The following is a 57,671-nucleotide window of genomic DNA, read 5'->3' as shown; positions in this document are numbered from 1 at the left end:
TACATCTGCGAGAGGCGGCCGACGACGGCCATGCCGAGCCGCGGCGTCTCACCGAGGTCGTTGAGGTCGATGCCCGCCTGGGCGCGGGCCAGCATGCGCTCGGCCCGGCCCCTGGCTTCCTCGCTGAGGCTGACGCCGCCGTCCTCGATCTCGATGGCGATGCCGGTCTGTACCTCCACGGCGGTGACGTGCACGCGGGTCTGCGGAGGGGAGTAGCGCGTGGCGTTGTCGAGGAGCTCCGCGCAGGCGTGGATGAGCGGTTCGACGGCCGTACCGATGATGGCGACCTTGGCGATCGAATGCAGATCGACCCGCTGGTACTCCAGGATCCGGGACATGGCGCCCCGCAGAACGCTGAACAGCGGTACGGGCTCGGGCCATTGGCGTCCGGGCCGGCCGCCGCCGAGTACGGCGATGGAGTCGGCGAGGCGGCCGATCAGCGACGTGCCGTGGTCGAGGCGCAGCAGGTCGTCGAAGACCGCGGGGTTGCGCCCGTGGTCCTCCTCCATCAGCCGCAGCTCGCTGGACTGCTGGTGCACGATGGCCTGCACGCGGCGCGCGATGTTGACGAACGCGCGCTGCGCGGAGTCGCGCATCGCTTCCTCGTTGTCGACGATCTCGAGGACGGAGCGCACCAGGGCGCGCTCCGGTTCGGGGAGATCGCGGTACGTCGGGTCCGCGTCCACCATGTCCCGCATCACCTCGTCGGGCGACTGCCCCTGCCGGAGGCGGCGGATGGTGGCAGGCAGCAGCTCGTTGCTGAGCCGCAGGGTCTGGTGGGCGTGTCCGGTGACGCGCTGGTCGAGCACGGCGAGGCGCTGCTCGTACTCCCCCCGCAGGGCCCGCATGGCCCGCCCGCGACGGACGACTTGGGCGGCGACGGCCGTCACGACCACGGTCGCCAGAACGCCGAACCACATGACTGGTATCCGGGCGGGACCCGGTACGACGACGAAGGCGGCGGCGGTGGCGGCGGCCATCAGGAGGGCGGGTGGCACGAGCGCGCGAAAGAAGGGGGATTCTCTGTCAGTTGGAGGTGATTCAACGCGAACCATGTAAACCCTCTGGCGGTCGATTCGGGATGTACTCGAACTATCAAGACACTTGCGAACAAGTGTGTGGTTTCATATCAACTCGGCGCGCTTCGAGCGAGCTTAGCCAGATGGGATCAGTGCTGCGGCATATTCACCTAACCCTCTGCACGGGCCCTCCTGGCGGGTTTAGACTCGCCAACTTTGCACACTGGGCTCATGCGTGTGCGCAAGGAGTAACCGAACGGGTGACGAGTAGGCCTTGTGTACGCGGAGACCGCTCCCGCGGAGGGGGAGCGTAGGCCGAACCGGGGCTCGCCCCGGCCCCCGGTCCTCAAACGCCGGACGGGCTGGGCGGTTGCCGCACGGATAGGCGCTCGCCGCACCGGCCGAAGGCCGCCGAGCGGACGGGCGGTTGGGCAACGTGGAAGGTGCCCCGGCGCCGGGCGATGCCACCGGACGGGCGGAGGGTGCGCGGTACGCGGAACGTCACGTGGGGCGAGTGCCAACCGGACGGAGGGGCGCGGGTGCGCTCACATCACGCGGGGTCAGGGGAGAGTTGCCGGGCGCGCTGGGGGCTCCGTACGCGGATTGTCGCGCTGGGGCGGTGAGAGTGCCGGAGGGCGGGTGGCCGACGTGCCGGTGCGAGCCGGCTGTTGATCAGCCTGCCCAGGGCCGTGCGCACGGCCGTGCCCAGGGCGGTGCACCGGTTGCCGCTGTGCGGTAGGTGTCAGAGCGTTGGTGAGGTTGGGTAGAACCGTGACGGGCTCGTTAGTCCCTTCCCGCCCCTCCCCTCCGCTCCACGCCAGGGCACTTCAGCCCGTCCGGCGTTTGAGGACGACTCGCCCGTAGGGCATCCGGGCTCCGGGGCCGGGCTCTGGGGCTTGGCCCGGTTCGGGAAGGGGCGGGGTGGGGAGCAAGCTCCGCAGGGCACCGCCCGGCCCGCCGGCGCCGCGTCGCCTCAGGCGATGGACGCGGAAACGATCGCCGCCACGGCGACATTGCACGACGCGGTCACCCACACCGCCGGATGCGGCTCTTCCTGCACCAGCGTTTCGCCCAGCTTCCCCGGCGTCACCAGGTCGACGACCAGGAACGCCACCGCCATCATCACGAGCCCCAGAACCCCGAACGCGGCCGTCGACACAAGCCCCTTGCCGAAGTCGTTGTACGTCGTCCAGATCGACGTGAACACGATCCCGCCGATACCCAGCAGCGCCGAGCTGAGCAGAAGCGCCGCATTGCGGTTGCGCTCCTCCCAGATCTGCCGGCCCAGCTTGCCCGGCGTCAGGGCGTCCACGAGAAATATGCCGAGCGTCAGCAGCACCACGCCGAGGGCGCCGTAGGCGGCGGAGCGGCCAAGTCCGTTGACGATGTCTTCCATTGGTCTCAAGTCTCCGCGCGTGAAGTCGATCGTGGTCAAGGAGAGGCAAAACCTATCGCACGCGTCCGCCGGTCCGGCCGGACGGGTTGTGGAGTGGCGCAACGGTGCCCGTACGAGCGATTACGATCCGAACTCATGAGCGCTTCTGACCAGGAACAGGCAGTGACCGACCCCTCTCCCGTCCGGACCGGTGGCCTCACGCCCCGTCAGGCCCGGCGCCTGCGCATCGCCGCCGCGTCGGTCCTGATGGTGGCGGTGGGAGCGGTGTTGGCTGTGCGGCTGGCGAGCCGGTCGTCGGTTCTGGTCGTCGGGGTGTACGGGCTGGCACTCATCCTGTGCGGTGGCGTGATCGAGCTCAGCCGGCGCGGGCGCACGCGACTGGGCACCTGGCTGCTGGTGGCGGGCCTGGCAGCGGCGGTGGCGGCGGACGCGTTTCTCATCCCGTGACCCCGTGACCCCGTGACCCCGAACGCGGCTCGGCGCCACGGGCGAGTGATCCGCCCGAGGCGCCGAAGCCGCTGCACAGGAGCTCTGGGAGGAGCCCCGGATCTCTTAGTCGAGGTAGTCGCGCAGGACCTGCGAGCGCGACGGGTGCCGCAGCTTCGACATGGTCTTCGACTCGATCTGACGGATGCGCTCACGCGTCACGCCGTAGACCTTGCCGATCTCGTCCAGCGTCTTCGGCTGACCGTCGGCCAGACCGAAGCGCATCGAGACCACACCCGCCTCACGCTCGGACAGGGTGTCGAGCACCGAGTGCAGCTGCTCCTGCAGGAAGGTGAAGGAGACCGCGTCGGCCGGGACGACCGCCTCGGAGTCCTCGATCAGGTCACCGAACTCGCTGTCGCCCTCCTCACCCAGCGGGGTGTGCAGCGAGATGGGCTCGCGGCCGTACTTCTGGACCTCGATGACCTTCTCGGGGGTCATGTCGAGTTCCTTGGCCAGCTCCTCCGGGGTGGGCTCGCGGCCCAGGTCCTGGAGCATCTGGCGCTGGACACGGGCCAGCTTGTTGATGACCTCGACCATGTGCACCGGGATACGGATGGTGCGGGCCTGGTCGGCCATCGCGCGGGTGATCGCCTGCCGGATCCACCAGGTGGCGTACGTCGAGAACTTGAAGCCCTTGGTGTAGTCGAACTTCTCCACCGCGCGGATCAGACCGACGTTGCCCTCCTGGATGAGGTCCAGGAAGAGCATGCCGCGGCCGGTGTAGCGCTTGGCCAGCGAGACCACCAGGCGGAGGTTGGCCTCCAGCAGGTGGTTCTTGGCCCGGCGGCCGTCCTCGACGAGGATCTCCAGCTCGCGGCGGAAGACCGGGTCCTGCTCGTCCTCCTCCTCCAGCTTGTGCTCGGAGAAGAGACCCGCCTCGATGCGCTTGGCCAGCTCGACCTCCTGCTCGGCGTTGAGCAGCGGCACCTTGCCGATCAGCTTCAGGTAGTCCTTGACCGGGTCGGCGGTGGCGCCGGCGACCATGACCTGCTGCGCGGGCGCGTCGTCCTCGTCCTCGTCGGACAGGACGTAACCGTCACCCTGCTGCGGCTGCTTCGTCGGCTTCTCGTCCGCCTCGTCGGCGACGGGCGCCTCGTCGGCCCAGGCGTCGCCCTGCGGCTCGTCGGGGGCCGCGGCGGCCTTCTTGGCAGCGGTCTTCTTCGCGGTCGTCTTCTTCGCGGCGCGCTTCGCCGGGGCGGCGGGGGCCTCGGTCTCGGCGGCGGAGTCCATTACCGATATTGACGCGGGAGCCGCCTGTGACGTCGCCGAAGCGGTCTTCTTGACGGTCTTCTTGACGGCGGCCTTCTTGGTCGCCGGACGCTTTTCCTCGTCCCTCGCGACGGTCTTGCGCGCACGCTTGACGGGCGCCTTGGCCGGAGCCTTGGGCGCCGTGACCATGAGCGTCACGCCCTCTTCGTCGAGGACCTGGTTGAGGCTGCGCAGCACCCGCTTGAGCTGGTCCGCGGGAATGCTGTCCGCCTCGAAGGCGTGGCGTACGTCGTCGCCGTTGATGTGACCCTGCTCCTTGCCACGCTCGATGAGCGCGACCAGGGAGGGGGATTCCGCAATCTCCTGTGGGAACGGGCGGGACGGACTGACCGACACGAGGAGCCTCTCGTAGCAAAAATGATGACTAGGCGAGGTCGCATGACGTAAGGGGCAGCGCGACGACACCTGTGGGTTCATCGCACGCTCGCGCCATTTCGTTACGCCTTGAATAGAGTGACCTGAACCACTTTCCCGAAACGGCCCCCTCGGGGTCCCTCCGGTAGCGTGACGGCATGATCACCGGCACTGGCCATGTACTGATACTCGGCGGTACGACGGAGGCCAGGCAGCTAGCGCGGACACTGGCTCCGGTCCCCCTCCTGCGCGTGACGACCTCGCTCGCAGGACGGGTGACACAACCAAGGATGCCTGATGGTGAGATTCGCGTCGGAGGCTTCGGCGGTCCGGGGCCGATGGCGGCCTGGCTGAGCGAGAAGAAGGTCGCCGCTGTGATCGACGCCACGCACCCGTTCGCCGCCGTGATCAGCGCGAACGCGGCGACGGCGGCGGCTGCCGCCCGCGTCCCGCTGGTCGCGCTGCGCCGCCCCGGCTGGCAGCCGGGCCCCGGCGACCGCTGGCACCACGCCGACAGCCTGGACGACGCGGCGGCGCTGCTGCCGGGGCTCGGCCGCCGGGTCTTCCTGACCACCGGCAGACTCGGCCTGGCCGCCTTCGCCGGGCTGGACGGGATCGACTTCCTCGTACGTTCCGTAGAGCCCCCGGAGCCGCCGTTGCCGCGCCGTACGCGGCTCCTGCTGGACCGCGGCCCGTACACCGTCGAGGGCGAGAGGGAGCTGCTGCGTACGTACGCCGCCGACGTCCTCGTCACCAAGGACAGCGGCGGCCCCGCCACCGCCGCGAAGCTCACCGCGGCCCGGCAGCTCGGCCTGCCGGTCGTCGTCGTGCGGCGGCCGGCTCCACCGCCCGGCGTGCGTACCGTCCCCGATGTGGCGGGGGCGGTCGCGGAGCTGAAGCGGCTCGGGTGCCTCAGTCCCGGTGCGATTCCCGGCGCAGCAGGTACGTGTCCATGATCCAGCCCTTGCGGGCGCGGGCCTCGGCGCGCAGCCGCAGGATCCGGTCCGAGACCTCGGAGAGCCTGCCGGAGACGAGGATCTCGTCCGCGGTGCCGATGTAGGCGCCCCAGTAGATGTACGGGTCCTCCTCGGCGTACCGCTGGAAGACCTGGTGGGCGTCGAGCATCACCACCACGTCGTCCGTGCCCTCGGGCCAGCCCTCGGCGAGCCGTCGGCCCGTCGTGATCTGGACGGGCTTCGCTACCTGGTTCAACCCGGTGCGGTGCCGGGCGACCAGCGCGGACACGCTGCTGACACCGGGGACGACCTCGTGCTCGAAGGTCACCTTCCCGCGCTCCAGGATCTCCTCCAGGATGCCGAGCGTGCTGTCGTACAGCGCCGGATCGCCCCACACCAGGAACGCGCCGGTCTCGTCCTCGCTCAGCTCGTCGGTGATCATCCGCTCGAAGATGTCGGCCCGGCGGCTGCGCCAGTCGCCGACCGCGGGGGAGTAGTCGGCGCCTCCCGCCCTGCGGTCGCGGTCCGGATCGCGTCCCTCGACCAGCCGGTACTCCCGCCCGTCCGCGATGTGACGGCCGAGGATCTCGTGCCGCAGCCGGATCAGGTCCGACTTCTCCTCCCCCTTGTCGAGGAGGAAGAAGACGTCCACCGTGTTGAGCGCTTTTACGGCCTGGATCGTCAGATGGTCCGGATCACCCGCGCCGATGCCTATGACATAGATCTTTCTCACCTGACGGAGTCTGCCGCATCGGGTCCGCCGGCCTCGGCCTCGGGCCGCCCGCGCAGGCGCGGAGCGCTCTCGGCCGCCGGTACGGGCTTCTCCTCCCGCACGACACGGCCGGCCAGCTCCTCCGCCCACGCGGTCAGTTCGGTGAGGGCGATCCCGTACGGACGCGCGTCGCCGTACGCGGCGAGACCGGCGGCGCCGCGCCGCAGCAGCCTCGCACCGCCGCTCCGGTTGCCACGGGCCGCGTGGGTGAGACCGACGGCGAGCTGGGCGAGGCCGCGCCACAGGGCGCGCTCCGCTTCGGGGCCCGACTTCCAGGCGTCCTCGAAGACCTCATGCGCGTGGAACGGCATACCGGCGTCGAGCAGCCGCTGCGCCTCGTACACCGACTCGTCCCCGGTGCGCTCCACGCCCTCGGGCTGCCGGGCCACGCCCTCGGCGCCGTACGGCAGCGGCCTGCCGAGCCCGTCGCGCGGCCGCGCGCTGCGCGCCCGCCCCTCGGGATCGCGGTCCCTCCTGTCCATGTCCCGTTCCCTGTCGTCCATCCGCCCATTGTCACGCGTCCCGGTACGCGGTCACCGGACCCGTCCCGGACAGGCGTTGAAGTCCCGGCGGCAGTCGGGACCGCTCAGAGAGTGAGGTATTGTTCTGTTGCACGCCCAGCCAGGGGAAACCCCAGGTCAGGCGGCATCGGGACGTGGCGCAGCTTGGTAGCGCACTTGACTGGGGGTCAAGGGGTCGCAGGTTCAAATCCTGTCGTCCCGACTCGAAAGAGTCGCAAGTCAGAGGCCGTATCGGAGTAATCCGACACGGCCTTCTGACATTTCTGGGGTCCCGACGGGTTGTCAGAACCTGTCCGTCTCGTCTTCCGGTACGAGCGGCTGCTCGGCCCAGATGGTCTTGCCGGTGGACGTGTAGCGGGTGCCCCACTGCTGGGTCATCTGCGCCACGAGGAAAAGGCCCCGGCCGCCTTCGTCGTCGCTGCGGGCATGGCGCAGGTGAGGTGAGGTGTGTCCGCTGTCGGAGACCTCGCAGATCAGGGTCCGGTCGCGGATGAGCCGTAGCTGGATCGGGCCCGAGGCGGCGTGCCGGATGGCGTTGGTGACGAGTTCGCTGACCACGAGTTCGGTGGTGAACGAGAGCGCCTCCAGGCCCCATTCGCCGACTTTCTTGGTGGCGACGGCCCGCGCGAAACCGACCGCCTCCGGATCGGAGGTCAGGTCCCACACGGCCACCTGGTGGCGGCCGAGCATGCGCGTACGTACGAGAAGCAGCGCCACGTCGTCGTCCACGGAACCGGGCAGCAGCGTCTCGACCGTCCGGTCGCACAGCTCGTCCAGTGGGCGCCGGTGCTCGGTGAGTACGGAGCGCAGGCCGTCGAGCTGGTCGGCGAGGTCCCGTTCGCGGCTCTGCACCAGGCCGTCGGTGAACAGCGCGACGAGGCTGCCTTCCGGCAGCTTCAGCTCCGCCGTCTCGAACGGCAGGCCCCCCAGTCCGAGCGGTGGACCCGCGGGCAGGTCGGGGAAGGTGACGGAACCGGCCGCGGGGTCGACCACGGCGGGGGACGGGTGGCCGGCCCTGGCCATCCTGCACAGGCCGGACACCGGGTCGTAGACGGCGTACAGGCACGTCACGCCCAGTGCTTCGTCATAGGGCATCGTGTGGCCGTCGACGGGGACGGCGCCCTCGTTGGCCGCCTGGTTGACCAGGTCGTCAAGGCGGGAGAGCAGTTCGTCGGGCGCGAGGTCCAGCCGGGCGAGCGCCCGTACGCTCGTGCGCAGGCGGCCCATGGTGGCGGCCGCCCGCAGACCGTGCCCGACCACGTCTCCCACGACCAGGCCCACCCGCGTGCCGGACAGGGCGATGACGTCGAACCAGTCGCCGCCGACACCGGCCTTGTTGTCGGCGGGGAGGTAGCGGTGCGCCAGCTCCACGCCGGACAGCTCCGGGAGGTTCTGCGGCAGCAGGCTGTGCTGGAGCATGAGAGCCGCGGTGTGCTCACGGGTGTAGCGGCGGGCGTTGTCGATGCTCACGGCGGTACGGGCGACGAGTTCGTCCGCCACGGCCAGCTCCCCGGCGTCGAACGGGTCGCGGCGGCGGTCCCAGGCGAACGTCACCACGCCCAGTGTGGTGCCTTCGGCGCGCAGCGGCACCACCAGCCGTGCGCCCGGCTGCGGTTGCGCCTGCGCCTGTGGCTGCCCGTTGGTGTCTTCCGGGTGGACCGGGCGGTCCTGCACCGAGCGGCCGGAGGACAGGCTACGGGCCTGGGGGGAGTCCGGCGGGTAGTCGATCCGCCGCGGTGCCGCGGGGCGCTCCGCGGTGGGCGCTCCGCTTCCCGGTCCCCACACGCGGATCACGTCGCCCGCTTGCGCGGTCCGCCAGGTGGGCTGATCGCCTTCCAGTACGGCCTCCAGGAGGTCGACCGTGACCTCGTCGGCGAACTGCGGGACGGTGACCTCCGCGAGCTCCTGGGCCGTACGGGCCATGTCCAGGGTCGTGCCCACCTGTCCGCCGGCCCGCACCAGCAGGTCCAGCCGCTGCTGCGCGAGGTAGCGGTCCGTGATGTCCATCGTCTCCTCGCACACCCCCAGCGAGGCTCCGGTGGTGTCCCGCAGCCAGTAGTACGAACACGACCAGACGTGGTCGCGCTCCGGGTCGCCGGGTGGGCGGCCGCGGTAATGGAGCTCGATGACAGGCTCGCCCGTGGCGATCACCCGCCGCATCGTCTCCTCCAGGGTCGGCGGGTACCGCTCGGACAGGATCTCGCCGTCGGCCACCATCTCGTCCGGGCCGAGACCGGTGTACTGCGTATTCCCCATCTCGCTGTAGAGGGCGGCGTTCGTCCACACCACCCGCAGGTTCGTGTCGTAGATCGCCAGGCCCACCGGCGACTGGGTGGCCAGCCCCCGCAGCATCGACTGCAGGGCCTCCCACTGCTCCGTCTCCTCGGCGTCGGCGACCGCCAGCAGCCGGGCGGGGCCCGCGCCGGCGGGGGACAGGGCGAGCATGGCCGTGACGACACGGATCACGTGGCCGTCGCGGTGGCGCATCCGCAGCACCTGTCGGTGGACGGACGCCGATCCGGGGAGGCCGGGCAGGTGCGGGGCCGCCCGGTCCACGGCCGCCCGGTCCACGGCCGCCCGGTCCACGGCCGCCCGGTCCACGGCCGTACGGCTCGCGTCCGTACCGGCTCCGTCCTCGCCATCCACCAGAAAGGTGCCGACGGGACGCCCGAGCACCTCCTGGGGCGGGTAGCCCAGCAGCGTCTGCGCCGCCGGACTCCATCCCACGACCGTGTCGTCGGCGTCCAGCACGGCCGTCGCCGCTCTGGAGACGTCGAGGGGGCCGTGGAAGTCGGCGTCCCCGGCTGCGTGTACCGCGCTCATGGCACCTGCCTTGTCGGTTCCGCCCAGCGGGCGGCGAGCAGAAGCGCGATGTCGTCGGGCCGGTCGGCGGACTGCCGGGCCTCCCGGATCAGACGGTCCGCCGTCTCGGCCAGCGAGGACGAGCCGATGTGGGAGAAGGTGGCGCGCAGCCGCTCGATGCCCAGGTCGATGTCGATGCCCGGCTGCTCCACCAGCCCGTCCGTGAACAGTGCCAGCACGGCGCCCGGTTCGAGCCGCAGTTCGGTGACGGGGTACGAGGCCTCCTGGTCCACGCCCAGCACGATGCCGCCGGCCAGGTCCAGGACCTCCGCCCTGCCGTCGCTGTGGCGCAGCAGCGGCTGCGGATGCCCGGCCCGTACGGCCTGCGCGGCCCCGGACGCCGGGTCGAGGACGATGTAACAACAGCTGGCGAACTGGCCGGGATCGATGTCGATGAGCAGACAGTTGGTGTCGTGCATGACCTCCCGCGGGTCCTGTCCGGCGAGGGCGAAGGCCCGTACGGCGCTGCGCAGCTGGCCCATCGTGGCGGCCGCGGCGACACCGTGCCCCTGTACGTCGCCCACGACCAGAGCCAGCCCCTGGCCCGTGACGACCACGTCGTACCAGTCGCCTCCCACCTCCATGCCCTGGGTGCCGGACAGGTACCGCGCGACGGTGTCGACGTGCTCGACGACGGGCAGCCGGTGCGGCAGCAGCGCGTTCTGCAGGCCACGGGCGAGGGCGGCTTCGGTGTCGTAACGCTGGGCCCTCTGGAGGGCCTGCGCGATGAGACCGGCCAGAGCGGTGAGGACCGTGCGCTCTTCGGGGCTGAAGCCGCGCGGCTGGTCGAAACCGAGGATGCACGAACCGACGGGGCGTCCGGAGGCGATCAGCGGCAGGAAGGCCCTGGCGCCGACATGGGCGTCCATCGGGATGCCGGGGTAGGCGGCGGCCAGGTGTTCCATCGACTCGAAGAACAGGGGGCGGCCCGTGGTGAGCGTCTCGACGCCGGGCAGCCGGGCGTCGAGGCTCACGCCGTCGAAGCGGTCCAGGAATCCCTGCGGGAAACCGGTCTCCCAGGCCAGGTAGAGATGTCGTTCGTTCAGCAGGTAGATCGCGAGCTGCCGGCCGCCGAAGGCGGGCAGCAGCTCGTCGGTGACCACCGAGGACACCTGGCGTGCCGTGACGGCCTCGGTCAGCGCGATGGCCAGGGCGACCGGGCGGTACAGCGCCGACGCGCGGTCGGCCGGAGAGCCGAGGCCGGTGCCCGGTCTGGTGACCGACCCCGGCGCGTACGCGGGCTGGTCCGCCGGGGCGATCGTGGCGGTCAGGCCGTCGTGGCCCGGATACAGCGAGACCGACAGCCACTCCTCCGGCCCGGCCGAGCGGCGGGCCGTGAAGTGGACGTCCTCGTCGGAGAGCAGCGCCGCCCGGAAGTGCTCCTCGTACGCCGGATGCCCGAACCACGGCAGGGCGTCCCACAGGACACGGCCGGTCAGGTGGGACCGCGCCTGGCCGAAGAGTGTCTCCGCGCTGTGGTTCAAATAGGTGATCCGTCCGACCCGGTCGAGCGACAGGATCGCGCGCGGCAGCCGGTCGGTCGCCTCGGCGACGACAGGGCCGGCGCCGAAGTCCACGAGGAAACCGGCCAGGTGGCCGCCGGGGCCGCCGCCGGGCGGCCGGGCGCGGGCGGAGAGTTCGAGCAGGTGCGGCCGCCCGTCCGGGCCCCGCAGCCGCATCCTGCGGGTCACCGGAGCGCCCGACTTCGCCACGTGCCGGGCGACGGCCCACAGCCCGTACGCGTCCTCCGGGTCCAGCCGCGCCGCCAGAGCATCGACCGTGCCGGGAAAGGCCGCCGGGGAGATGCCGAGGATGGCGCACAGTTCGTCGTCGGCCGCTACCGCGCCGTCGGCCAGATCCCATTCGAAATTGCCGATCCGCACCGGAGGTGTGGTGACGGACGGCAGGTGTACGCAGACCGGCTCGCCCTCCCACTCGACGGTCTTTCCGTCCGCGCACAGTCCGGCGAGCGCGGCGGCGAGCCGTTCTCCGGCCTGCAGCATCCGGCGGCGATCGGTCTCGTCGACGGGGACACCGGTCGTGGCCGCGCGCAGCACCACCAGCACCCCGAACTTCTCGCGCCCGTCGGCGACGGGAACGTACAGCGAGCCGAAAGAAAACGGCAGACCGGCCATGAACTGCGGGAACCGTCGCATGGCGTCTTCGGCGTCGGCGAGGAGGACGAGCCGGCCCGAGCGGTGCGCCTCGGCCACGGGGAAGGGGCGGTTGACGTGCATGCGCCACCAGGGGCGGAACAGTGTGCCGGGCAGGCCGCCCAGGACCGCCAGCCGTAGCAGGCCCGGCGTCCGGGAACGCAGATAGACGCCGCCGGCGAATCCGCCGGCAGACTCGATCGCGTTCACCGCGGCTTGGGCGAGCACCAGCGCGAGTTCGTCCGGAGCTCGGCCTTCGCTGTCCGGGTTCCCGGTCGTAGCCCCGCTCTGGCTCGGCGGTGCGGGCCCGGCCGCGCCGTACCAGGTCACACAGCAAGGATGCGCCCCAGCCGTGGCGCCGCGCATCTTCGCGTCAGCCGGCCACCGGGTTCTCCGTAGCGGTGGGCGCCTGCCGGTGGGCCGGCCGGGCGGTCAGGGCGGTCGCCAACTGGGCGCGCGAGCGGACGTCCAGCTTCTGATAGATACGGGTGAGCCGGGCCTCCACCGTCTTCACGCTCAGGTACAGCTTCGCCGCCGCCTCCTGGTTGCTGGCGCCCTGCCCGACCAGCAGGGCGAGGCGCAGCTCTGCGTCCGTGAGGGAGGACAGGGTGTCACCGCGGGCCGGGGAGGGTTCGGCCGTAGGGGACGACGACTCGGTGGTGAGCCCGAGCCACGGGACCGCCCCCGCCCGTTCGAAGACCGCCGCGGCGGCGTGCAGCGCGCTCTGCGCGGCCGACCTCCTGCGGCGGCGGCGCTCCACACGGGCGAGCGCGATCAGTGCCCGGCCGCGCTCCAGCGGAAGACCCGCCACGGCGAAGCTCTCCGCCGTCCGGGACAGCAGATCCGCGGCCTCGTCCGGCTTCCCGCTCGCCGCCAGGTACAGCGCGTACGCCCGGTCGAGGCCCAGGAGCACCGTCGTACGGCCGAGGCGTGCGGCAACCGGTCGCACGTCGTCGAGCAGGGCCGCGGCCTCCTCGGGGGCGTCGTTCGCCAGCAGTGCCTCCGCCAGTTCCTCGTGCCAGCGCAGCATGGACGGGTCGACGGTCGACTGGGCGCGCTCGTCGGCCTGGACGCGGCGCAGACTCTCCAGGGCCGACGCCACGTCGCCGTTGATCAGCTGGACCCGGCCGAGCGCGTACAGGCTGCGGGAGAGGAAGACGTGGTCGCCCTCCTCCTCGGAGGCCCGGACGCTGCGCCGGGCGTAACTCGCGGCGCGCTCGAAACTGCCGCCCGCGGTCTCCGCGAGAGCCAGGGCGTACCAGGCGGGGCCGGGGGAGAGGCCGGCCTCCAGGGTCAGGGCGAGCGACCGGTGGGCGTGCGCGAGCGCCGCCGCGCACTGCCCCTGCCGGGCGTCGATCTCCGCGAGCGTACTGAGCAGCTCGATGGAGTCCTCCACCGGGCCCCGGCGCTCGACCAGCGGCAGCAGGGCGCCCAGCTTGTCGCGGGCATCGGTGAGCCGGCCGTCGAACATGGCGTGGCGGATCGTCAGTATCTGCGCGGCGTTGCGGATGCCGAGGGGGCGCTCGAACACCTCCAGGGCGCGCGCCTCGGCCAGTACCCGCTCCGCGTCCGGCGAGCCGAGGACACGGTCCATGCGCGCCTGTACGGTCAGCGCCCGCGCCGCGGTCCTGCGGTCGCCCACGGATCCGGCGAGCGCGGCGGACTCGACGGCGGCGGCGCGGGAGCGTACGGGGTCGCCGTCGGCCAGGACGTACTTCACCGCGAGGCGCAGCTGGACGGCCGCGCGCAGCGCCGTATCGCCCTCGGAGTCCTCCATGGCGTGGACGTAGATCTCTTCGAGGTCGCACAGCCCCTGGCCCGCCGTGTCCAGCACCGCCAGCCGCGCGCGGACGCGGTCGGCCGGCGCGGCGTCGCGGGCGAGCAGGTCGGTGGCGGCGCGCATGGCCAGGTCGGCGCGGGCGGCGCGGGCCGCCTCCTCGGCGGCGTCGACGAGCCGGGCTATCCGCTCGGCGCCGTGCTGTACGGGTGTGGACTCGGCGGCGAGCAGGGCGAGTTCGGCGGCCAGCGCGCTGTTGCCCCGGCGCCGCGCGAGGTCGGCGGCCGCGGCGACCTCGGTGGCCAGCGCCCCGTCGGGGATGTCGGTGGCCAGTGCCCGGTGGCGTACCGCCTCGACGGGATCGTCCACGACTCGCGCGAGCGCGGCGTGACCGGCGCTGCGCTCCGTCCAGCACGCGTCGTGCACGAGTGTCGACGGCAGTACGCCGGCGGTGAAGCGCACCGTGCCGTCCTCGTCGAGGCAGACCAGGTTCGCGCGTTCGGCGGCGGCGAGGTCGGCCTCGGAGGTGGGGCGGCCGGCGCGGCGTATCAGCGAGGCGGTCGGGCGCAGCGCGAGCGCGGCCAGCAGGAGCGTGGAGCGTACGCCGGGCGATGCGGCGCCCAGGAGCTGGCGGGCGAGATCCCGGGCGCGCCCCGACAGTGACAGCGCTTCGGCGTGGTGCACCGGCGTCCGGGCGTCGGCGAGGGACCGGCCGACGGCGAGCGCGAGACGCGGGTTGCCGCCGCTCGCCCGGTGGATGCGGCCGGCCATGCGGGAGGGCAGCCGGTGATGGATGAGCAGCTCGGCGATCTCGTCGGCCTGGAGCGGCGGTACGAACAGGACGTCGGCCTCGGAGGGCACCCACAGGGGCTCCGGGCCCGCCGCTTCCGGTCGCGGCGTAACACCATGGGGCGGGACGGAGCCGTACGGGGACGGTGTCTCGACGGCGAGCACCCGCAGTGCGGACGGCGCCAGGTGCAGGGCGAAGCGCATGAGGTCGGCGCTGGTGTCGTCGATGCGCTGCACACCGTCGACCACGAGCAGGACGGGGCCGCGCGCGGCGAGGGTCCGCAGGATCTGGGCGAGGGCGAGCCGCAGGGCGATGGCGTCCCAGCCGCCGTCGGGAATGAGCGCTTCGCGGCACAGCATGGCGACGGCGTTGCGCTGCGGGCCGGGCAGCCCGTCGAGAATGTCGTACGTTCCCGGACCGGCGTCGTACGCCACCGGGCTGACGGGGCCACCAGGGACGCCGGCGCCACCGGTCCCTGCCGGGCGACCGGGCACGCCGGGGCCACCCGGCACGCCGGGACTGCCGGTCCCTGCGGAGCCACGGGTTCCTGCGGGACTGCCGGTCCCTGCGGAGCCACGGGTTCCTGCGGGACTGCCGGCCTCGCCGGGCCCTCCCGGATGACCACTCCCGCCGGCGCCCGGGCCACCGGACGTACCGGCCCCGCCGGGCCCTGCGGCGGCTGCGCCGAGCCCTCCCGGACGACCGCCGCCGGTGCCCGGGCCGCCGGACGTACCGGCGCCACCGGGCCACCAGGGGCCGCCTTGACCGCCGGGGCCGCTGTGGGTCGTCCCGGCCGCGGGCCAGGAGACGCACGCCGCCACGGACGCGACGAGGGCGGCGGCGGCCGCGCCCGGTATGTCACGGTCGGCGGGAAGGGTGGCCAGCCAGATCACGCTCTCGCCGCGGGACTCGGCCCGCGCGGCGGCGGCCAGGGCGAGTTCCGTCTTGCCGACCCCGGCGGGGCCGGTGAGCAGGGCGCGGCCGCGGGCGCGCAGGACCCGTTCGAGCCGCGCGAGGAGCTCGGTCCGCCCGACCGGCGCGGGTCGGTGCACCCCCGACGTCACGAACTCACCACCACCCTCCGGCGCGCGAGCCCACTGCCCGTGCGAGCAGAGAATACGAAGTCGGCGGCCGCCGTCCAGACCAGTTGTCCGGCATGCGGACGTACATGCGGCGGGGCGCGCCCACGGTAAGCCGCGGGCGCGCCCATGAAGAGTGTTGATGTGACGCACGTGACGTCTCAGAAGGTGAGACTCCAGCTGTCGATGTAGCCGGTGTCACCCGATGCCACGTCGCGGACCTGGAGCTTCCACGTGCCGTTGGCGACCTCGCTGGACGCGTCGACGGTGTACGTCGCGATGACGTTGTCGGCGCTGTCCGAGGACGACGAGGCCTTGAGGTTGCGCACGGTGCCGTCCGGAGCGATCAGGTCGACGACCAGGTCACCGCGCCAGGTGTGCTTGATGTCGACGTCGACCTTGAGGGCGGCGGGGGCGTTGCCGGTGCGGCCGGTGACGGAGAGCGAGGACGAGACGGTGGTGTTGTCGTTGATCGTCACGTTCGCCGCGTTGGTGAAGGTGGCGCCGGGGGTGGTGGTGCCGGTGACGGCGTTCACGGTCTTCGTGGTGTCGGCGATGCCGGAGCCGCAGCCGCCGGTGCAGGTGCCGGGAAGCGGCCGGGCGTTGGCCTTGATCGCGGACTCGATGTCGGCCGGGGTGAGGGTGCTCTTGGCCGACTTCAGCAGCGCGGCGAGCCCGGCGATGTGCGGGGCGGCCATCGAAGTGCCCTGGTAGGGCTTGTAGTTCTCGGTGGACTGGGTGGTGGTACCGGAGTTCAGCGTCGAGAGGATGCCGTTCTCGGGGGTGGTGACGGTACCGGGCGTGTCCGTGGCGCGACGGGTCTCGCCGCCGGGCGCGGAGACGTCGATGATGGTGCCGTAGTTCGAGTAGAACGAACGGTTGCCCTCACGGCTGGTGGACGCCACGTTGATGACGCCGGAGCAGTTGGCGGGCGTGAAGCCGGAGGCGTTGGCGTTGCTGTTGCCCGCCGCGACGACCACGGTGGTGCCGCGCGAGACGGCGCCGTTGATGGCGCTCTGGTAGACGCTCGGGCAGGTCGAGCTGGCGCCGCCGAGGCTCAGGTTGATGACCTTGGCCGGGGTCGCGTTCGCCGTTACGCCCGGAACGGTGCCGCCGGACGCCCAGGTGATGGCGTCGGCGATGTCCGAGGAGGAGCCGCCGCACTTGCCGAGCACGCGCACGGGCTGGATCTTGGCGCTGTACGCGATGCCCGCGATGCCCTTGGTGTTGTTGGTCGTGGCGCCGATGGTGCCCGCCACGTGCGTGCCGTGCCAGGAGGAGTTGCTCGCCCGGGAACCGGTGCCGCACTCGCCGTCGGTGGCGTTCCAGTCGCCCTCGTCCTTGGCGTTGCTGTCACGGCCGTTGCCGTCGCGGGCATCGGCGGACGAGGAGATGAAGTCGTACCCGGCGACGACGTTGCCCGCCAGGTCGGTGTGGGCGGCGTAACCCGTGTCGATGACGGCGACGGTGACGCCGCTGCCGGTGGTCTTGTCCCAGGCGCCGGGTACGTTCATGCCGCCGGTGGCCTCGAACAGGTCCCACTGCTTGGCGTAGTCGGTGTCGTTCGGGGTGGCCGCCATCGCGTAGGCGCGGATGTCGGGCTCCACGGACGCGACCGAGGTGTCGGCGCGGAAGGCGTCCATCACCTCGGTGAGGTCCTTCTTGGACGCCTCGCCGCCCAGGTCGACCAGGGCGGCGCCGCCGGCGAGGCGGCGCTCGAACGACAGGCTCTCGCCGGTCTCCTTGCCCTTGGCGGCCGCGTCGTTCTTGGCCGCCGTGTTGGAACCGGCCTCGGCGGACTTGGACTTGTAGGTGACGATGACCTTCTCGACCGGCGCGGCCGGCAGCTCGGTCATGGCCTGTGAAGCCGGGGCGGGCTTCGGGGAGGGGCCCGTGGCGGCGGCGGACGCCACGGAGGAGGTGGCAACGACGCCGGCGATGGTGGCGGTCGCGGCCACGACGGATATGAGTCTCCGCCTGGAACCGTTCAAGGTGTTCCCTTTCATGACGTACGTGCGGAGCGCCTGGCCGGCGGCGCGGGAGCCACGCGTGGCGTGGGGGCCACGGGTGCGGGGTTCCTGGGCCGGGTGAGCCCGTGCGCCGCCGCCGGCGCTACGACCCTGGGTCAGGCCGTCCCCGGCGTAACCCGCCCTTTACATGCACCTGACAGCAAAGGTGCGGGAGACGGGATTCGCCGGTGCGGCAGACAGTAGGGAACGGCGAGATGAACCCGATACGGGGAAAACCCTTGTCACCCCCGCGAGGGGTGACCGCGGGCCCGGGTGAGGGTGGCTGTAGCGTCAGCTCCCGGCATGGACACCATCACCCTGTGGCAATTCGCAACGCTGGCCGCCGCGTCGGCCCTGGTCGGCTTCTCGAAGACGGCCGTCAGCGGCGCCAACACGGTCAGCCTCGCCGTCTTCGCCGCCGTACTCCCGGCCCGTGAATCGACCGGCGTACTGCTGCCCATCCTGATCGCCGGCGACCTGATCGCGGTCCTCGTCTACCGGCGGCACGCCCACTGGCCGACCCTGCTGCGGCTGTTCCCGGCGGTGGCGGGGGGTGTGGTCGCGGGTGCGGTATTCATGCTGTGGGCCGACGACGAGGCCGTACGCACATCGATCGGCGCCATCCTGCTGCTGATGTCCGGGATCACGCTGTGGCGCCGGCGCACGCCGCCGGAGCCGGAGCCGGAGCCGTGGCGGGGGCCGGAGAGGGAGCCGGGGACCGACGCGGCGTCGCGCGGCGGCCGGATCAAGGCCCGTTCGTACGGTGTGCTCGGCGGCTTCACCACGATGGTCGCCAACGCGGGCGGCCCGGTCATGTCGCTCTACCTGCTCTCCGCGGGCTTCCGGAAGCTCGGCTTCCTCGGCACGTCGGCGTGGTTCTTCCTGATCGTCAACACCTCGAAGGTGCCGTTCAGTGTCGGCCTCGGGCTGATCGACCTCCGGTCCCTGCTGCTGGACGCCGCCCTGGTGCTGTTCGTCGTTCCGGGCGCCTGGCTCGGCCGCAGGTGCGTGGACCGGATCAACCAGCGGCTCTTCGACCGGCTGGTGATCTGGGCGACCGTACTGGGCGGCCTTCAGTTGCTGCTGCGCTGAAGCGAAAGGGTGCGCACGGTGCGTTTCGTAACGAAAGTGGAGACGTAACCGCGGCCCCTTCACGCTGGGAGAGACCCATGGCTCACATCAACCGACGCGACCTCGGCCTGCTCGTACTGCGCACGGGCACCGGCGCCGTACTGGCGGCGCACGGCACGCAGAAGCTGCTCGGCTGGTTCGGCGGCGGAGGTGTGGAGGGGACCGCGACGGCCATGGAGCACATGGGCTTCATCCCCGGCCGGCCGAGCGCCGTCGCGGCCGGGCTCGGCGAGGCGGGTGGTGGGGTACTGCTGGCCCTCGGGCTCGCCACGCCCGCGGCCGGCGCGGCGGCGGCCGGAGCCATGGCCGGGGCCGTCGCCGTGCACGCGCCCGCCGGTTTCTTCGCCCAGTCGGGCGGCTACGAGTACCCGGCCTTCCTTGGCTTCACGGCGGCCGCCATCGGGCTCGCCGGAGCCGGCCGCTACTCCCTGGACCACGCCATGGGGCACCGCTTCGACCAGCCGTGGACCGTGGCACTGGCCTTCACCGGCTGCGCGCTCGCGGCGGCCGGGGTCCTCACCAAGCGCAGCAAGGCACAGGCGGAAGGCGTGGACCGGGCCGCGATGTAGGCCGCGGTACAGGCCCCGCGTCGTGGCGCGGCCGGCCGCTGACCGGCCGGCGAAGCACCGCGGGCGCGGTCAGGAGTTCGCCGGGCGCGAGCCCGCCGTGCGCGGGGGAGGCGCCATCGCCCACCGGATCGTTCTGGTCAGCGCGTGCCCGCTCAGGCGCACGCAGGTCCTCTCGAAACCCGGCAGGCGGGGCAGCTTGAGCGGCTCGCGGGCCCACGGTGGCAGCGTCGAGACCGCGTTCGCGGCGAGCGCGGCGTACGGCGCCCGGGCGATCAGGGGCAGCGGCGGGCGAAGCAGGATGTAGCGGGCCGCCTCGCGGGCCTCTTGGGTGGCGCGCAGCTCGGGACGGTAGGCGAGCAGTCGTTCGGCCAGCTCGGCCCGCGTGCGCGGCGGGTCGCTCACCCCGAGCGCGGCCGCGACCCGCGCCATGTCCGCTACGTACGCGTCACAGCCGTCGGCGTCCAGGGGCCGCGCGCCGTAGAGCTGGTGGGCGCACAGAAAGCTGTCGGCCTCGGCGATGTGGACCCAGGCCAGCAGGTGCGGGTCGGCGGCGTGGTAGGTCTCCCCGGCGGCCGTAGTCCCCCGCACGCGTTCGTGCACGGCCCGGACGCGGTCCACCGCTTCCTGCGCGTCTTGCGCCGTGCCGTACGTCGTCACCGCCAGGAAGGTGCTGGTGCGCTGGAGCCGGCCCCACGGATCGCCCCGGTAGCCGGAATGAGCCGCGACGGCGGCCATGGCGAGCGGATGCAGGGACTGCAACAACAGGGCCCTCAGCCCGCCGATGAACATCGAAGCGTCCCCGTGAACCGTACGGATCGGCCGGTCAGGACCGAACCAGCGCGGCCCCGGCGTCTCGTGAATGCGCACGCGCGTGTCCCTGCCCGCGGGCCCGGCGACACGGCTGAACAGGCTGCTGCCGAGACGCTCGCGCACGTAGGAGACGGCGGGTGCGGACACGTCCATACGACCAGTATCCGGCGGCCGGAATCCTTGCCCGCGCGGCGCCGCCCGCGCGACCTTACGTGTGCGGCGCCCGGATCAGCCGATGTACTGGCGGGCGGTGGAGCGGCGCTGCGCCTGCGTCAGTGACCGCAGGCGTGCCTCCACCGCCGGTGGTACGACGCGCCGCTCGCGCAGCACCCAGGGCAGCCCCGCGATCGCCTGGCCGAACGCCCGCAGGGATGCCCGGTCGCGCGGGACCGTACGGGCCAGGAAGAAGGTCCTGCGCAGTGCGGCGAGCGCCGGCCGGCGCAGCCAGCAGAACCACAGGGTGTTGCGCAGACCGTGGACACGCCGCAGTGTCGCGTCCCGTACCGGCGACGGCGCATGGTGGGCCGTCAGCTCGTCCACGTACGCCAGCCACCAGCCGCGCGTCGCGAAATCGGTGGCGAGCAGCTCTTCCTCGCCGCCGAGCCACAGCCGCTCACTGAAACCACCCGCCGCCAGGAAGGCATCGGTGCGCAGCACGGTCGCCGCCGCCAGGAACGAGCCCAGAGCCGGACCGGGCAGCCAATCCGGTCCCTCGACCGGCGAATCGCGCAGCTCGGCCACGATCGGGTCTTCCCGGCCGCCCGGCTCGACGAGAATGCGGGCAGTGACGCCCACCAGCCGCTCGTGCCGTTCCAGCAGGTCCGCCGCCCGCGCGAGGGAGCCCGGCTCCCACCAGGAGTCGTCGTCACAGAAGGCCATGTACGGCGTCCGCACCTGCCGCGCCGCGAGATTGCGGCCCACCGCCCCCAGGTTCCGGCCGGGCGTCAGCAGGGTCGCCTCCGGGTACAGCCGGGCGACGGCCTCGGCCGTACCGTCCGTGGAAGCGTTGTCGGTGACGATCACCGGTGGACGCTCCGGCAGTCCGGCCAGCTTGTCGAGGGTGCGCAGCAGTTCGTCGCGGCGGTTGTGGGTGATCACGACGACAGTGGTGCGTGCATCGCTCATGACTCCATCCTCCGTGAGCACACTCCGGGGCGCCCGCCGCCGTACGGCCGGACGCCACCTCGGCGACCGGTGCCGGGCGGGTTACGGCGCGGTGCTCTCCGTGGTGATCAGGTCGATCAGGGCGGGCAGCCCCTGAGCGAGCGCCCGGCGCTGCCGGTCCGCAGGAGTCCCCTGTCGCAGGAGGCGGTGGACGAGGGACCCCACTTCCCGCATGTCCCCGGCTTCCTCCAGAGCGGGTGTGATGTGCTCCATCAGCTGATGCAGTACGTCGCCGGCGCTGCGGCGCTCGCCCGAGGGGGTGACCAGCGGACCACCGATGCCGTGCCGTGCGGCGAGCCAGTTCGCGCCCTGCAGCAGCTCCGGCGAGCACTGGAGCGGCGGCGTCCCGGCCTTCTCGTCGCGGATCGCTGTCGCGACCAGCGCGCGGACGATGCCCGCGAACATGACGGCGTCATCGGCCCGGAGCTGAACGTCCATGCACCGCACCTCGACGGTCGGGTACCGGCCGGAGAGACGGGCCTGCCAGTAGATCTGGCCCGTGTCGGAGATGATTCCCGAGGTGAGCAGGTCCTGGACCCGGTGCTCGTGATCGGCCAGATCGGCGAAGTACGGAGGGGGTCCACTCACGGGCCAGCGTCCGAAGATCATGGTGCGCCAGCTGGCGAAGCCCGTGTCGTGGCAGTCCCACAGCGGGGAATTCGCCGACATGGCCACCAGGACCGGCAGCCAGACCCGGATCCGGTTGAGGACGGCGACGCCCACGTGCGGATCGGGTACCTCCGCGTGCACGTGCATCCCGTTGATGAGCTGTTCCGCCACCAGTTGCGGGGCCTGCGACTGCATGGCGAGGTAGCGCCGGTTCCGGCTGACCGGAACCGGCGCTACCGCCCGCAGCGGAGCTGTGGCGCAGGCGGCGATCCGGCATCCCAGCTCCTCGGCCGCGGCACCGACCGCGTGGCGCAGCCGCAGCAGGTGACCTCCGACCTCGTCGAGGTCCTTGCACACCGGGGTGGCGACCTCCACCTGTGCCTGAAGGAGCTCGCACTGCACCTCCCGGTGCTCCACGACCGGCGCCAGGCCGGACGACCCGCGCACCTCTTCGGACAGCGGCACCGGAATGCCGGTTTCCGGGTCGAGCAGCAGGTACTCCTCCTCGACTCCCACAGTGATCATGTCCGGTCACTACCCCCAACCGTCCCGGACGAACCAGGATCAATCGCCCCGTCCACCGGCTCGCGGTCGGGGTCGGCCGGCCTGCGGAGCCGAGAGCCGGCAAACACCCGGTCCTCCGCGCTTTGTTGTGGTGGTATCCCTTCAGCGCGTGTCAGCGCGTGCGGAGAGCGCAGGAGCCCGCCGCGGTCGGAGGAGTACATGGGGGAAACGGCAATCACAGCCGCTGAGGTGGTACGTCCTCGCGTACGCGCGCTCGTGGCCGCCTATGCGGTGTCGTCGTACGGGAACTTTCTCAATCTGATCGCGCTGAGCCTGTTCACGTACGAGGTCACCGGCAGCGGACTCGGTCTCGGCCTGCTCATGGCGCTGCGGCTGTTCTCCGGCTTCCTGGCCGGACTGGCAGCCGGCGCGCTGGCGGCCAGGGCCGGCCGCAGACGGTTGATGATCACCGCGGACGTCTGCCAGGCGGTGGCCATGGTGTTCCTCGCGGTGTGTGCCCGGTCGGCTTCCGTGTGGCTGCTGGCCGTCGTGGTGATCGTGCTCGGCGCCGGAAACACCTTCTTCACTGTCGCCCTGCGCAGCGCGGTCCCGGTGCTCGTGGGCTCCGAGGCGCGGGTCCGGATCAACGGACAGCTGATCACGGTGCGTTCGGTGGCGACGGTGGCCGGCTTCGCCTCCGCCGCACCCGTCATCGGCATCGCGGGCTACGGCGCCGCGTTCGCCGTGAACGGCGCCAGCTTCCTGGTGTCCGCGGCGGCGATGTTCTTCCTGCGCCTGCGGACCGACGAAGAGCCCGCCACCCCGCAGGGTGCGGAGCGGCCGGACTCCGTGTCCCTGCTGCGCGTCATCACCGCGGTGCCGGCCCTCATGCTTGGCATGATCCTGCTCAGAGGCGGCGACGCGCTGGCGTCCTCCTCGCACAACGTGGCGCTGCCCGTGGTCTCCGCTTTCCACTCGCCCCAGAACCCTGCCGTCTTCATGACACAGTTCTGGGCCTCCTGGGCCGCCGGCACGCTCGTCGCCCACCAGGTGCTGAAGCGCCGGAAGGCCTCCCGCACAGAGGACCGGTGGGGCCTGAACGCGTACGTGGGCGGTACGTGCGCGATGTCGCTGTGCTTCGTGCTGGCCTTCACGGGCCCGGCGCCCCTCGTGCTCATGCTGATCGCCGGCGTCGCGGGGATCGCCGACGGATTCACCGAGATCGTCTACACCTCGATGCTCCAGAAAATGCCGGACCGGGAACGAAGCCGCCTGTTCGGCCTGTCCGCCACGGTGGAGACGTGCGGATTCGCCCTCGGCATGGTGGCCGCCGCGGCAGCGCTGGAGGCCTGGTCCGTGCTCGCCGTGGTGGGCGTCTTCCACGGACTGGCCTTCTGCGGCGCGCTGACGCTGTTTCTCACGACTCTCCCCGGCCGCCGCACAGCAGACGGATGACCTGCGTGATCACAAGGAGTGCACACTCATGAACCGAGCCACGGGGGAAGCCGTGTACGAAGGTCCCGAGCGGGAGTTCACCGACGACGACCCGCCGCACGCCGTCAGCGCCCTCCTGCGCGCGGCGGAACGCTCACCCCACGCGGGAGTCGTCACCATCGGGGACGACGGCCGCTCGAACACCCTCCTCTACCCCGAGTTGCTGACCATGGCCCGCCGTATGCTCGCCGGGCTGCGCGCCCGGGGCCTGAGTCCCGGCGCGGACATCGTGCTGTGCGGACTGCCGCTGCCCGCCTTCTTCCCCGCCTTCTGGGCCTGCCTGCTCGGCGGCGCGAGACCCGTCGCCATCGCCGAACGGGCCGAGGACGGCTCTCCCACCCTGGAACGGCTCCGCCACACCTGCGAGTTGCTCGGCTCCCCGCTGGTGGTGACGGACCGGGCGGGAGCCGACGCGCTGGCGGTTTCCGCCCCGAGCCTGCGGACCGTGGTCGCCGAGGACAGCCTGCGACACCCGCCCGCCGAGGATCACGTGGAGCCCGAAGGCCGTGATGTCGCCCTGCTGATGCTGTCCTCGGGCAGCACCGGCGTCCCGAAGGCCGCGCGGCTGACGCACGGCGGCCTGGCCGATTTCGCGGCGAGCAGCCGCCGGATCCTGGATGTGCGGCCCGGCCACACGACCGTGAACTGGCTTCCGCTGGACCACAGCGGGGCCTTCCTGCTCTACCACCTCCTTGAGGTCTTCGTGGGCTGCACCAATGTCCACGCGCCGACCGGGCACGTACTCGGCTCACCGCTGCGCTGGCTGGACCTTCTCGACGAACACGCGGCGAACCACAGCTGGGCACCGGCCTTCGCGTACCGGCTGATCGCCGATGCGGTCGGTGAGTGCCCGGACCGCACCTGGGATCTGAGCGCGATACGGAGCCTCGTGTGCGGTGGGGAACAGATACCGCTGCCGGTGATGAACGGGTTCCTCACCGTAGTCGAACCGTTCGGCGTCAGGGCGGAACACATCGTTCCCGCATGGGGGATGGCGGAGACGGTCACGGCCATCACCTACGGCAGACTGGGTGGCCCCGGAGCCGTTCACCGCGTACGGAAGGACAGCCTCGGCGGACCACTCATCCACGCCGGCGAGGACACTCCGGAGCAGGACGCCCTGACCTTCGTCGCCGTCGGAGCACCCGCGCACGGCGCCGCGGTGCGTGTCGTCGGCGACCGGGGCGAAGTTCTTCCCGAGCGGTGGATCGGCCGGCTGCAGGTACGGTCCACCGCGCGGGTCACGCCGGGGTACGTGCGGAACGCCGCGGCCGACCGTGCCGCGTTTCCCGCCGGACCGCACTGGTTCGACACCGGCGATCTGGCGTTCCTCGCAGCCGGGCAGGTGACGATCACCGGCCGGCGCAAGGACCTGATCATCCTGAACGGGCACAACGTCTACTGCCACGAGGTCGAGCGCGTCGCCGCCTCCGTGCCGGGGGCGCGGGCGGGCGGGATCGCCGCCTGCGGCATCCCCGACCCGGACACCGGCAGCGAGTCGCTGGCCGTGTTCTTCGCCGGCACCGGAAGCGCCGACGCGGACGAGCCCGTCGCCCGCGGTATCAAGGCAGCCGTCTTCGCCAGGCTCCGGCTCACCGTCGCACGCGCCGTACCCGTCACCGAGGCCGAGTTCCCGCGCACCCCGGCGGGGAAGATACGCCGGACCGAGCTGCGCGACCGGCTGCTGGAAGGCGCCTTCGATACGGGCGATCCGGGCCCGGGTGAGCAGCCCGGCCTGCTGGAGGCGGTACGGGAGGCCGTCACCGCACTTCTCGGGCACCCGGCGGACAGCGCGACGCCGTTCTACGAGCTGGGGATGACCTCCCTCGCCCTCACCCGGCTTCGTGACCGGCTGGAACGGCGGCTCGGCCGCGCGATCCCGCAGACGGCCTTCTTCGAGCACCCGACGGTCTCCGCCCTGGCGGCGCATCTGGCCGCCGCCGCGCCGGAACCGTCCCGGCTCCCGGCCCCAGCCTGCGGCCCCGCCCCCGCCCCCCAGCCGACAGCGGCCGGGGGCGGGGCGGCCGAAGCTCCGGACCACCGCATCGCCATCATCGGCATGTCCGCACGCTTTCCCGGCGCCCCGTCCGTCGACGCGTTCTGGGCGAATCTCCACCAGGGCAAGGACAGCGTCAGCGTCTTTCCGGGGCGTGGTGCCGAGCCGGACCATGTCCCCGTCGGTGGTGTTCTCGACGACATAGAGGGCTTCGACTCGGACTTCTTCGGGATGAACCCCAAGGAGGCCGGACTCACCGACCCGGCTCACCGGCTCTTCCTTGAGTGCTGTCACGAGGCACTGGAGGACGCCGGTTACGCGGCGCCGGCATCCGACCGCCGCATCGGCGTGTTCGCCGGCTCCGGAATGAATCTCTACGACCACCAGAGCGCGCCAGGTACGACGGCACGCACGGACGGCGACCCGGCCACCGGGCTGCTGACGGCCATGGGAAGGCAACCCGACTTCCTCGCCACCCGCGTCGCCTACCGGCTCGGCCTCACCGGCCCCGCCATCGGCGTCCAGACGGCCTGCTCGACCTCGCTGGTCGCCGTACACCTCGCCGCCCAGTCGCTGATCAGCGGCGACGCCGACGTGGCCCTCGCCGGCGCCTCGGCCGTGCACACCCCGCAGGATTCCGGGTACCGCAGCCACCCCGGTTCCATCCTGTCGCCGACCGGACGCTGCCGGGCGTTCGACGCTGACGCCGACGGCACCGTGGGCGGCAACGGAGTCGCCGCCGTACTGCTCAAGCGGCTCGACCGCGCACTCGCCGACGGCGACACCGTGCACGCCGTCATCGCGGGCTCGGCGGTCAACAACGACGGGGCGGGCAAGGCCGGGTTCAGCGCACCCGGCCTTGCCGGTCAGGTGGAGGTGGTGCGGCGGGCGCTCCGCAAGGCCGCGGTTCCACCGGAGACCGTCACCTACGTGGAGGCTCACGGCACCGGCACGCAGCTCGGTGATCCGGTGGAGTTCGAGGCGCTGTCGCGCGCCTTCGCAGAGGGCACCGAGCGCACGGGCTTCTGCACCCTGGGCTCCGTGAAACCTGCCATAGGTCATCTGGACAGCTGTGCCGGCATGGCCGGCCTGATCAAGACGGTGCTGATGCTGAAGCACCGCACCCTCGTACCGACGCTGCACCTGCGCCGGGCCAACCCCGCGCTCCCGCTCGAAGACAGCCCGTTCGTGCTCGGCACGGAACTGAAGCCCTGGACCGCGCCCCCCGGCGTACCGCTCAGAGCCGGTGTCAGCGCACTCGGTGTCGGCGGCACCAACGCACACGTGGTGCTGGAAGAGGCGCCGCCCCGCCGCGTCCCGCCCCCTGCCCACTACCCGGTGCTCGTGCCCGTCTCCGCGCGGGACCCCGAAGCGCTGGCCGAGCTCGTCGACCGGCTGCGACGGCACCTGCGGGAGAACCCCGGCGCGGCCGCCTCCGACGTGGCCGCCACGCTGGCTCTCGGCAGACCCCATCGAAAGCACCGGACGGCCGTTGTGGGGCGTACGGCACAGGAACTCGGCCGGGCGCTGGACAGTGCGGTCACCGACGGCGCCCCGCTCGGGCGGCCGGCCTTCGCGTACTCCGGCCAGGGCAGCGCCCGCCCGGGCATGGCACGTGAGATCTACGCGGTCCACCCCGGCGCCCGCCGGGTCCTCGACCTGTGCGAGCAGGTGTACGCCGAGGAGTTCGGCGGCACGCTGTTGCCCCTGCTGCTCGACGGGAGTACGGCGCCCTCCGACGCGATCTGGCCGACCGGCACGGCCCAGCCCGCTCTCTTTGCCCATCACATGGCTCTCACGCAGTTGTGGCGCGCTGCCGGAATCCGTCCCGTCCTCCTGCTCGGACACAGCGTCGGAGAGTACGCGGCGCTGTGCGCCGCGGGCGCCCTGTCCGTCGAGGACGGTCTGCGGATCACCGCCTGGCGCGGCAGGCTGATGGAGCAGCAGTGCCCTCCCGGCGGAATGCTGACACTGCGCGCCGACACAGGGACGGCGCGGCGCATCGCGCAGGCGTCGGGAACCGAACTGGCCGGGGTCAACGGGCCGCGCTCCCAGGTCGTCTCAGGACCGGCGGACGCCGTGCGGGAAGCCGGTCGCCTCCTCGACCAGGAGGGCATCCCGTGGCGCACCGTGCCCGTGGACCGCGCCTTCCACTCGGCGGAGCTCGACGCTGTGCTGTCCGAACTGCGCTCCCGCGCCGAACGGCTGGAGCGGCACCCGCTGCGCCTTCCGGTGGTGAGCACGCTCGACGGCGCACTGCTCCCGGCCGGCTGGACGGTCGACGCCGACTACCTCGTACGCCAGGCACGTGAGCCCGTCCGCTTCGACCTGGCGACAGCGACGGCGGCCCGCGAGGGCTGTACGGACTTCCTGGAGGTCGGCGCCGGTGATGTGCTCACGCGCCTGGGCCGGCACTGTCTGCCCGACAGCCGCTGGGTGCCCGGCCAGGGGACAGGGGACGGGCAGTGGCGGGGTTTCCTGACGTCTGTCGGTGAGTTCTACCGGCGAGGAGCTGACATCGACTGGCAGGAGGTGTGCCGCGAGGGAGGCCGCGTACCGCTCCCCGGCCACCCCATGCGGCGGCGCCGCTACTCGGTCGCGGGGGCGGGTGCGGGTGCGGGGGTGGCGGACCGGGCTCCGGAAGCCGGGGCCTTGGCGCACGCGGGTACGGCACCTGCACCTGCACCGGCCACCGGGGCTGCGGACGAGATCATCGGCGGCATTCGCGAACTGACAGCGCGGAAGCTGGGTGTTGATCCCACGGAGGTGGAGCCCGACCGCTCGTTCTTCGCTCTGGGCGCCGACTCCCTGGCGCTGATGGGCATGACCACAGAGTTGCAGCGGCTCCACGGAGTGCGTGTCCCCGTCCGGGAGCTGTTCTCGGACTCCGACACTCCGCGCAAGCTCGCCGAGCTCGTCGTACGACTCGGAGGCGGTCCGCGACCGGCGGCTCCCGGCGCCGTACCAGCGGCGCAGGCACCCGGGGAACAGCCGCCCGGCGGGCTGCCTGCCGGAACTTCCGTACAGGCGCCGCCTGGCACCACGGGGCAGGAACCGGACGGTGACAAGGGACTGCGGGAGGTAGTGACGCAGCAGCTCCAGCTCGCCGGGCAGCTCGTCGAACAGGTCACCGGCCTGATGAACCGCCAACTGGAGATGTTCGCAGGCCCGGCGCCCCGAACGGCCGCCTCCGCCGCCCCGCCACCGCGGCCGGTCCGTGCCACCGCACCAGAACCGCACGCCGCGACGCCCGACGTACCGCACCGGCCCGCCACGGCTGCCGCACCGCCTCAGGACACCGGGAACGACAGACAAACATCAGGCTGCGACTTCAGCCTGTACTTCTTCGGCGACTACCCCGAGACCGGCACACGCGACACCTACGCGCTGATCACGGAGGCCGCCGAATTCGCGGACCGCAACGGCTTCCACGCCCTGTGGTTCCCCGAACGGCACTTCAACTCCTTCGGCGCCCCCTTCCCCAACCCCTCGGTGCTCGCGGCCGCACTCGCGTCCCGCACCAGCAGGGTCCGGCTGCACGCCGGCTCGGTGGTCCTTCCCCTGCACCACCCGGTCCGAGTCGCCGAGGAGTGGTCGGTCGTCGACAACATCTCCGGCGGCCGGGTCGGCGTCTGCTTCGCGAGCGGCTGGCACGCCAAGGACTTTGCCCTCGCCCCGGAGAACTTCGGCCGGCACCGCGAGGTGATGTACGAGCGGCTGGAGACCGTACGCACCCTCTGGTCGGGACAGCCGCTGACGATGGCGGCGGGGGACGGCGACCCCGTCGAGATCCGGCTGCACCCCCGCCCCGTCCAGGACATGCCGCCCCTGTACGTCGCGGTCGTGGGCAACCCCGACAGCTACCGCCGCGCCGCCGCCGAGGACCTCGGCGTCGTCACCAACCTGATGTCGCAGTCCGTCGAGCAACTGGCCGGGAACATCGCGCTCTACCGGCGTACCCGCGCCGAGCACGGTCTCGACCCCGCCGCGGGCCGGGTCGTGGTCCTCGTACACACCTATCTCGGCGCGAACGCGCGGACCGCACGCGCCGAGGCGTATCACCCCTTCGTCGCGTACCTGCGCTCCTCGCTCGCCCTCTTCGACCAGGTCACCAACAGCCTCGGCTTCGAAGTCGACCTGGAGAACACGCCCGAGGAGGACGTGGACTTCCTGCTCGGGCGGGCCTACGAGAGCTACTGCGCCTCACGCGCCCTGATCGGCGACGCCGACTCGGTGGCCGCCACGGTGCGCGGGCTGACCGAAGCCGGCGCGGACGAGATCGCCTGCTTCGTGGACTTCGGCGTCCCCGCCGACAAGGTGCTCGCCGCGCTGCCCGCGATCGACGCCCTGCGCGCTCGCACACAGCAGCGGCCGCCGGCGGCCGTCGAGCCGCCCGTCACCAGCGCCCTGTCGCCCGCTCAGCGCCGGATCTGGCTGGTGGAGCAGATGTACCCCGGCACCAGCATGTACCACGAGCCGAAGGCGATCCGGCTGGAGGGCCCGCTGGACGTGCCGCGCCTGACGTGGGCCCTGCACCGCACAGCGGCGCGCCAGCCCGCGCTGCGCACGTTCTTCGCCGCAGTGGACGGCACCCCCCGCCGCCAGACCCGCGAGGACGTCGAGTTCGACTGCCCGGTGGAGGACCACACGGGCGCCACCGAGGCACAGGCACTGCGCTCGGCGCTGCGGACCGGGGGAGGCGCTGCCTTCGACCTGACCACGGGGCCACTGTTCTCCTGCCGGCTGCTGCGTCTGTCGGACGAGCGGCACATCCTGTTCCTCCTGGCGCACCACATCGTCTTCGACTCCTCGTCCACCGGGGTCTTCGCCCGTGAGGTGGCCGCCCACTACCGCTCCTGGCCCGACGGCCCCGCTCTCGCGCCGCTGGTCGCGCGCCCGCAAGCCGTGGTCGGCCCCGACCGGACGGCGGAAGTGCTGGCCTTCTGGCGACGCGAGCTGGACGGCGCACCAGACCTGACGCTGCCTTCGGACAGGCCACGTCCGCCCGTCCGTTCCGGCGCGGGCGCGAGCTTCACCCACGCGCTGGACGCCCGGCTGATCAGCGGGCTGAGGGAGTTCGCCGCGCAGCGCCGTGTCACCTTGTTCATGGTGCTGACGGCCGCGATCGGCGCCGTGCTCAGCCGGTTCAGCGGGCAGCGGGACATCGTGGTCGGAACGGCGGTGGCCGCCAGGCCGGAGGGAGCCGAGGAAGAGATCGGCCTGTTCCTCGACACCGTCGCGCTCCGTCTCGATCTGACCGGTGACCCCGGCTTCACGGACCTGCTGCAGCGGGTGAAGGAGCGCAGCACCGCCGCCTACGAACACCGGGACGTCCCCTTCGACGAACTCGTTTCCGAGCTCAACCCGCATCGTGACCCCAGCCGCAATCCCCTGTTCCAGGTGATGGTGGAGTACGAGAACGAAGCGGAAGTGGACTTCGACCCTCCGGCGCTGACCGCGACCCTGCTCGACACGCCCTCCGACCGCGCGCCCTTCGACCTCAGCTTCTATCTGACGCACCACCGCGACGGCCTGCGCTTCATGACCGAGTACGACACGGACCTGTTCGCGGAACGCGACGTACGACGGCTCGTGGACTACGTCGAGCACGTGCTGCGCAGGGCCCTCGCCGATCCCCGGGCCCCGCTCTCCGCACTCACGGCGCTCACCGAAGCCGATCGCGCGGACCTGGCGCTACTCGGCCGGCAGCACGAGCCCTTGCCGGACGTCGAGCAGACCCTGCACGGACTGTTCGAAGCGCAGGCCCACCGGACTCCGGACGCTGTCGCCCTGTTCACCGCAACAGGGCACGTGCCGTACGGGGAACTGGACCGGCGGGCGACCTGGCTCGCGCGCCGGCTGAAGTCGCAGGGGGCAGGGCGCGGCGAACGGGTCGCCGTCGTGCTTCCGCGCGGCCCCGAACTGATCACGGCGCTGCTTGGGGTACTGAAGAGCGGGGCGGCGTACCTCCCGGTCGACGCGTCCCTGCCGTCGGCCCGCATGGAACAGCTCCTGGCCGACGGCCTTCCCGTGCTGGTGCTGACGGACGAGGCGACGGCAGCCAGGCGTCCCGCCCTCCAGCAGTGGCGCGTGCGCACGATGGAGCGGGCAGCCGGCCAGGACACGCCGCACCACACAGCGGACGCCGAGGCCGACGGCGTACGCGCCGGGGATCCCGCGTACTGCGTCTACACCTCGGGTTCCACCGGCCGCCCGAAGGGTGTCGTCGTGCCCCACCGGGGCCCGGTCAACCTGGTGCTCCGCCACATCGAGCGGCATCCGGCGCTGCGGACCCTGCAGTGGACATCGCCCGCCTTCGACGTCAGTGTCCAGGAAATCTTCACCACCCTGGCGTCCGGGGCCGCGCTCGTGCTCGTGGACGACGAGCTGCGGCACGATCCGGTGGCACTCGCCGGCCTGCTGCGCCGCCACGGCGTGCAGCGGATGTTCATGCCGTGCACCCCGCTGAAGTACCTGATCGAGACCGGCCCCCGGCTGCCCGCACTGCGCGAGCTGTTCTCGGCCGGAGAGGCCCTGCAGCTCACCCCGGCGTTCCTCCGGTTCCTCGACACGCACCCCCAGTGCGCGCTGTACAACCAGTACGGTCCGACCGAGACCTCCGTCATCGTCACCTCGCACCGGGTGGACCCCCGCCAAGGCACCTGCCCGCCCATCGGCACACCCGTCCCCGGCGCGCGCGTCACACTGCTCGACGCCGCCGGCGACGAGGTGCCACGGGGTGTGACCGGCGAGATCCATGTGGGCGGCACAGCGGTGTCGTACGGCTACCACCGCCGTCCCGACGAGACGGCCGCGGCCTTCCTGCCGACCAGCACGGGCGAGGTCTTCTACCGCACCGGAGACCTGGCACGCTGGCGCGACGACGGGACGCTCGCGTACCTCGGCCGTACCGACGATCAGGTCAAGATCCGGGGCCACCGCGTCGAACCCGCCGAGGTCCAGCAGGCCCTGACGCGGCGGCCGGGCGTCCGGGACGCCGCCGTCCTGCCCCGCAGGGACAGCCACGGGGAATGGGAACTCGTCGCGTACGTCACGCCCGCCGCCCCGGACCGTACGCACACCGCAAGACTGCGCGCCGAACTGGCCGCGGAGCTGCCCGGCCACCTCGTGCCGAGCCAGTGGGTGAGCCTGGACAGACTGCCGGTGAACACCGCCGGAAAGCTCGACCGCGGCCGGCTGCCCGCCCCCGAGGACGCCGCGCCCGGCCCGGTGAACGCGGACGACGAACCGGCCACCCCCGTGGAGAAGACACTCCACGAGCTGTGGTGCGCCGAACTGGGCCTCAGCGGCGTGCCGGTGACTCGCTCGTTCTTCGAACTCGGCGGCCATTCGCTGAGCGCCGTACGGTTGCTGAACCGTATGACCACGGAGCACGGCGCCGCGCTGTCCATGGCGGAATTCTTCCGCGCGCCGACGATCCGCGCTGTCGCCCGCCGCATGGACCCAGGGCCCGAGCCGTCGTCGGACCCCGTCCCTGCGCCTGCCACGCTGCGCCGGCTGTGGCGACGCCACCACGAGCGTGCCGACCCCGGCGTGTACAACGTCGCTCACCGGATCGACCTGCGGGGCGGCCTGGACCCGCGGGCCCTGACCCGCGCGCTCGAAGGTCTCGTACGACGCCACGGCGCGCTGCGCAGCCGGGCCGTGCTCCGGGACGGCGAGCTTCTCGTCGAGACTCTGGCCGACGTTCCGGTCGGCGTCCCCGTCGACGACCTCACCGCCCTGGACGGCCCGGCACTCGACCGCTGGTGCCAGGAACAGGCAGCACGCCCGTTCGCCATGAACCAGGCACCGCTGTTCCGCTTCAGGCTCGGCAGGCAGGCCGAGGACCGGTGGGTTCTGATGGTCGTCCTGCACCACGCGATCTGCGACGGCTGGTCGATGGGCATCGTGTGGAACGACCTGCGGACGCTGTACAACGACGGCGCCGCGACGCCCCTCGACCCGCCCGCCGCCCAGTTCGCGGACTACGCGCGCTGGGAGGGCGAACAGCTCCGCGGCGGGCGCCGCGCCCCGCTGGAGGCTTTCTGGCGGGCCGAACTCGGCGGCGTACCCCTGCGTCTGGAGCTGCCGTACGACCGTCCTCGTCCGGCCGAGCTCTCCGGCAGCGGAGCCCTGCACCACCAGGTCGTCGAGGGCGACGTGCCGGGCCGAGTGACCGAAGTCGCCGCGCGTCTCGGCACCACGCCCTACATGGTGTTCGCCGCCGCCTTCGCCACCTGGGGCGCCCGGCTGCGCGGCAGCGACGGTGACGTGGTGTTCGCCGCCTCCAGTGCCAACCGGGCAGGCGCCCGCGAACACGAGGACATCGTGGGTCTGCTGGGAGACTCCGTTCTGCTGCGGGCCCGGCTCTCCGAGGCCCGCACCTTCGCCGACCTCGTCAGCGGTCTGGGCGGAACGGTCTTCAACGCCCTCGACCATCAGGCCCTGCCGCTGAACGAGATCGTCCGTCTCCTCGCGCCCGAAGAGGCGGACGGCCTGTACCCCACGGTGTTGTTCACCGTCGTCACCACCCCGCCCCCGGCACTCCACCTGAGAGGGGTGTCCGCGAGCATCCGCGGCGTGCCCGTCGGCAACGTCGCCCGCAACGAGCTGTACGTCGTCCTCGTCCCCGGCGCCGGGAGCATCACCATGACGTTCGAGTACTCCACGGACCTCTTCGACGCCGCGACGGTCGCACGCTGGGCGCAGGAGTTCACCCGACAACTGGCCATGGCCACCGCCAGACCGGAGACGCCGCTGTCCGACCTGATCTCCACGGACCTGATCTCCACGGAGGGACCGTCACCGAAGGGCTGAGACGCCCCGACTCGTGCTCGGGGCCGGGGCCTAGCATGCGCGGCATGCTCACTCTGCTGCACACATCCCCCGTCCACGTCCCGGTCTTCGACGCCCTGCGCGACCGCGAGCACCCCGGCCTCGTGATGCGCCACGTCGTCGACGAGGAACTGCTGCGCCGGGCCCGCTCCGGCGGGCCCGGCGCAGCGGACTCCGCGATCGCCGCGGTGCTCGCCGAGGCCGTCGGCGAAGGCGGGGCGACGGCCGTCCTCTGCACGTGCTCCACCATCGGCGCGGCGGCCGAGGCGAACACCGCGCGGCTCGGCGTTCCCGTGCTGCGCGTGGACCGCCCGATGGCGGCAGCCGCCGTCGCCGCCGCGCCGGAGCGCGACATGGTCCGCATAGCCGTGGTCGCCACGGTGGAGAACACCTTCGGTCCGACCCGCGATGTGATACGGGAAGAGGCGGACGCCGCGGGGCGGACGGCCGTGATCCGCACCGTGCCGGCCGAAGGCGCCTGGAAGCACTTCGAGGACGGCGACCGGGAGAGCTACCTGGACCTCGTCGCCCGGACCGTCGACACCATCACGGGGGTGGATGTGGTGGTGCTGGCCCAGGCCTCCATGGCGGACGCGGCGGCCCGCACACGTACCGGCACCGCCGTGCCCGTGCTCTCCAGCCCGGCGCCCGGACTGCGCGCGGCGGCGGCGGCCGTACGGTAGCCGCGGCCCGCGTGGGTTCTTCGCGGTTTATCCGGCCCCCGGTGTGTGACCCCGGCGGGCGAGGGCAGTGGCAGCGGGAGAAAGTGGTGTCTCGATTCCGTCATTCGACGGGTACAGGCAGGAGGCCAGCCATGACGCATCCGTACCCCGACCCCGTACCGCCGTCCCCGACGCCGCCCCCCGGCCCCGTGCCACCGGACCCCGGCCCCCTGCCGGACCCGGGGCCACTGCCCGGACCGGGCCCGGCGCCGGGTCCTGCCCCCGGTCCGGAACCGGGTCCCGCTCCCGGCCCGAGTCCCAAGCCCGGTCCCGGTCCCGTTCCGCCCGGCCCGGCGCCCGACCCGATCCCGAAGCCGCCGGGGCCCGACCCCGTACCCGACCCGGAACCTCAGCCGGGGCCCACGGGAGTCTGAGCAGCGAAGAAGTAGCGCTGCCCCCAGGTGAGGCCGCGGGCAGCCGCTCGGCGCGCAGTGCGTCGTAGTACGCGAGGGTCGCCGCGAAGCCCGGCGTCGGCACGCCCCGCAACGCGGCGACTGCGACCACCTCGCGCCAGTCGGACGCCTGCCGCAGGTCGGTGTGGCCACAGGTGTGAGCTCCTGGGGTGTCCGTGTCTGCGTGCGCAGGGGTACGTACCAACGGGACCGCCCGGTCAATATGCCACCGGCAGGGGTGAGTTCACCGTACGGGCCCTTGTCACGGCCCGTACGGTGGCCGTACTTTTTCCGATTGCGACGTGTCCGACGCGCGAGTGGGGGGAACCGAGCCATGGCCGCATCCGGTCGACACCGCAGGTACCAGCCGAGCCGGATCAACCGTGCGTCGCTGACGGTCACCGCCGGCGGAGCCGGGATAGCCCTGCCCCTGGTCGCGCCGGGAGCGGCCGACGCCGCTTCGGTGGACGTCTGGGAGAAGGTCGCCGCCTGCGAGGCGACCGGCAACTGGCAGATCAACACGGGCAACGGCTATTACGGCGGGCTGCAGTTCAAGCAGTCGACCTGGCAGGCGTACGGCGGCACCGCCTACGCCCCGCGCGCCGACCTGGCCAGCAAGGACCAGCAGATCTCCGTGGCCGAAAAGGTGCTCAAGGGGCAGGGGCCGACGGCCTGGCCGCTGTGCTCCGTACGGGCCGGCCTGACCCGCGGCGGCGACGCGCCGGACATCAGCACCGGGCAGCGGAAGGCCCCCGCTGCGGCGCCGCGGCCCAAGAAGGCCCCGGCTCCCACCACGCCACCCGGCACCAAGGACTCCGGCCGGGCGAAGGGGAAGACGTACACCGTCGCCGGCGGTGACACCCTCTCCACCATCGCGGACGCCGAGGACGTCAAGGGCGGCTGGCAGCGCCTGTACGCCGCGAACCGCGAGGTCGTCGGCAGCGATCCCGACCTCATCCTTCCCGGACAGCGGCTGGCTCTTGACGGCACGCAGCGGTCCAAACCGGGCGCGAAGGCGGGAGCGCGAACCGGCAAGGGGAACGAGGTCGAACGCGCCTCGGACACCAGAGCACCCAAGAAAGAGAGCAAGTCCGCGGGTCTCACCGCCCCCGTGGACACCGGCCCCAGCACGCCCTACCGCGCGGCCGGTTCCTCCTGGGCCAAGGGCTACCACACCGGGGTCGACTTCCCCGTGCCCACGGGCACCGCGGTGAAGTCCGTCGCCCCCGGCCGGGTCGTCTCGGCCGGCTGGGGCGGGGCGTACGGCTACCAGGTCGTCGTCCAGCACACCGACGGCAAGTACAGCCAGTACGCGCACCTCTCGGCGCTCACCGTCCGCGAGGGCCAGAAGGTCGGCGGCGGCCAGCGCATCGGCCGCTCGGGCTCCACCGGCAACAGCACGGGCCCGCACCTCCACTTCGAGGTGCGGACCGGACCCGGCTACGGATCGGACATCGACCCGCTGGCCTACCTGAGGGCGGGCGGCGTCACCGTCTGAGCCCGCGACGGCGCCCCCGAAGGACGAAGCCGCGCCCGCGGCGCCGGTGACATGGGCACCACCGCGGGCGCGGGTACGAGCACCGGTGACACGGATACCCGCGCCGGTACGCCGGCCGGCCGCGGCTGCCGCTCGGCGGGCGCGGTGAGCCGCTCCGTCGTCAGCAGGATCAGCCCGCCCGCCGCCACGACCCCGCAGCCCAGTGCCAGGGCGGTGCCGGTCACGCCGTACCTGAAGTGCTCGCCGAAGAGCGTGATGCCCACGGCGGCCGCCACCACCGGGTTGGCCACGGTGACCGTGGCCAGCGGAGCGGCCAGTCCCGCGCCCCGGTACGCCGCCTGAGAGAGCATCATCCCGGCCGCCGCGAGCCCCGCGATCGTCAGCAGCCCCGGCAGCTGTCCGGTCAGAGCGCCGAAGCCGCCCGACGCCGACCAGTCGACCGCCACCGTCTTGGTGAACACCGACGCGATACCGAACGCGGCGCCGGCCGCCGTGGCCAGCAGGATGCTGCGTACGACGGCACCGCGCACCCGCCGCGCCACGACGAACAGCACCGCCACCGCGCAGGACGTCACCAGCGCCAGCGCCGTCCGCTCGCCGCCGCCCAGTGACCGCGCGTCGGCCGTGCCGGTGAGCGACAGCAGGCCCGCGAGACCGGCCGACGCCATGACCGCGCCGCGCCAGGCAGCGGCGCCGGCCCCGCGCCGTACGAACACGGCCGCCATCGGCAGCGCGAAGACGATGGTCAGCGCGCCCAGCGGCTGGACCAGACTCAGCGGCCCGTACGCCAGCGCCCCGACATGCAGCAGCGCACCGAGCCCGTTGAGCGCCACGGCGGCCCACCACGCGCCGTGGCGCGACGGGGCGCACGGGCGGGGGGTCGTGGACGCGACGCGCTCCTGCACGATGGCCCCGGCCGCATAGGCGACAGCGGAGACCAACGCCAGCAGCACGGACAGCGCGAGAGCACTCATGTGATCAAACGATGTCTGCTCAACGCGTTCCCGTCGTCGTCCCTGAGCAGGCATTCGGTCATACTGCCGACGTAGTACGGGCTACCTCCAAGGTCCTCCTCCCGGTGACGTTCCCCCTCCCAGAGGTGGAGGACACCGGGCCACTTCCGCACCGCGGCGGCGTGTGAGACTTGCCCGCGACGGAAGGGCGGGACATGGACCTGGCGGAAGTGGCAGCGGTGGGCGGGTTCTTCGCGCTGCGCACCGGGACACCCGACGCGGGGTCCCACGTACCCCTCGCGCGGATCTACGCGGGTGACACCGCACCCCTGACGTTCCGCGTCGACAAGGTCGCCGCACGGCTGGGCACCCCCGAGCGCAGAGTCGCCGCCTCCATCGCGCATCTGGGGCTCGCCGCCCGGCTCTGGTCGATCGCACTGGGCCCGGCCGCGCTGTACGGCGAGTTCCCCGACCTCCCGCCGGACGGCCTGCGGTGGGACGCCGACCAGAGCTCCCCGCACGACCTGTGGCTGTCCGCGCCACCGCGCCCGCTGCCCGCCACCGCCGAGCGCGTCCGCGAGGTGGTGCAGTACGGGCATCTCGTACCCCTCGCGGACGCGCTCCGCGGGGACGGCCGGATCTCGCGCCCGCTGCTCTGGGGCAACGCGGGTTCCGCGCTGGCCGGCGCCGCCCGCGAGCTGCACGCCTGGGCACGGAGGAACGGGCGGCCCGAGGTGGGGGAGCGGGCCCTGAAGCTGGCCGCCGAGCTCTTCCGCCATCCGGACCTGCGCTCCACCGGCACGCTGTCGGCGGACCGGGACGGTGCGTCCTTCCGCCGCCGAAGCTGCTGTCTCTACTACCGTTGCCCGTCCGGTGGCCTGTGCGGCGACTGCGTATTCGACCACTCTCCGCAGCGGTCTTCCGCACAGCCCGTATCTGAGTGACCATCAAGGGAAGGCGACGACGGGGGGACCGCGGTGAAGGTGGGACTGCTCACCCGCGAATACCCGCCGGACGTCTACGGCGGAGCCGGCGTCCACGTCGAGTTCCTGGTACGGGAGTTACGGTCCCTCGCCGCGGTCGAAGTCCACTGCTGGGGCGCGGACCGCGCCGCCCGCGACGGCGTCCACGGCCACCGCCACGACAGCGCACTCAACGATGCCAACGAAGCCCTGCGCGCCTTCTCCGTCGACCTGTCGATGGCCGCCGCGCTCGACGGGTGCGACCTGGTCCACTCCCACACCTGGTACACCAGCCTCGCGGGCCACGTCGGGAAGCTGCTGTACGGCATCCCGCACGTCATGACCGCACACTCGCTGGAACCCCTGCGCCCCTGGAAGGCCGCGCGGCTGGGCGGCGGTTACGCCCTGTCGGGCTGGGCCGAGCGCACTGCGATCGAGTCGGCCGACGCCGTGGTCGCCGTCTCGCACGGCATGCGCGCCGACATCCTGAGCAGCTACCCGGCTCTCGACCCCGACCGGGTGCGCGTCGTGCACAACGGCATCGACACCTCGCTCTACCGGCCCGATCCCGGCACGGAGATGCTGGAGCGCGTCGGCATCGACCAGGAGCGCCCGTACGCCCTCTTCGTCGGCCGCATCACCCGGCAGAAGGGCGTCCCGCACCTGCTGCGCGCCGCCCGCCGGCTCCACCCGTCCACGCAGCTCGTCCTGTGCGCCGGCGCCCCCGACACCCCGGAGATCGAGCGGGAGTTCCGCGAGCTCGTCCACGAGCTGCGCCGCACGCGCGACGGTGTGCACTGGATCGAGCGGATGCTGCCGCGCCCGGATGTCGTCCAACTCCTCACCCACGCGGCGGTGTTCGTCTGCCCGTCGGTGTACGAGCCGCTCGGCATCGTCAACCTGGAGGCGATGGCGTGCGGCGCGCCCGTCGTGGCCTCGGCGGTCGGCGGCATCCCCGAGGTCGTCGAGCACGGCGGCACCGGACTGCTCGTCCCGTACGAGGAGTCGGACCCCGAGACGTTCGAGGCGGGCCTTGCCGACGGGATCAACCGGCTGACCGGCGACCGGCACACCGGGCTGCGGATGGGCGTGGCGGGCCGTGAGCGTGCGGTACGGGAGTTCGGCTGGGACGCCGTGGCACGCCGCACGGTCCAGGTGTACGAGGAGATCCTGAAGTCCGGATGAGCGACGGAGCAGGGGGCGGTGCAGATGCGCGGTGGACCTTCGGTGCTCGGGATCGTACTGGCGGGCGGGGAGGGCAAACGGCTGATGCCGCTGACCGCCGACCGGGCGAAACCGGCGGTGACCTTCGGCGGCACGTACCGGCTCGTCGACTTCGTCCTGTCGAACCTGGTGAACGGTGACATCCTGCGCAACTGCGTGCTGACGCAGTACAAGTCGCACTCGCTGGACCGCCATGTGACCACGACCTGGCGGATGTCCAGCCTCCTCGGGAACTACATCACCCCGGTCCCCGCCCAGCAGCGGCTCGGCCCGCGCTGGTACCTGGGCAGCGCCGACGCGATCCTCCAGTCGCTCAACCTCGTGCACGACGAACAGCCGGACCACATCGCGGTGTTCGGGGCCGATCACGTCTACCGCATGGACCCCCGGCAGATGCTGCGACGCCACATCGAGAGCGGCGCGGGCGTCACCGTCGCCGGCATCCGCGTGCCGCGGACCGAAGCGTCGTCCTTCGGCGTCATCACGCCCGCCGCCGACGGGACCAGGATCGAGCGGTTCCTGGAGAAGCCCGCCGACCCGCCGGGCCTGCCCGGCGACCCGCGCCGTGTCTTCGCTTCCATGGGCAACTACATGTTCACCGCCAAGGTGCTCGTCGACGCGCTGCACCGGGACGCCGAGGACGAGAGCTCGGTGCACGACATGGGCGGCTCGATCCTGCCCATGCTCACCGAACGCGGGGTGGCGCAGGTCTACGACTTCGACGACAACCACGTGCCGGGGGAGACCCCGCGCGAGCACGGCTACTGGCGCGACGTCGGCACCCTCGACACGTACTACGACGCCCACATGGACCTCATCTCCGACCAGCCGCAGTTCAGCCTGTACAACCGGCGCTGGCCCGTCTACACCCACCCCGGCCAGCTTCCCCCGGCCCGCTTCGTCTCCGGCGGCATCGCGGGCGAGTCGGTCGTCAGCGCGGGGTGCGTGATCCGTGGCCAGGTCACCCGCTCCGTGCTCTCGCCGGGCGTGGTGGTGGAGGAGGGGGCCGTGGTGCAGGGGGCCGTACTGCACGACAACGTCCGCGTCGGCCGGGGAGCGGTCGTCAGGGGCTCGATACTCGACAAGAACGTCGACGTACCGCCCGGAGCGACGATCGGGGTCAACCCGGAGCGTGACGAGCAGCTCTACACCGTCTCCAGGAACGGCGTCGTCGCGCTCGGCAAGGGCCAGGTGGTGTCGTAACCGGTCCGTGTGAGATACGTCGCTGCGCGTCGCCTGCCGGGGTGAATCGTTTGGCTCAGAGTGCCCCGCTTACGTAAAGTTCGGATTTTGGTACTTCACCAGCGGCACAAGCGGCACGAGCACACGAGGACAGCAGCGGCGATGACGGTGACAGAGGACAGTCCGGCGGCGTACGGCGACATCCCGGACGGCCAGGACACCCCGGCGTTCGGCCCCGGCATCGACCCGGACCGCATGGCGGTCTGCCTGAGCGTGCTCGACGAGCTCGACAAGCTGGACGTCGACCACCCCGACGCCATCGCGGTACGCCGCGCCACCGCCGGCATCTACCGGACCGTGAAGCAGCGCCGCCGCCAGGAGCGCCGCGCCGCCAAGACCGCCCACGACCGGGCCGTCACGCACGCCACCGCCACCGGCTCCGCCGACCGCATCGACGACGAGACGCAGGGCGTCCTGCCGTCCTCCACGGCCACCGCCGAGATCGCGGGCATACTCCAGCGGCCCAGGTCCTGCTACATCTGCAAGACGCGTTACGTCGAGGTCGACGCCTTCTACCACCAGCTGTGCCAGAAGTGCGCCGCCGAGAACCGCGCCCGCCGTGACGCCCGCACCGACCTGACCGGCAGGCGCGCGCTGCTCACCGGCGGCCGCGCCAAGATCGGCATGTACATCGCGCTGCGGCTGCTGCGCGACGGCGCGCACACCACCATCACCACCCGCTTCCCGAACGACGCGATCCGCCGCTTCAAGGCGATGCCGGACAGCGACGAGTGGATCCACCGCCTCAAGATCGTCGGCATCGACCTGCGTGACCCGGCGCAGGTCGTCGCGCTCGCCGACTCGGTCGCGGCCGAGGGCCCGCTCGACATCCTGATCAACAACGCCGCGCAGACCGTACGCCGCTCCCCGCGCGCGTACAGCGAGCTGATCGCCGCCGAGTCCGCCCCGCTGCCCGCCGGTGAGCTCCCGCCCGCCGAGGTCATCGGCGCCTTCGGCTCCGGCGCCCAGCTCGCCCTGCCCACGGCCCGCCCCGAGGGCCTCACCGCCCAGCAGGTCACCGACCTGGCGCTGGTCACGGGCTCGACGTCGCTCGCCAGGATCGAGGCGGGCACGGCGATCGACGCGGGCGGGCTCGTACCCGACCTCGACGACACGAACAGCTGGATCCAGACAGTTTCCGAGGTCGACCCGGTCGAGCTCCTCGAAGTACAACTGTGCAACTCGACGGCGCCGTTCATCCTCATCAGCCGGCTGCGCCCGGCGATGGCGGCCGCCGCCGCGAAGCGCAAGTACGTCGTGAACGTCTCGGCGATGGAGGGCGTCTTCAGCCGCGGCTACAAGGGCGCCGGCCACCCGCACACCAACATGGCCAAGGCCGCGCTGAACATGCTCACGCGCACCAGCGCCCAGGAGATGCTGGAGTCCGACGGCATCCTGATGACCGCCGTGGACACCGGCTGGATCACCGACGAGCGTCCGCACCCGGACAAGATGCGGCTCGCCGAGGAGGGTTTCCACGCCCCGCTCGACCTGATCGACGGCGCTGCCCGCGTCTACGACCCGATCGTGCGCGGCGAGGAGGGCGAAGACCTCTTCGGCGTCTTCCTGAAGGACTACGCCCCCGCCAACTGGTAGAAGCGGAAAAAAGTCCGGTGTGTAGGCCCCCGGGCGGGGCGCCACGCACCGGACTTTTCGCGTGGCGGCCCGTGCGGGTGAGGAGGACTCGGGCGTGCGGCGAACGGGGCACGAACGGCAGCAGGCCGAAAGGTGACGCAATCCATCGAGCGGAACCGCGCTCATATGGGTACTCTGTTGGGCACGGACAGCCTCACCAAGGCCACTCCAGTGTGAGTAACCGGCGCCACCGCGACCGAACTGCCCCAACTTTCCTGACCCGCCGGGCGACCGGTCGCCGCCGGCACAGGCCGAGGCGATACGTCCGGACGGGTTACGCGACACAGAGGAGTGCGCGGTGACGCCAGAGATGACAAAGCAGGACAAGCGGTCTCATGAAAGTGGTGAACGGGCCGGTCAGCCCCGCCGCCGCAGGCCCGATGAACTGGGCAGCCTCGAAGTGTGGTCCCGGTCGGCTCCCATCAGACTGGCCGGGTACGAAGAGGACCTGGCGGAGCCGCACATCCTGCCGGGAATCGACTGAGCGACCCCTGTGCGACGGCGTCCCCCCTGCCGGGCCGACACGGCCCGGCAGGGGGGACGCCGTCCGTCAGCGGGGGCGTACGGCGGCCGGCGGTTCCACCTCCAGGAAGCGCCGTCGGCGCGGCCCCCGGTACAGCAGGGCCGTCCAGCCGAGGCGGCCGAGCTCCGCGGCGCACCGGGTCAGCGCCTCCTGCTCCTCCTGGGCGGCGCCACCGCCCGGCGGACCGAGCCACTCCACCCTGGCGGTGCCGGGTCGCTCGCCCGCGCCGACGCGGTAACCCGTCGCGCTCCGCGCGCCCGCCGCGTCGACGGCGGAGGGGGCGATGCCCGCGGCCTCCAGCGCCAGGGCCACGGACCGCACCACCTGGTTGATCTCCCACGCCGCCGGTACGGCCAGCGGATCGCCGGCCCCCGTGTTCGTCAGGCGCCGGATCTGCATCAGCCCCTCGAACGCGACCCGCACCTCGGCGACCCGCCGCCCGTCGGGCGCGTCGGCGGCCGGCCCGTCACCGGTGGCCGCCTCGAACGCTCCCGCCGTCATCGCCCCCGCCTCCCGGCATTGCGGATGGACGGCGATTGTCTCAGCGCGACTCCCTGAAGGCGAGAGCCATCGGCGGCCGGAAGTCGCGTACGAGCGTGCGGTGCCACCAGGCGTGCGTCTGCCTCAGTTCGCGCCAGGTGGTGAAGCGGTAGCGGTAGACCCGGGCCCGGACGTAGGTGGGCGGAGCGTCGGGGAAGGGGTTTCGGCGCAGCAGCCTCAGCGTCGCCGGCTCCCCCGTCAGCAGCCGCTCCACGAACGGGTCGAACCAGGAGTACGCGTACGCGGGGGAGAGCGCCGCGAACCACATCAGCCAGTCGAGGCGCAGGTGGTACGGCGCGAACTGGCGCGGCAACCTGCGCGGATCGCCGGGCTTGCCCTTGAACTCGTACGCGCGCCACACCGTGCCCCGGTGCACCACAGGTTCGTCCGTACCCTCGACGACGATCTCCTGGCGGACGCGGCTGATGCTCCCGAACGCGCCGTAGGCGTTGACCAGGTGGAGCGGATCGTACGAACGGTTCATCGCCTGGCGACGCGAGAACAGATTGCGCGCGGGCCGGTAGCTGAGGGCGAGCAGCAGCGCGGTGACGGCGATGACCAGCACCTCGTACCAGCGTGGGGAAGCGGGCAGGGCGGGCGTGGTGACCCAGGGCGAGAAGTCGACGGCCGACACCGCCAGGACGATCGTCAGCCAGTTCAGCCAGGCGAAATTGCCGGAGAGCACCAGCCACAACTGGGTCAGGATCATCAGCCCGGCAGCCGCACTCGCAACCGGCTGTGGTGTGAAGAGCAGTACCGGTACCAGTAGTTGGGTCACGTGGTTGGCGGCCACTTCCACCCGGTGCAGCGGCTTCGGGAGGTGGTGGAAGAACCAGCTCAGCGGGCCCGGCATGGGCTGGGTCTCGTGGTGGAAGTCCAGGCATGTCAGCTTGCGCCAGCACAGGTCGCCGCGCAGCTTGATCAGGCCGGCGCCGAACTCCACCCGGAACAGCACCCAGCGCAGCAGCCACAGCACCAGAACGGGCGGCGCGGTGCGCTCGTTGCCGAGGAAGATGGCCAGGAAGCCGGCCTCCAGGAGGAGCGACTCCCAGCCGAAGGCGTACCACGTCTGCCCGACATTGACGATCGACAGATACAGCGCCCACAGGGCCGCCCACATCAGCATCGCGGCCCACAGCGGCAGTTGGTCCGCCGCGCCCGCGACCAGCGCCGCCGCGAGCAGCACGCCCGCCCAGGCGCATCCCGTGAAGAAGCGGTCCGAGTAGTGGAGCCGGAAGAGGGTGGGAGACTCGCGCCAGGGCACCCGCCGCAGATACTGCGGTACCGGCAGGATGCCCCGTGAGCCGATGAGCGCCCGGAACTGGAGGGCCGCCGTGAGGAACGCGACCAGATACACGGCGGCCAGAGCCCGCTGGAAGACCAGCCGGCTCAGCCAGTAGTCGGGTGCGGCGAACCACTCCATCACGCCCATTATCGGCGTACGGGCGCTCCGGTGGCGATCCGCCGCAGGGTCCTGCCGAGGTGCCGGGCGTACCAGTGCTGGCAGGCGGGCACGAGGGGTGCGGCGAGCCGGGTGTACCAGACGGCCGGGCGGCTGAACGCGGTCACGGTGAACCACACGGTCCCGTCGTCCGCCAGCTCCACGACGAACGACTCCTCGCCGCGCTCCGGGTGCCGTCCGGTCGTCCCGTACGCGAACCCGGTCCGGTCCTTCTCGTACGCCGTCCAGACCACCTCGCACGGTGCGGCCACCCGCAGCGGCCCGACTCCGACCGAGACCTCTACGGCCACGCCGGGCTCGGCCCGCGCCGCGTCGGCCCGTACCCGTGCGCCCGACTCGCGGTGCAGCCGCCAGGTGGTCACCGCCGCGCCCGCCGCATCGAAGGCGGCGCGGCCCGTGCCCACCGCCGCGCGGTGGCGCAGGTGGTGGTAGCCGGCGGGCAGGGGGGTCTGCCCGGTGGCGCCGACCTCGGTGTAGGTGAAGTCGCTCATGCGGTGGTCTCCTCTTCGAGTCGTCGCCAGGCCAGCACCGCGCACAGCGCGAAACCGAGCGCGTTGCCCAGGCCGTGGGTGGCGGCCATCCAGGTCAGGTCGGGGTGCGGAATGCCGGTCGCCTCGCCGAGCGCCCAGCTGAGGGCCAGCAGCATCGTCGCGACCAGGACGGTGGCCGAGACGGCGAGCAGCGTGCGGGTCGTCCGGTCCTGCCGGTCGTCGCGTACGTCCTGCCACGTCAGCAGCGCCACTGCCCACATGCCCGCGGTCAGTACGAGCGCTCCCACGAGCTCGGCCCAGTCGTCGATGAAGTATCCGGCGAGGACCAGCAGCGTGCCGAGCGGCACGCTCAGCGCGGCGAACCGGGCGGTGGGCCGTTGTGCGGCCACCCGGCAGACGAGCCCCGCCACCAGCGCCGCGGCGAAGCCGGCGAAGTGGAAGTGCGGCACGGTGAGCGCGAGGATCTCCAGGTCGAAGCCGAAGAGCTCGTGCCCGGAGCGCTCGGCGACCAGTGCGAGCCCGGCGACCGACGGCGTCGCGAGCGCGGTGAGCAACGCGATCTCGGCCGGTGCGAGGGAGCGCGTACGGGCCAGTCGCGCGGGGGCGTGCAGCGCCAGAGCGAGGGTCGCGGCGGCGTACACCGCGGCGAGCGCGGTCGCGATCGGCCCGCGCGGCAGCCACAGGGCGACGGCCCCCGGCGCCGCGAGCAGGGGCCATGCCCGCCGGATGCGGCTGAGTCCCGGTGAACCGACGAGGCGCAGGCCCATGGGGACGACAACGAGCATGCCGAGCATGACGATCAGGTTGACCAGCACGGACACCACGAACCCCCCAGATTTGAACGCGTTCAAGTCAATCTCGCACTGACCATACGGGGTCTGTTGAACGCGTTCAAGTCTCCGTTCCCCGGTGCCTTGCGCTGGCCCCGGTTCACCCGGCGGGCGCACACTTGAAGGAAGAGTCCGTCGAGCCCTCCTGGGCACAGACGGAAGGAGACGTTCATGCATCCCGTGGCTCTTGCCGGTGCCGCAGCCGGCCGCCTCGCGCACTACGCGGTCTCCGGAGTGGTCGGCGGTCTGATCCTCCGCGGAGCCTCCAAGCGCCTTCCCGACGCGAAACCGGTCGCACGCAAAGCCCTGATCGGCGGCATCGCGGGCAGCATCGTCGCCGGGCGATGGGTGGCCTCGGCCGCCGAAGAGGCGCGGCTCAAGGCCGGGGACGTGCTCGCGGAGGCCCGGACCAGCCTCGGCGAAGAGGTCCCGCCGCCCTCGGCGGTCAAGGTCGACAACCACGATCACGGACACGAGCACTGACCATGTCCGCCGTGGCCGTGTGCTCCGTCGCCGCGGGCCGGGCGCGGCTGACCGTTCCGTGGGTACGAGCCCGCCCCGGCAGCGCCGGCCTCGTGGACGAACGCCTGACCGGCGTCAGCGGGTTCCGCGCGCTGCGGATCTTCCCGCGCACCGGCAGCGTCGTGATCTGGATGGAACCGGACCGCCTGGACGTCGACCGGCTGGTGGCCGCGCTGGAAGAACCCCCACCCGAGTCCGCACCCGCCACGCCCACCCGGTCCGTACCCGACTCCTCCACCGGCGAGGTCGCCCGGCTGGTCGTCGGAGGCGCCGTCCTCGCGCTCGTGGCGCTGCGCCGCCTGCTGCGCAGACCACGGATCACCGTCGGCTCCTCGGGCTTCCTCGGCGCGGTCACGGTCTTCACCGGCCTGCCCTTCTTCCGCGGCGCCCTGCGCTCGCTGCGTGGCCGCAGCTCGCCGGGGACGGACACCCTCGTCACCGCGGCGACGGTTATCTCGCTGGTCCTGCGCGAAAACGTCGTGGCCCTCACCGTGCTGTGGCTCCTGAACATCGGCGAGTTCCTCCAGACGCTGACCCTGCGCCGCACCAGGCGCGCCATCGAAGAGCTGCTCACCATCGGCGAGGAGCGCGTCTGGCTCGTACAGGAGGACGGCGACGAAACCGAGGTGGCGCTCGAAGACGTGCGGCCGTTCGACGTGGTCGCGGTGTACGAGCACCACAGGATCCCGGTCGACGGACACGTCGTCTCCGGCGAGGCCCTGGTCGACCAGGCGGCGGTCACCGGTGAGGCGCTTCCCGTGTACGCCCGTTCCGGCTCCCACGTGTACGCCGGCACCATCGTCACGTCCGGATCGCTCCAGGTCCGTGCCACCTATGTCGGCGCCGACACCACGGTCGGCCGGATCATCAGCCGCGTCGAAGAGGCCCAGGCGGACCGGGCGCCGATCCAGACGGTCGCCACCCGCTTCACCCAGCGCTTCGTCCCCGTGTCCTTCGCGCTCGCCGCACTGACGTACCTCGTCACCCGCGACGCGAGACGCGCGATGACCATGCTCCTCATCGCCTGCCCGTGCGCGGCCGGCCTGGCCACGCCCACCGCCATCAGCGCCGCCATCGGCAACGGAGCGCGCCGCGGCACGCTCATCAAGGGCGGAACCCACCTGGAGGGCGTCGGGCGTGTCACCGCCGTCGTGTTCGACAAGACCGGCACCCTGACCTTCGGGCGGCCGCTGGTCACGAGCGTGGTCACCCTCAGTGACAGGTTCAGCGCCGACGAGGTGCTCAGCCTGGCCGCCTCCGGGGAACTGCACGCCCGGCATCCGCTCGCCCAGGCCATCGTCGCCCGTACCGAGGAACAGCACCTGCACGTTCCCATCCACCAGGCCTGCGAGGTCGTGCTCGGCATGGGCATGCGCGCCGAGCTGGACGGTACGCGCCTGCTGGTCGGCAGCCCGGCTCTGCTGCGTCGGCACGGCGTCGAGCTGACGGAGGAGGCCCAGGGGTGGACGCAGCGGCTGCGGGGCGGCGGCGAGACCGTCATCTGCCTGGCCCACGACGAGGACCTGATCGGCATGCTGGGGGTCTCCGACGCCGTACGGGCGGGCGCCGGGACCGTCATCGGGCAGCTTCGAGAGCTCGGTGTGTCACGCCTGGTGCTGCTCACCGGTGACGCGCCGGAGACCGCGCAGGTCGTCGCCGACGCGCTCGGCATCACCGAGGTGCACGCGCACGCGCTGCCCGAGGGCAAGCTCCAGCTCATCCGGGACCTCCAGGCCGAGGGCCACACCGTGGCGATGGTCGGCGACGGCACGAACGACGCCCCCGCGCTCGCCCTGGCCGACGTGGGGATCACCATGGGCGAGCACTCCTCGCACGTGGCGCTGGAGACCGCCGACATCGCGCTGGCGGGAAACGATCTGCGCCAGGTCGCCGCCGTCGTCGAACTCAGCCGCCACACGCTGCGCGTCGTACGCCAGAACTACGGTCTGGCCATCGGCGTCAACCTGCTCGGCCTGCTCGCCGGCGCCGGAGGGTCCATGAATCCCGTCCTCGCCGCGCTGCTGCACAACACCAGCAGCATCGCGGTCGTCGGCAACTCGGCCCGGCTGGTCAACCACACCCCGCACCTCCCCCGCGAGGCCGAAGAACGGCTGAGCGCCGCGCCGCTGGAGGACCGGCGCGTGCGCTGACGGCGTCGGCCCGCCGGGGTGAGCAGTGCCGTGGCTGCGACCACCGCCCACTCCGGCGGGTTCTGAGCGCCACACTATATGAAAACGACTGCCATTTTCAACCATGCCTCCCGTCCCGCATGCGCGCGCCGGAGACGGCGCCTAGCGTGGGTCCATGGACGCGGGCGCAGGGGGTGGCGAGGCGGCGGCGGAGCAATGCCGCTGCTGGGAGCGGAAAGGCGGTGTGGCGTGCTGCTTTTTCGAGGCGTACGGGTACGTGCTCGGCCTGGGGGGCTTCGACTGGGACCTCGACAGCGGACTCATGCGGATGGACGATTCCGCTCTCGCCGTGTTCGACCTGCGCCCCGACGAGTACTCCGGCCGTCCGGAGGAACTCGCGGTCCGCGTGCCGCCCACCGAGGCCGCCCGCCTGGACGCCCGGGTCTCCGAGGCGCTGAAGAACGGCAGCGTCACGTACGGCGCCTACTTCCGCATCCGCTGCCGGGACGGGAGCCTGCGCTGGACCCATACTCAGGGCTGCGTACGCCGTGACGACAACGGCCGGCCCCGCCGCATCATCGGCGTCGTCCGCGACGCCACCCAGGAACTCGCCGACTCCACCGACCGGCTCGAACACGACGCCGAGCGGCGCCGCAGGACCAGCGTGGTCCAGGGCACCACGGCCGCCCTCGCCCACGCGCGGACCGTGAAGGACGTCATCGACGTACTCAACGACTCCCAGGGCCTGGAGAATCTCGGGGCGACCAGCATCGTGATGGGACTGGTCGAGGCGGGCCGCATCCATCTCGTCGCCGACGGCCCCGAAGGGTCGTTCGTGCCCGGCACCCGCTACACCCGGATCGACGAGCAGTACCCGATGAGCGAGGTGGTCCGTACCCTCGCACCACGCTTCATCGAGTCGCCGGAGGACTTCGCCGCCTCCTACCCGATCCTGTGGCCGCACATCAGGGGGCTCGGCATCACCTCCGCCGCCTATCTGCCGCTGATCGCCCAGGCCCGGCCGGTCGGCGCGCTCGGCCTGCTCTACGGCGACCGGATCGGGTTCACCTCCGACGAACGCAACCTCCTCATCGCCCTGGGCAGCAGCATCGCGCAGAGCCTCCAGCGCGCCATGCTCTTCGAGCAGGACAAGGACCTGGCCGAGGGCCTCCAGCAGGCCATGCTGCCGCGCCGCATCCCCTCCGTCCCCGGCGCGCAGATCGCCGTCCGTTACCGCTCGGCCCGCCTCGGCCGCGACATCGGCGGCGACTGGTACGACGTCATCCCCCTGCCGGGCGGACGCGTCGGCGCGGTCATCGGCGACGTACAGGGCCATGACACGCACGCCGCCGCCGTCATGGGGCAGTTGCGCATCGTGCTGCGCGCGTACGCCGCGGAGGGGCACACTCCGGCGACGGTCATGGCCCGCGCCTCCGTCTTCCTCCACGAGCTGGACACCGAGCGCTTCGCGACCTGTACGTACGCCGAGACCGACCTGACCACCGGAGTGGTGCAGCTCGTCCGGGCCGGCCATATCGACCCGCTCGTCCGCCACGCCGACGGCACGTGCCGCCGGCTGTCCGCCGACGGCGGCCTGCCGCTCGGCCTCTCCGCGGAGTTCGGGCAGCTCGAATACCCCGTCACCACGGCCGAACTCGACCCCGGCCAGACGCTGCTGCTGTGCACCGACGGGCTCGTGGAGCTGCCGGGAGCGGATCTCGACGACGGCATGGAGATGATCTCCGCCCTGGTCCGCAGCGGCCCGAGCGACCTCCAGCAACTGGCCGACACACTCTGCGGAGTGGTCGACGAGCGGGGCGGCGAGGACGATGTGGCACTGCTCCTCCTGCGCCGCGTGGGCGCGGACGTACCGCGGACCGGCGGGCGCCTTCAGCAGCACGTCGCGCAGAACGACCCGGAAGCGCTGAGATCGGCGCGGCACATGGTCCGCGCGGCGGTACGGGCGTGGGGCGCGCGGGAGCGCGCGGACGAGATCGAACTGGCCGCCGACGAGCTGATGACCAACGCGCTGATGCACACGGACGGCGGGGCCGTCATCACCGCCCGCGTGCTGGCCGGCGCCCAGCGCCGGCTGCGGATCGAGGTCGAGGACCGCTCCAGCGCGCTGCCGCGCCGCCGGGACGCGGGGGAGGCCGGCGTGTCGGGGCGGGGGCTGATGCTGGTCGACCGGCTGTCGGACGTCTGGGGTGTGGAGTCGCGGGGGAGCGGCAAGTGCGTGTGGTGTGAGTTCGTGGTGTGAGTTCGTCATGCCCGGCCGGCTTTGACTGCGCCTGACCGTACCGTTCGGTAACGTTCTGTGGTTCAAACGTACTTGACCGTAACCGACCGTTCGGGATTGACTGCGGCTCTCCACCGGCCTCCGACGACGTGAGGGCTCATTGAGCACCGAGCTTCTGGCACCTCTTGATCTGGCGTTCTGGCACCTCGAATCCACCGAACATCCCATGCACCTCGGCGCCCTGGCCTTCTTTGAGAGCGACGGTGAAGCCGACAGCGACAGCGCCTGCGACTCCGCCGCCCTCGCGAAGCTGCTCGCCGAGCGGGCCGCCGCGATCCCCCGGCTGAGAATGCGCGTACGCCCGGTGTGGCTGCCCGTCGGCGGGGCCGCCTGGTCCACGGCCAAGGACTTCGACGTACGCCGGCACGTCCGGCAGATCCGGCTGCCCGACGGCGACTTCGCCGCCCATGCCACCGAGATCGCCGGGGAACTGATGGAACAGCCGCTCGAACGCGGGCTGCCGCCCTGGGAGATGTACGTCCTGACCGCCCCCGGGTCCCGTGCCTTCGCCGTCCTCGTCAAGCTGCACCACGCCCTCGCCGACGGCATGCGCGCCGTCGCCATCGGCGCCGGCATCTTCGACCAGATCGCGGGAGCCCGTGCGGCGGGCGCCAGGCGGGTGCGCAGTGTGCCGCCCCGGTCCTGGCTGCCCGGCCCGCACCAGGTCGTCGGCTTCGCACGCGAGCGCCTCGAAGAGGTGGGCCGGGCCGTCGGCATCAGCGCTTCCGTGATGCGGGCCAGCAGGTTCGACCTGTGGGGGGAGAGTGCCCTCGCTTCGGGGTCCAGCGGCACGCGGCGGCTCGGCACGGCCGTGCTCGGCCTCGATGACGTACTCAAGATCCGCAGGGCGGCGGGCGGCACAGCGAACGATGTGCTGCTCACCGTCGTCGCCGGAGGGCTGCGCCGCTGGATGCTGGAGCGCGGCGAACCGCTGCCGTCGGGAGCGGACCCGCGTGCCCTGGTGCCGGTCTCGCGCCGCCGCCCCGGCAGCGGTGCGGCCTGCGGCAACAAACTCTCGGCGTATCTCGTGGGCCTGCCGGTCTCCGAGGCCGACGCCTGGGCGCGGCTCACCGCGGTGCGCCGGGCCATGGACCGCAACAAGGCCGAAGGGCCGGGACGCGGCGCCGGAGCGGTCGCCGTACTGGCCGACCACCTTCCGCCGCTCGCCCACCGGTTCGGCGCCCCGATCGCGGGCAGCGCGGCGCGGATGCTGTTCGACGTACTCGTGACGAGCGTGCCGCTGCCTCGCTCCACCCTCTCGCTGGGCGGCAGCCCGCTGCGCGCCATCTACCCGATGGCGCCGCTGGCCCGCGGCCAGTCCCTGGCCGTCGCCCTTTCGACGTACGGCGGCCAGGTGCACGTCGGCCTGGTCGCGGACGCCGAGGCGGTCCCCGACCTGGACCGGCTGGCCGGGAGCTTGACCGAGGAACTGGCAACCCTGCTGCGGGCCGCCACCGGCTGAGGCACGCTGGGAACATGCCCGAGCTGCCGGAAGTCGAAGCACTGCGAGAGTTCCTCAACGAGCACCTGGTCCGCCGGGAGATCGCACGGGTTCTCCCGGTGGCGGTCAGCGTCCTCAAGACGTACGACCCGCCGCCCTCCGCGCTGGAGGGCGCCACGGTCACCGCCGTCGGCAGGCACGGCAAGTTCCTCGACATCGCCGCGGGCGGCCTGCACCTGGTGACCCACCTCGCCCGGGCGGGCTGGCTCCGCTGGAAGGACGACCTGCCGGCCGAACCGCCGCGGCCCGGCAAGGGGCCGCTCGCGCTGCGCGTCGCCCTGGCGGACGGCGCGGGCTTCGACCTCACGGAGGCCGGCACGAAGAAGAGCCTCGCCGTCTACGTCGTACGCGACCCCGCCGACGTACCGGGCATCGCCCGGCTCGGCCCCGATCCGCTCGGCGACGACTTCGGGCGCGACCGGTTCGCGGAACTGCTGAACGGGGAACGGCGCCAGCTCAAGGGCGCGTTGCGCGACCAGAGCCTGATCGCCGGCATCGGCAACGCGTACAGCGACGAGATCCTCCACGCGGCGAAGATGTCGCCCTTCAAGCCGGTCGCGAACCTCACCGACGACGAGATCACGAAGCTGTACGAGGCCATGCGCGCCACGCTCGGCGAGGCCGTCGAGCGCGGGCGCGGGGTGGCGGCGGGCCGGCTGAAGGCGGAGAAGAAAAGCGGGCTGCGGGTCCACGGCCGGACGGGGCAGGCGTGTCCGGTCTGCGGTGACACCATCCGCGAAGTGTCGTTCAGCGACTCGTCGCTCCAGTACTGCCCCACCTGCCAGACAGGCGGCAAGCCACTGGCGGACCGCCGACTGTCACGCCTGCTCAAGTAACGCGACCGACCGTGTCCTCGACCGCGCGCCGTGCGTCCCGCATGCGGGTGCTCGGGTGCTCGGGTGCTCGGGTGCTCGGGTGCTCGGGTGCTCGGGTGCTCGGGTGCTCGGGTGCCCGTGCCGCGCCGTACCGCCCCGCGCCCGTGCTGCGCCGCGCCGCCCGTGCCGTGCCGCGCCGCCCGTGCCGTGCCGCGCCGCCCGTGCCGTGCCGTGCCGTGCCGTGCCGTGCCGTGCCGTGCCGTGCCGCGCCGCCCGTGCCGCGCCGTCCCGTCCCGTGCCGCGTCGTACCGTCCCGCGCTCGCGCCGTACCGCGCCGTACCGCCCCGCGCCCCGTCCCGCGCGCCGGGAACCGAGAGCCCTGGTGGCGAAGTGCTGCGGCTCATGCCTCGATGGTGACCAGGCGTCTTCCGTCCAGTGTGCGGACCTCGAAGCGGTCGATCTCGTCGGCGCGCAGGGCCGAACCGCCCCGCGTGCGCAGTGGTTCCTCGTGGCCCTCGACGCCCGGTATCCCGTAACCGCCCGGCGGCACCGACCAGGTGGTGACCGTCTGTTCCTCGCCGTCCTTGCTCACGGCGATGAGTTCGCAGGTCAGCGGCCCTTCGACCCGCGCCAGTTCTAGCCCGACCCCCGTCCCCCAGCCGCGCTCCTGGAGCGCGACGGACGCCGAGACGCCCGAGGCCGGGTCTGTGGCGGCGTACCGCAGCACCGTGCCGCCACCGGCCCGCGCCTGAAGGCCCAGCGCTGCCACCGGACCGGCGATGATCAGCGCCGCCGCCGCGGCCACCAGCCGCAACCGCCGCCTGCCGCGGCGCCGACGGCCCGCCGCGACCGCGTCGAGCAGCCGGTCCAGCAGCCCGGCCGTGGGCGGCTCGGGCAGCGTGACGCCGATGCTCCCGCCGGGGTGGGCGTACGCGGCCAGCGTCGACTCCACGCAGGCGAACTCGCTGAGCCGCACGGCGCACGTCGCGCAGTCGGCAAGGTGTTCCTCGAAGCGGAACGAGTCCGCCGGATCGAGGACGCCGAGCGCGTACGCGCCGACGTCCCGATGCCGCTGGTCCGTGCTCATGGGGCAATTCCTAGGGGGCTCGCGTGGTTCGTGGGGTAACCGACCGGTCATCCTCAGGTACGGAAGCCGCAGGGCATTTGCTCACGCCAAGGGGGGATCCGCCCGGATTTCCGGGTGGCCCGGAGACCGCCTCCCGCCCCCGTGCACGACGACGGCCGACCGTACGCGCGAACCGGCCCCGTATGTCCAGGTCACCCCGTCTGCTCCTACACTCCCCACCATGTTGCGTGCACTGGCTGTCGACGACGAACGACCGGCTCTGGAGGAACTCCTCTACCTGCTGCGCGCCGACCCCCGCGTCCGCAGCGCCGAAGGGGCCACCGACGCCACCGAGACCCTCCGCCGGATCAACCGTGCACTCGGCTCCGGCCCCGACGGGGACGACGCCATCGACGTCGTCTTCCTCGACATCCACATGGCCGGACTCACCGGCCTCGACGTCGCCAGGCTCCTCGCCGGCTTCGCCCGCCCGCCGCTCATCGTCTTCGTCACCGCCCACGAGGGCTTCGCCGTCCAGGCATTCGACCTCAAGGCCGTGGACTACGTCCTGAAGCCGGTACGCAGGGAACGCCTCGCCGAAGCCGTACGCCGCGTCTGCGACCAGGTCGAATCGATCCCCGCCCACACCCCCGCGGTGTCCGCGCCCGCCGTCCCGCCGCAGACCGCCGCCGCCGACCAGATCGCCGTCGAGCTGGGCGGCGTCACCCGCTTCATACCGGTCGACGACATCGCGTACGCCGAGGCGCAGGGCGACTACGCCCGCCTCCACACGCACGCCGGAAGTCACCTCGTACGCATCCCGCTCTCCACCCTTGAGGAGCGCTGGGCCGCCCGCGGCTTCGTCCGGATCCACCGGCGCCATCTGGTCGCCCTCGGCCGCATCGACGAACTCCGGCTGGACGCGGGGGCGACGACCGTACGCGTCGGCGACGCCGAACTCGCGGTCAGCCGCCGCCACGCGCGCGAACTGCGCGACCTGCTGATGCGCCGCGCACGCGGCTGACCCGCGCCGGTGGCCCTGCCGGCCAACCGCCGACCGCTGACCCGGCCCGCGCCGCCGCTCACCGCCGTACACCCGCCGCTCGCCGCACTTGATCCGCCGACGGCCCGTACGGCCTCCGCGCGCCGCCTACGCTCGGTCGGGCCACCGTCACAAGGAGCCCGGATGTCCGAACTCGACGCGCTGCTGGAGGAGCTCCGCGGCCTGCCGCCGACCCGGCCGTCCGACGCGCGCGACCTCGAAGCGCTGCTGACGAGGGTCAAGAGCGCGGCGGGCCGCTGGGCCGATGTGCTGTACGAGGTGCGGGAGTCCGCACAGAGCATCGCGGGCCCGCGGACCGCCGCCGCCCTGGAGATCGCCTTCCGCAGGGCGGAGGAGTCGTACGTCGAGCTGGAACTCGCGCTGAACGACTGCGGCGAAATCCGCCGAAAGCCCGGCCGCTGACCCTGTCCCCAGGCGGCCACCGCTGCGTAGACTCGCGCCGATGTCCGCAGATCAGCCCGCCTCGGCCCGGCCGCCGCGCCGCGAAACCGTCACCGGCGTGCCCCGCAGCGCCCGGCGTCCCCCCGGCCATGCCCCGGCGCGGTCCGAGATCACGGAGCAGACGAGCCTCGGCGCGACGTACGTACGCTCCCTGATGCGCAGCCAGCTTCGGACGGCACTGATCGCACTGGGCGCGCTCGTGCTGCTCGTCGGCTCGCTGCCGCTGCTGTTCTCGCTCCCGGAGGTCTTCACCACCTCCGACCTGCCGTCGCCCGCGCCCTTCGTCTGGGCCGTGCTCGGCGTGGTGGTCTACCCGGTCCTGTGGCTGATCGCCCGCTGGTACGTCCGGCGCGCGGAGCGCAACGAGCGCGCGTTCAGCAAGCTCGTCGAAGGGCGCTGACCCGGCCGATGCTGTGCCTTCCCGGAAGACCACCCCGGTGAACCAGGCGTACGCGGTGGCCGCCGTCACCGTCGTCGTGCTCGCCACCGTCCTCATCGGCGCGCTCGGCCTGCGCATATCCCGTACCACCTCCGACTTCTACGTCGCCTCCCGCACCGTGAAGCCGGGCCTCAACGCCGCCGCCATCAGCGGCGAGTACCTCTCCGCCGCCTCCTTCCTCGGCATCGCCGGCCTGGTCCTGCTCCAGGGCCCCGAAATGCTCTGGTACCCGGTCGGGTACACCGCCGGGTACCTCGTCCTCCTCGTCCTGGTCGCGGCCCCGCTGCGCCGCTCGGGCGCGTACACCCTCTCCGACTTCGCCGAGGCCCGGCTGGAATCGCCGCAGGTCCGCAGGCTCGCC

40 protein-coding genes, 1 tRNA gene and 1 pseudogene (2 of these 42 cut by a window edge) are annotated in these 57,671 nt (G+C 72.3%); 23 read left to right on the top strand and 19 right to left on the bottom strand.

Going from position 1 to position 57,671, the window contains the following annotated elements; all coding sequences use genetic code 11:
• Positions 1 to 1,055, bottom strand: partial view of a sensor histidine kinase gene (locus tag G412_RS0124580; protein WP_028814410.1) — the 5' portion only. 535 nt of this gene lie to the left of the window's left edge; the window shows 1,055 of its 1,590 coding nt (coding positions 1-1,055); the start codon lies at positions 1,053 to 1,055; its stop codon lies off the left edge, out of view.
• A gap of 937 nt (positions 1,056 to 1,992) precedes the next feature.
• Positions 1,993 to 2,415, bottom strand: coding sequence for a DUF350 domain-containing protein (locus G412_RS0124575; RefSeq protein ID WP_028814409.1), 423 nt, complete (start codon positions 2,413 to 2,415; stop codon positions 1,993 to 1,995).
• Positions 2,416 to 2,550: 135 nt separating this feature from the next.
• On the opposite strand from G412_RS0124575, the gene G412_RS0124570 reads away from it, so the two are divergent.
• On the top strand, positions 2,551 to 2,862 hold the full coding sequence (locus tag G412_RS0124570) for a hypothetical protein (protein WP_028814408.1): 312 nt from the start codon (positions 2,551 to 2,553) through the stop codon (positions 2,860 to 2,862).
• A 105-nt stretch (positions 2,863 to 2,967) separates the two neighbouring features.
• Here G412_RS0124570 and G412_RS0124565 read toward each other — a convergent pair whose 3' ends face one another.
• Positions 2,968 to 4,509, bottom strand: coding sequence for an RNA polymerase sigma factor (locus G412_RS0124565; protein WP_028814407.1), 1,542 nt, complete (start codon positions 4,507 to 4,509; stop codon positions 2,968 to 2,970).
• A 176-nt stretch (positions 4,510 to 4,685) separates the two neighbouring features.
• Between G412_RS0124565 and G412_RS0124560 the strand changes: the two genes are divergently transcribed.
• Positions 4,686 to 5,483 (top strand): cobalt-precorrin-6A reductase, encoded by a 798-nt coding sequence (locus G412_RS0124560; protein ID WP_028814406.1) that lies wholly within the window; start codon positions 4,686 to 4,688, stop codon positions 5,481 to 5,483.
• Here the strand turns inward: G412_RS0124560 and cobF are convergent.
• Together cobF and G412_RS35820 are read right to left on the bottom strand one after the other, a co-directional pair.
• Positions 5,440 to 6,216: a precorrin-6A synthase (deacetylating) gene (cobF, locus tag G412_RS0124555; RefSeq protein ID WP_028814405.1), complete on the bottom strand. Its 777-nt coding sequence runs from the start codon at positions 6,214 to 6,216 to the stop codon at positions 5,440 to 5,442. The two genes, G412_RS0124560 and cobF, sit on opposite strands and share 44 nt — an antisense overlap.
• The gene (locus tag G412_RS35820; protein ID WP_051338587.1) at positions 6,213 to 6,737 is read right to left on the bottom strand and encodes a DUF309 domain-containing protein; all 525 of its coding nucleotides are present in this window, start codon (positions 6,735 to 6,737) and stop codon (positions 6,213 to 6,215) included. The genes cobF and G412_RS35820 overlap by 4 nt, the downstream gene beginning before the upstream one ends.
• A 167-nt stretch (positions 6,738 to 6,904) precedes the next feature.
• On the opposite strand from G412_RS35820, the gene G412_RS0124545 reads away from it, so the two are divergent.
• Positions 6,905 to 6,978 (top strand) — tRNA-Pro (locus G412_RS0124545).
• A gap of 80 nt (positions 6,979 to 7,058) precedes the next feature.
• Here the strand turns inward: G412_RS0124545 and G412_RS0124540 are convergent.
• From G412_RS0124540 to G412_RS0124525, 4 genes are all read right to left on the bottom strand, one after another.
• Positions 7,059 to 9,599: a SpoIIE family protein phosphatase gene (locus tag G412_RS0124540; RefSeq protein ID WP_028814404.1), complete on the bottom strand. Its 2,541-nt coding sequence runs from the start codon at positions 9,597 to 9,599 to the stop codon at positions 7,059 to 7,061.
• Positions 9,596 to 12,157, bottom strand: a complete 2,562-nt coding sequence (locus tag G412_RS0124535; RefSeq protein WP_028814403.1) for a SpoIIE family protein phosphatase — start codon at positions 12,155 to 12,157, stop codon at positions 9,596 to 9,598. Before G412_RS0124535 ends, G412_RS0124540 begins: the two co-directional genes overlap by 4 nt.
• 7 nt (positions 12,158 to 12,164) lie before the next feature.
• Positions 12,165 to 15,422 (bottom strand): helix-turn-helix transcriptional regulator, encoded by a 3,258-nt coding sequence (locus tag G412_RS35815; RefSeq protein ID WP_051338585.1) that lies wholly within the window; start codon positions 15,420 to 15,422, stop codon positions 12,165 to 12,167.
• A gap of 176 nt (positions 15,423 to 15,598) precedes the next feature.
• Positions 15,599 to 17,395 carry a S8 family serine peptidase gene (locus tag G412_RS0124525; RefSeq protein WP_028814402.1) on the bottom strand — a complete coding sequence of 599 codons (1,797 nt, stop codon included), beginning with the start codon at positions 17,393 to 17,395 and terminating at the stop codon, positions 15,599 to 15,601.
• Positions 17,396 to 17,749: 354 nt separating this feature from the next.
• On the opposite strand from G412_RS0124525, the gene G412_RS0124515 reads away from it, so the two are divergent.
• Positions 17,750 to 18,538 carry a sulfite exporter TauE/SafE family protein gene (locus tag G412_RS0124515; RefSeq protein WP_028814401.1) on the top strand — a complete coding sequence of 263 codons (789 nt, stop codon included), beginning with the start codon at positions 17,750 to 17,752 and terminating at the stop codon, positions 18,536 to 18,538.
• A gap of 77 nt (positions 18,539 to 18,615) precedes the next feature.
• A complete protein-coding gene (locus G412_RS0124510; protein ID WP_028814400.1) occupies positions 18,616 to 19,146 on the top strand; it encodes a DoxX family membrane protein in 531 nt (176 codons plus the stop codon).
• A 69-nt stretch (positions 19,147 to 19,215) separates the two neighbouring features.
• Here the strand turns inward: G412_RS0124510 and G412_RS0124505 are convergent, their stop codons facing one another.
• The 3 genes from G412_RS0124505 to G412_RS0124495 all read right to left on the bottom strand — a co-directional run bounded on the left by G412_RS0124505 (position 19,216) and on the right by G412_RS0124495 (position 22,254).
• Positions 19,216 to 20,109, bottom strand: coding sequence for an oxygenase MpaB family protein (locus tag G412_RS0124505; protein WP_028814399.1), 894 nt, complete (start codon positions 20,107 to 20,109; stop codon positions 19,216 to 19,218).
• A 75-nt stretch (positions 20,110 to 20,184) separates the two neighbouring features.
• A complete protein-coding gene (locus G412_RS0124500) occupies positions 20,185 to 21,081 on the bottom strand; it encodes a glycosyltransferase family 2 protein (RefSeq protein ID WP_028814398.1) in 897 nt (298 codons plus the stop codon).
• An 81-nt stretch (positions 21,082 to 21,162) separates the two neighbouring features.
• The gene (locus tag G412_RS0124495) at positions 21,163 to 22,254 is read right to left on the bottom strand and encodes a carboxylate-amine ligase (protein WP_028814397.1); all 1,092 of its coding nucleotides are present in this window, start codon (positions 22,252 to 22,254) and stop codon (positions 21,163 to 21,165) included.
• 198 nt (positions 22,255 to 22,452) lie between these two features.
• On the opposite strand from G412_RS0124495, the gene G412_RS35805 reads away from it, so the two are divergent.
• The 3 genes from G412_RS35805 to G412_RS0124480 are packed head-to-tail and all read left to right on the top strand — an operon-like array spanning position 22,453 to position 35,244.
• Complete coding sequence (locus G412_RS35805) at positions 22,453 to 23,688, top strand: MFS transporter (RefSeq protein WP_051338584.1); 1,236 nt, start codon at positions 22,453 to 22,455, stop codon at positions 23,686 to 23,688.
• Between the two features lie 28 nt (positions 23,689 to 23,716).
• On the top strand, positions 23,717 to 34,543 hold the full coding sequence (locus G412_RS35800) for a hybrid non-ribosomal peptide synthetase/type I polyketide synthase (RefSeq protein ID WP_078607333.1): 10,827 nt from the start codon (positions 23,717 to 23,719) through the stop codon (positions 34,541 to 34,543).
• Positions 34,544 to 34,587: 44 nt separating this feature from the next.
• Positions 34,588 to 35,244: an aspartate/glutamate racemase family protein gene (locus G412_RS0124480; RefSeq protein ID WP_028814396.1), complete on the top strand. Its 657-nt coding sequence runs from the start codon at positions 34,588 to 34,590 to the stop codon at positions 35,242 to 35,244.
• A gap of 406 nt (positions 35,245 to 35,650) precedes the next feature.
• Here G412_RS0124480 and G412_RS39295 read toward each other — a convergent pair.
• Positions 35,651 to 35,799: pseudogene (locus tag G412_RS39295) on the bottom strand (NADP-dependent phosphogluconate dehydrogenase); the annotation flags it as partial.
• 210 nt (positions 35,800 to 36,009) lie between these two features.
• Here G412_RS39295 and G412_RS0124475 point away from each other — a divergent pair.
• Positions 36,010 to 37,173: a transglycosylase family protein gene (locus G412_RS0124475; RefSeq protein ID WP_028814395.1), complete on the top strand. Its 1,164-nt coding sequence runs from the start codon at positions 36,010 to 36,012 to the stop codon at positions 37,171 to 37,173.
• Here the strand turns inward: G412_RS0124475 and G412_RS35795 are convergent.
• The gene (locus G412_RS35795) at positions 37,143 to 38,147 is read right to left on the bottom strand and encodes a DMT family transporter (protein WP_037649740.1); all 1,005 of its coding nucleotides are present in this window, start codon (positions 38,145 to 38,147) and stop codon (positions 37,143 to 37,145) included. The genes G412_RS0124475 and G412_RS35795 overlap by 31 nt on opposite strands.
• Before the next feature lie 194 nt (positions 38,148 to 38,341).
• Between G412_RS35795 and G412_RS0124465 the strand changes: the two genes are divergently transcribed.
• The 5 genes from G412_RS0124465 to G412_RS41105 all read left to right on the top strand — a co-directional run bounded on the left by G412_RS0124465 (position 38,342) and on the right by G412_RS41105 (position 43,673).
• A complete protein-coding gene (locus G412_RS0124465) occupies positions 38,342 to 39,070 on the top strand; it encodes a (2Fe-2S)-binding protein (RefSeq protein WP_028814394.1) in 729 nt (242 codons plus the stop codon).
• Between the two features lie 33 nt (positions 39,071 to 39,103).
• Positions 39,104 to 40,273, top strand: coding sequence for a glycogen synthase (gene glgA, locus G412_RS0124460; protein ID WP_028814393.1), 1,170 nt, complete (start codon positions 39,104 to 39,106; stop codon positions 40,271 to 40,273).
• Positions 40,274 to 40,297: 24 nt separating this feature from the next.
• The gene (gene glgC, locus G412_RS0124455) at positions 40,298 to 41,515 is read left to right on the top strand and encodes a glucose-1-phosphate adenylyltransferase (RefSeq protein WP_028814392.1); all 1,218 of its coding nucleotides are present in this window, start codon (positions 40,298 to 40,300) and stop codon (positions 41,513 to 41,515) included.
• Positions 41,516 to 41,656: 141 nt separating this feature from the next.
• Complete coding sequence (locus tag G412_RS0124450; protein ID WP_028814391.1) at positions 41,657 to 43,150, top strand: SDR family NAD(P)-dependent oxidoreductase; 1,494 nt, start codon at positions 41,657 to 41,659, stop codon at positions 43,148 to 43,150.
• A gap of 337 nt (positions 43,151 to 43,487) precedes the next feature.
• The gene (locus G412_RS41105; protein WP_037649737.1) at positions 43,488 to 43,673 is read left to right on the top strand and encodes a hypothetical protein; all 186 of its coding nucleotides are present in this window, start codon (positions 43,488 to 43,490) and stop codon (positions 43,671 to 43,673) included.
• A 66-nt stretch (positions 43,674 to 43,739) separates the two neighbouring features.
• On the opposite strand, the gene G412_RS0124440 is transcribed toward G412_RS41105, so the two are convergent.
• From G412_RS0124440 to G412_RS0124425, 4 genes are read right to left on the bottom strand one after another with little or no spacing between them, the layout of a single operon-like run.
• Positions 43,740 to 44,213 (bottom strand): hypothetical protein, encoded by a 474-nt coding sequence (locus G412_RS0124440; protein WP_028814390.1) that lies wholly within the window; start codon positions 44,211 to 44,213, stop codon positions 43,740 to 43,742.
• A gap of 40 nt (positions 44,214 to 44,253) precedes the next feature.
• Complete coding sequence (locus tag G412_RS0124435; RefSeq protein ID WP_028814389.1) at positions 44,254 to 45,675, bottom strand: lipase maturation factor family protein; 1,422 nt, start codon at positions 45,673 to 45,675, stop codon at positions 44,254 to 44,256.
• An 8-nt stretch (positions 45,676 to 45,683) separates the two neighbouring features.
• Positions 45,684 to 46,205, bottom strand: coding sequence for a DUF1990 family protein (locus G412_RS0124430; RefSeq protein WP_028814388.1), 522 nt, complete (start codon positions 46,203 to 46,205; stop codon positions 45,684 to 45,686).
• On the bottom strand, positions 46,202 to 47,026 hold the full coding sequence (locus tag G412_RS0124425; RefSeq protein WP_028814387.1) for a YndJ family protein: 825 nt from the start codon (positions 47,024 to 47,026) through the stop codon (positions 46,202 to 46,204). The genes G412_RS0124430 and G412_RS0124425 overlap by 4 nt, the downstream gene beginning before the upstream one ends.
• A gap of 180 nt (positions 47,027 to 47,206) precedes the next feature.
• On the opposite strand from G412_RS0124425, the gene G412_RS0124420 reads away from it, so the two are divergent.
• The 5 genes from G412_RS0124420 to G412_RS0124400 all read left to right on the top strand — a co-directional run bounded on the left by G412_RS0124420 (position 47,207) and on the right by G412_RS0124400 (position 54,322).
• Complete coding sequence (locus G412_RS0124420) at positions 47,207 to 47,518, top strand: DUF1490 family protein (RefSeq protein WP_028814386.1); 312 nt, start codon at positions 47,207 to 47,209, stop codon at positions 47,516 to 47,518.
• 2 nt (positions 47,519 to 47,520) lie between these two features.
• Positions 47,521 to 49,707: a heavy metal translocating P-type ATPase gene (locus G412_RS0124415; protein WP_028814385.1), complete on the top strand. Its 2,187-nt coding sequence runs from the start codon at positions 47,521 to 47,523 to the stop codon at positions 49,705 to 49,707.
• 154 nt (positions 49,708 to 49,861) lie between these two features.
• Positions 49,862 to 51,946: a SpoIIE family protein phosphatase gene (locus G412_RS0124410; RefSeq protein WP_078607330.1), complete on the top strand. Its 2,085-nt coding sequence runs from the start codon at positions 49,862 to 49,864 to the stop codon at positions 51,944 to 51,946.
• A 139-nt stretch (positions 51,947 to 52,085) separates the two neighbouring features.
• Positions 52,086 to 53,447, top strand: a complete 1,362-nt coding sequence (locus G412_RS0124405) for a wax ester/triacylglycerol synthase family O-acyltransferase (protein ID WP_028814383.1) — start codon at positions 52,086 to 52,088, stop codon at positions 53,445 to 53,447.
• A 14-nt stretch (positions 53,448 to 53,461) separates the two neighbouring features.
• Positions 53,462 to 54,322, top strand: coding sequence for an Fpg/Nei family DNA glycosylase (locus G412_RS0124400; protein ID WP_028814382.1), 861 nt, complete (start codon positions 53,462 to 53,464; stop codon positions 54,320 to 54,322).
• Positions 54,323 to 54,701: 379 nt separating this feature from the next.
• Here the strand turns inward: G412_RS0124400 and G412_RS0124395 are convergent, their stop codons facing one another.
• Positions 54,702 to 55,388, bottom strand: a complete 687-nt coding sequence (locus tag G412_RS0124395; protein WP_028814381.1) for a zf-HC2 domain-containing protein — start codon at positions 55,386 to 55,388, stop codon at positions 54,702 to 54,704.
• Between the two features lie 220 nt (positions 55,389 to 55,608).
• Here G412_RS0124395 and G412_RS0124390 point away from each other — a divergent pair, with 220 nt between their 5' ends.
• The 4 genes from G412_RS0124390 to G412_RS0124375 all read left to right on the top strand — a co-directional run.
• Positions 55,609 to 56,391: a LytR/AlgR family response regulator transcription factor gene (locus G412_RS0124390; protein ID WP_028814380.1), complete on the top strand. Its 783-nt coding sequence runs from the start codon at positions 55,609 to 55,611 to the stop codon at positions 56,389 to 56,391.
• A 162-nt stretch (positions 56,392 to 56,553) separates the two neighbouring features.
• A complete protein-coding gene (locus tag G412_RS0124385) occupies positions 56,554 to 56,832 on the top strand; it encodes a hypothetical protein (protein WP_028814379.1) in 279 nt (92 codons plus the stop codon).
• Positions 56,833 to 56,872: 40 nt separating this feature from the next.
• Positions 56,873 to 57,271: a membrane protein gene (locus tag G412_RS0124380; protein WP_028814378.1), complete on the top strand. Its 399-nt coding sequence runs from the start codon at positions 56,873 to 56,875 to the stop codon at positions 57,269 to 57,271.
• Positions 57,272 to 57,308: 37 nt separating this feature from the next.
• Positions 57,309 to 57,671: the start of a sodium/solute symporter gene (locus G412_RS0124375; protein WP_028814377.1), read on the top strand. The gene runs 1,386 nt beyond the window's last position; only the first 363 of its 1,749 coding nucleotides appear in the window; the start codon lies at positions 57,309 to 57,311; its stop codon lies off the right edge, out of view.

The organism is Streptomyces flavidovirens DSM 40150, from assembly GCF_000429085.1.
Lineage (GTDB): Bacteria > Actinomycetota > Actinomycetes > Streptomycetales > Streptomycetaceae > Streptomyces > Streptomyces flavidovirens.
The sequence above is the reverse complement of the archived record's forward strand: the minus strand, read 5'-3'. Positions and strand labels throughout refer to the sequence as shown.

Coding starts and splice junctions, on each gene's coding strand:
- G412_RS35795 (WP_037649740.1), bottom strand. CDS start 38,147: ATGAGTGCTCTCGCGCTGTCCGTGCTGCTGGCGTTGGTCTCCGCTGTC.
- G412_RS35805 (WP_051338584.1), top strand. CDS start 22,453: ATGGGGGAAACGGCAATCACAGCCGCTGAGGTGGTACGTCCTCGCGTA.
- G412_RS0124450 (WP_028814391.1), top strand. CDS start 41,657: ATGACGGTGACAGAGGACAGTCCGGCGGCGTACGGCGACATCCCGGAC.
- G412_RS0124435 (WP_028814389.1), bottom strand. CDS start 45,675: ATGGAGTGGTTCGCCGCACCCGACTACTGGCTGAGCCGGCTGGTCTTC.
- G412_RS0124410 (WP_078607330.1), top strand. CDS start 49,862: ATGGACGCGGGCGCAGGGGGTGGCGAGGCGGCGGCGGAGCAATGCCGC.
- G412_RS0124540 (WP_028814404.1), bottom strand. CDS start 9,599: ATGAGCGCGGTACACGCAGCCGGGGACGCCGACTTCCACGGCCCCCTC.
- G412_RS0124380 (WP_028814378.1), top strand. CDS start 56,873: ATGTCCGCAGATCAGCCCGCCTCGGCCCGGCCGCCGCGCCGCGAAACC.
- G412_RS0124395 (WP_028814381.1), bottom strand. CDS start 55,388: ATGAGCACGGACCAGCGGCATCGGGACGTCGGCGCGTACGCGCTCGGC.
- G412_RS0124385 (WP_028814379.1), top strand. CDS start 56,554: ATGTCCGAACTCGACGCGCTGCTGGAGGAGCTCCGCGGCCTGCCGCCG.
- G412_RS0124500 (WP_028814398.1), bottom strand. CDS start 21,081: ATGAGCGATGCACGCACCACTGTCGTCGTGATCACCCACAACCGCCGC.
- G412_RS0124480 (WP_028814396.1), top strand. CDS start 34,588: ATGCTCACTCTGCTGCACACATCCCCCGTCCACGTCCCGGTCTTCGAC.
- G412_RS0124510 (WP_028814400.1), top strand. CDS start 18,616: ATGGCTCACATCAACCGACGCGACCTCGGCCTGCTCGTACTGCGCACG.
- G412_RS0124415 (WP_028814385.1), top strand. CDS start 47,521: ATGTCCGCCGTGGCCGTGTGCTCCGTCGCCGCGGGCCGGGCGCGGCTG.
- G412_RS0124575 (WP_028814409.1), bottom strand. CDS start 2,415: ATGGAAGACATCGTCAACGGACTTGGCCGCTCCGCCGCCTACGGCGCC.
- G412_RS0124440 (WP_028814390.1), bottom strand. CDS start 44,213: ATGACGGCGGGAGCGTTCGAGGCGGCCACCGGTGACGGGCCGGCCGCC.
- G412_RS0124420 (WP_028814386.1), top strand. CDS start 47,207: ATGCATCCCGTGGCTCTTGCCGGTGCCGCAGCCGGCCGCCTCGCGCAC.
- G412_RS0124570 (WP_028814408.1), top strand. CDS start 2,551: ATGAGCGCTTCTGACCAGGAACAGGCAGTGACCGACCCCTCTCCCGTC.
- G412_RS0124400 (WP_028814382.1), top strand. CDS start 53,462: ATGCCCGAGCTGCCGGAAGTCGAAGCACTGCGAGAGTTCCTCAACGAG.
- G412_RS0124390 (WP_028814380.1), top strand. CDS start 55,609: ATGTTGCGTGCACTGGCTGTCGACGACGAACGACCGGCTCTGGAGGAA.
- glgC (WP_028814392.1), top strand. CDS start 40,298: ATGCGCGGTGGACCTTCGGTGCTCGGGATCGTACTGGCGGGCGGGGAG.
- G412_RS0124535 (WP_028814403.1), bottom strand. CDS start 12,157: ATGCGCGGCGCCACGGCTGGGGCGCATCCTTGCTGTGTGACCTGGTAC.
- G412_RS35800 (WP_078607333.1), top strand. CDS start 23,717: ATGAACCGAGCCACGGGGGAAGCCGTGTACGAAGGTCCCGAGCGGGAG.
- G412_RS0124430 (WP_028814388.1), bottom strand. CDS start 46,205: ATGAGCGACTTCACCTACACCGAGGTCGGCGCCACCGGGCAGACCCCC.
- G412_RS35820 (WP_051338587.1), bottom strand. CDS start 6,737: ATGGACAGGAGGGACCGCGATCCCGAGGGGCGGGCGCGCAGCGCGCGG.
- G412_RS0124515 (WP_028814401.1), top strand. CDS start 17,750: ATGGACACCATCACCCTGTGGCAATTCGCAACGCTGGCCGCCGCGTCG.
- G412_RS0124465 (WP_028814394.1), top strand. CDS start 38,342: ATGGACCTGGCGGAAGTGGCAGCGGTGGGCGGGTTCTTCGCGCTGCGC.
- G412_RS0124560 (WP_028814406.1), top strand. CDS start 4,686: ATGATCACCGGCACTGGCCATGTACTGATACTCGGCGGTACGACGGAG.
- G412_RS0124495 (WP_028814397.1), bottom strand. CDS start 22,254: ATGATCACTGTGGGAGTCGAGGAGGAGTACCTGCTGCTCGACCCGGAA.
- G412_RS0124505 (WP_028814399.1), bottom strand. CDS start 20,109: ATGGACGTGTCCGCACCCGCCGTCTCCTACGTGCGCGAGCGTCTCGGC.
- G412_RS0124475 (WP_028814395.1), top strand. CDS start 36,010: ATGGCCGCATCCGGTCGACACCGCAGGTACCAGCCGAGCCGGATCAAC.